Below are 55554 nucleotides of genomic sequence, written 5' to 3'. Positions count from 1 at the left end.
ATGCAGGCGATCCTGCACGATCGGGTGCAGATCGCGAAGAACGTCAACGCGAAGGCCATCACCCTCGACGAGGCCCCGCAGGGCTACGCCGAGTTCGACGCCGGCGCCGCGACGAAGTACGTCATCAACGCGAACGGCTACCTCGACGGCAAGTGACCTGTCGGGGCCACGCGCACGACGGGCTGCGCGTGGCCCTGACGGCTCGGGGTCAGACGTCGTCGTGCTCGCGCAGGAACCCGTCGACGAGCGGGAGCACCTGGTCGGGGAGCTGCCACAGGACGCCGTGCCCGCCGCCGGGCACGAGCTCGACGCGGGAGCCGCGCACCTGGTCGGTGACGCGGCGGCCCGCGGCGACCGGGTCGCCGAGCCTGGTGGCCGCGCCGAAGAACGCCAGGGTGGGCGCGGTGATCGCGCGGAGCCGCTCGTCGGTCAGGGGGCTCGGCCACGGCGTCCGACGGCGGTAGCGCAGGGCCGCGCGGGCGAGGGCGCGGTCCTCGTCGGCGAGCGTCACGCCGGGGGTCAGCCACTCGTCGAGGCGGGCGAGGTGGCGCGCCGTCGGCAGGGCCGCGGCCCGGACCATGCGTGAGACCACCTTCCTGTCGGGCCTGACCAGCGCGGTGATGCCCTCGCCGAGGACGAGCGCGCCCACGCGGTCGGTGGCGCGGTCGGTGGCGCGGTCGGTGGCGCGGTCGGGCGTGCCGGACGCCAGCAGCGCGGCGAACCAGGCGCCCTCGGAGTAGCCGAGGACGTGCGCGCGCTCCAGCCCGAGCCCCTCGAGGAGCTGGACGCCCCACGCGGCGTAGTCGTCGGCCGAGCGCAGCGCGGCGGTCTGCTCGCTGCGCCCGGCCGTGCCGACGACGTCGGGCGCGTAGACGACGCGGTCCGCGGCGAGGGAGCGCACCACGCCGTGCCAGCTCAGGCCCGTGCCGTTCAGCCCGTGCAGCAGCACGAGGGGCGTACGGGTCCCGGTGCCGGAGCGTCGCACGTGCGTGGGGCCGTAGGCGGTCTCGACCCGGACGTCCTCGGACGGCAGCGGCCAGCGGGTCTCGAGGTCGCGGTACGCCGCCTCGTAGGCGGTGCGTGCGGCCTCGCTGGTGAACCGGCCTGTCGACGGCATCGGACCTCCTGGTGCACAGTTGATGGTATGACCGTACCATCAACGTGGTACGGACGTATCATCAACACGACCGACCAGCACCGCCGAGGGGAGCGACCGTGCCGCGACGGGTGGACCACGACGAACGCCGCCGCCAGATCACCGACGCCTGCCGCCGGGTCGTCGCGCGCGACGGGCTCGAGGCGGCCACGTTCCAGGCCGTCGCCGCCGAGGCGGGCGTCTCCGTGCGCCTCGTGCAGTACTACTTCGGCCACAAGCACGGGCTGCTCGTCGCGACCCACCGCGCGGTGATCGAGGGGTCGGCGGCCCGGTTCGGCGGCGGGACGTCCCCTGGGGAGAGCGCCGAGCCGGCTCCGCCCCGCGCCGTCCTGCGCGCCGTGCTCGCCGCGCTGCTGCCGCTCGACGACGCCCGCCGCGCGGACGCCGTCGTCCTCGCGGCCTTCCACGCCGCCGCCCTGACCAACGAGGCCGTCACGCCGGAGGAGCTGCGCGGCGCCCCGCGGGCGCTCGTCGACCTCGTCGCGGCGCTGCTGCTGCGGGCGCGCGGAGACGGCACGGGCGCGGGGGAGGGCTCAGGGCCGGACGACGCGGCCCGGCTCGACGCGGCACGGCTCGACGCGGCACGGCTCGACGCGGAGGTGGTGCTCGCGTCGGCCGCCGGGCTCACGCAGGGGGTCCTCGCCGGGCACGTCACCGGCGAGACGGCGCTCGCCGTCGTCGACCGGCTGCTCGACCACCTCGTCGGCCCCGGCTGACGCTCGACGCGCCGGCGGCGGTCAGCGGGACTTCGTCAGCTCCGGCTTCTTGACCATCCCGGACAGCCCGTTCCAGGCGAGGTTGGTCAGGTGCGCGGCCACCTCGGCCTTGTCGGGGCTGCGGGCGTCGAGCCAGTACTGCCCGGTGAGCGCGACCATGCCCACCAGCATCTGCGCGTAGAGCGGCGCGGCCTTGCGGTCGAGCCCGTTGGCCTTGAACTGGTCGCCGAGGATGTGCTCCACCAGGGTCGCGACGTCGCCGATGAGGCTGGAGAACGTGCCGGTGGCCTGGGCGACGGGGGAGTCGCGCACCAGGATGCGGAAGCCGTCCTCCGACGCCTCGATGTAGCCGAGCAGGGCCAGCGCCGTGCGCTCCACCAGCACCTTGGGATGGCCGCCCTCCTCGAGCGCGCCGGTCAGCGCGGACGTCAGCGCGCGGACCTCGCGGTCGACGACGACGGCGTAGATGCCCTCCTTGCCGCCGAAGTGCTCGTAGACCACCGGCTTGGACACCTCGGCGCGGGCCGCGATCTCCTCGACGCTGGTGCCGTCGAAGCCCTTCTCGGCGAACAGGCCGCGGCTGACCGCGATCAGCTGCTCGCGCCGCTGGCTCGCCGTCATCCGGGCGCGCGGCGGACGCTTGGGCGCACGGGAGTCGGTGGGCATGGGCCCCATTGTGCCCTCCGGACGATGCGGCCGGTGTGGCGCGTGCCACGGCGCCGGTGGACGCCGAGAAGCGGGACGCGTGCCGGGGCGGTGGTGCGGACCTGGCAGACTGAGGACGGACGCCCGACGGTGCCGCGCCTGCTGGGGCGTGAACCCGGCCCGGGGGACCGATCCGCCTTGGTGTAATCGGCAGCACAGAGGTTTTTGGTGCCTTTGGTCCAGGTTCGAGTCCTGGGGGCGGAGCTCGGCACCATCGACAGAGCACACCCGAGAAGAGACGGAGCACTCGTGGTCTCGACAGGACCGGACGCCGCAGGACGCGTGGTTCAGGACGACGTTCAGGACGACACCGTGGCGAGACCGGCGGCCGTCGTCGTCCTCGCCGCGGGGCAGGGGACGCGGATGAGGTCCGCGACACCGAAGGTGCTGCACGCCCTGGGCGGGCGGACGATGCTCGGGCACGCGATGGCCGCGGCCCGCGAGCTCGACCCGCAGCAGGTGGCGGTCGTCGTCCGCCACGAGCGCGACGTCGTGGCCGCCGCCGCGGCGCAGATCGACCCGGCGGCCCTCGTCGTCGACCAGGACGAGATCCCCGGCACCGGCCGCGCCGTCCAGTGCGCGCTCGACGCGCTCGACGCCCGCGCCCACGCCGGTCGGGCCGCGCAGCTCGTGCACGACGACGCCGTCGACGACGAGCTGCACGCCGACCACGCCAACGGCGGCGACCACCCCCTGGGCGACGGCCTGGACGGCGCCGTCGTGGTCCTCGCCGGCGACATCCCCCTGCTGGACGGCGCCACGCTCGGCCAGCTGCTCGCCGCGCACCACGCGGACGGCAACGCCGTGACGATCCTCACGACCGAGGTCGCGGACGCGAACGGCTACGGCCGCATCGTGCGCGAGCCCGGCACCGGCGACGTCGTGGCGATCGTCGAGCACAAGGACGCGACGCCCGAGCAGCTCGAGGTCCGCGAGATCAACAGCTCGGTCTACGTCTTCGACGCCGCGGTGCTGCGCCGCGGGCTCGGCGGCCTGGACCGCGACAACGCGCAGGGCGAGGTCTACCTCACCGACGTCGTCGCGTCCGCGCGGGCCGAGGGCGGCGCCGTGCGCGCCGTGCTGAGCGACGACCCCATGCTCGTCGAGGGCGTCAACGACCGGGTGGCGCTCGCGACCCTGGGCGCCGAGCTCAACCGCCGCGTGCTCACGGAGTGGATGCAGGCCGGCGTCACCGTCGTCGACCCGGCGACCACCTGGGTGGACGTCGACGTCGAGCTCGCCCCCGACGTCACGCTCCTGCCCGGCACGCAGCTGCACGGCGCCACGAAGGTGTCCTCGGGCGCGACGATCGGCCCGGACACCACGCTGACCGACGTCGAGGTGGGCCCCGGCGCGACCGTCGTGCGCACGCACGGCTCGCTGTCCGTCATCGGCGAGAACGCGTCCGTCGGCCCGTTCGCCTACCTGCGCCCCGGCACCGAGCTGGGCACGAAGGGCAAGATCGGCACCTTCGTCGAGACGAAGAACGCGCAGATCGGCGAGGGCTCCAAGGTGCCGCACCTGTCGTACGTCGGCGACGCCACCATCGGCGAGCACACCAACGTCGGCGCCGCGTCGGTCACGGTGAACTACGACGGGCAGAAGAAGCACCGCACGGTGATCGGCTCGTACGCGAAGACGGGCGCCGACACGATGTTCGTCGCCCCCGTCACGGTGGGCGACGGCGCGTACACGGCCGCGGGCTCGGTCATCATCAAGGACGTGCCGGCCGGCGCGCTCGGCGTCGCCCGCGCGCAGCAGCGCAACGTCGAGGGCTGGGTCGAGCGCCGCTGGCCCGGGACGCCGGCCGCCGAGGCCGCCGCCCGCGCCCGCACCGAGGGCTCGGGCGGGGAGCTCGGTGCGCAGGCGCAGCGCCAGCTCGCCGCGCACAATGCCCTCACCGGCGCCATCCCGGTGGTGCCTCCCGCCGACAGCTCCGACCCGACCGCCGACCCGACCGAAGGAAGCACGCAGCGATGAACAACTTCATCCCCGGCACCGGTGAGCGCACGCTCGTCCTCGCCACCGGCCGGGCGCACCCGGAGCTCGCGGAGGCCGTGGCGAAGGAGCTCGGCATCGAGCTGCTGCCCGTGTCGGCGTACGACTTCGCGAACAGCGAGACGTACGTGCGGTTCAGCGAGTCGGTGCGCGGCTCGGACATCTTCCTGCTGCAGAGCCACACCGCCCCGGTGAACCAGTGGCTCATGGAGCAGCTGCTCATGGTCGACGCGGCCAAGCGCGGCTCGGCGCGCTCGATCACCGCCGTGGCGCCGTTCTACGCGTACGCACGCCAGGACAAGAAGAGCCGTGGCCGCGAGCCCATCTCCGCCCGCCTCGTCGCCGACATGCTCAGGACGGCGGGCGCGGACCGGATCCTCAGCATCGACCTGCACACGCCGCAGATCCAGGGCTTCTTCGACGGCCCGGTCGACCACCTGTGGGCCATGCCCGTGCTGGTCGACTACGTGCGCACCCGCGTGGACGTGTCCAACGCCGCCGTCGTCTCGCCCGACGCCGGCCGCATCCGCGTCGCCGAGCAGTGGGCCGCCAAGCTGGGCGGCTGCCCGCTGGCCTTCGTCCACAAGACGCGCGACGTCACGCGCCCCAACCAGGCCGTCGCCAACCGCGTGGTCGGCGAGGTCGAGGGGCGCGACTGCGTGCTCGTCGACGACCTCATCGACACCGGCGGCACCATCGCCGAGGCGGTCAAGGTGGTCATGGACGCCGGGGCCCGCTCCGTCACCGTGGCCGCCACGCACGGCGTGCTGTCCGACCCCGCCGCGCAGCGCCTGCAGGAGTGCGGCGCCACCGAGGTCGTCGTCACCGACACGCTGCCGATCACGGCCGACAAGCGGTTCGACAAGCTCACCGTGCTGTCCATCGCCCCGCTCGTCGCCCGCGCCATCCGCGAGGTCTTCGACGACGGCTCCGTGACGAGCCTGTTCGACGGCAACGCCTGACCGACGCCGGTGGCCCGGGGCGTGCGTCGTCCCGGGCCGCGGCGTCCCCCGGAGGGGAGGCACGGTGACATGACGGTGGACGTGACCGTGGTGGTCCCCACGTACAACGAGGGCCCGAACGTCGCCGAGCTGGTCCGCCGGCTCGCCGCCGCGCTCGGCCCCGACGGCGAGGGCCGCCGCGTCGCGCCCGGTGGCGTCGAGGTGCTGTTCGTCGACGACTCGAAGGACGACACCCCCGCCGTCATCGAACGGGTCGCCGCCACCTCCGCGGTGCCCGTGCGCCTGATCCACCGCGAGGTGCCCGACGGCGGCCTCTCGGGCGCCGTCGTCGCCGGCCTGCGCGCCGCGACCGGCGAGCGCGTCGTCGTGATGGACGGCGACCTGCAGCACCCGCCCGAGATGGTGCCCGTGCTGCTCACCACCGCGCGCGAGACCGACGCCGACGTCGTCGTCGCCTCCCGGTACACGGGCCGCGGGGACGCCGGCGGCCTCGACGGGCGCTACCGGCGCTGGGTCTCCAAGGCCTCGGGGCTGCTGGCCCGGTCCATGTTCCCCGTCAAGCTGCGCGACGTCTCGGACCCCATGACCGGGTTCTTCGTCGTCCGCACCGGCGCCGTCGACCTCGCGGGGCTGCGCCCGCGCGGCTTCAAGATCCTGCTCGAGATCCTCGCGCGGCAGCGGCTCGTCGTGGTCGAGGAGCCGTTCGTCTTCGGGGAACGGTTCGCGGGCCGGTCGAAGGCGACCGTCGCCAACGGGCTGCGTTACGTGCAGCAGCTCACCCTGCTCCGGTTCGGCCGGCTGTCCCCGTTCGCGCTGATCGGTGCGCTCGGCGCCGTGCTCAACCTCGCGATCCTCGCGGGGCTCCAGGGGCTCGGCGTGCACTACCTCCCCGCGGTGATCTGGGCCAACGCCGTGACGATCGTCATCAACTTCCTGCTGCAGGAGCGGTTCGTGTTCGCCGACCTGCGTGACGGCGCGCACGGCTTCTGGGGCCGCTTCGTGCGGTCCTTCGCCTTCAACGGCACCGAGGCCGCGGTCCGCACCCTGCTGCTGTGGTGGATCGTCGAGCGCGCCGTGCCGCACCCCGAGCTGGTGCAGGCGGTGCTCATCCTCGTCGCCTTCGTCGTGCGGTTCGTCTTCCAGGCGCAGGTCGTTTACCGCCCCCGCGGGGCGGCGCGGGCCCGGGCGCGCGCGGGCGAGGACGCCCGGCACTGACACCCCGTCCCGAGGGGGCTATACTCGTCCGGTTGCCTCGGCGAGGGACGTCTGACGGGCGCCGGTCACCCAGGTCGTACAGGTCCAGCACCTGCGACCCGGCCGCCACCCTCAGCGCAGGATCCGTCGGATTTCCGTGATCGACTGGGCGGCTGTCGGTGCACCGCACTCTGCGGGTGCCCCCACGGCGCGCTCTCGATCGCGTCCGTCACGTGTCCCACGCCGACGCAACCGCAGTTCGCGGGGACCACCACCTCGTGGACAGCCGACGGCTCCCTCTGGCCGTCGGCACGCACAGACATCCCAGGAGTGATCCACGTGTCCGACATCAAGCTCGCCGCCGAGGCCCGCACCGAGTTCGGCAAGGGCGCCGCCCGCCGCATCCGTCGCGAGAACAAGATCCCCGCCGTCCTGTACGGGCACGGCACCGACCCGCTGCACATCACCCTGCCGGGCCACGAGACGATGCTCGCCACGCGCCACTCCAACGCGCTGTTCACCATCGAGCTGGACGACAAGTCCGAGATGGCCGTCGTCAAGGACATCCAGCGCGACGCCGTCCGCGGCGTCATCGAGCACATCGACCTGCTGCTCGTGAAGCGCGGCGAGAAGATCGCCGTCGACGTCACCGTGAACGTCGTGGGCGAGTCGGCCCCGGGCACCATCCACTTCGTCGAGGCGCAGACCCTGTCGGTCGAGGCCGAGGCCACCCACCTGCCCGAGTCGGTCGAGGTCTCCATCGAGGGCCTCGAGGCCGGCCAGCACGTCACCGCCGGCGAGGTCGAGCTGCCGAAGGGCTCCACGCTGCTCACCGACCCCGAGGCGACCGTCGTCCAGATCGCCGAGCCGCGCGCCGAGGTCGCCGCCGAGGACGAGGAGGCCGCGGAGGGCGAGGCCGCCGAGGAGACCACCGAGGCCGCCGAGTCCACCGAGGGCTGACACCGCCTCACGCCCAGGGCGCCCGGTACCGTTCGGTTCCGGGCGCCCTTCGCGCGTCCGCGCCCTGAGCTGGCCGACCACCTGCTGCACCACGGAGAGAGAACGCAGATGACCGACACCCCCTGGCTGGTGGTCGGGCTGGGCAACCCCGGCCCGAAGTACGCGGGCAACCGGCACAACGTCGGGCACATGGTGCTCGACCTGCTCGCCGAACGCACGGGCGCGCGGTTCTCGCGGCACGCGCGCGCCCAGGCGGTCGTCGCCGAGACGCGGCTCGGCGTCCTGCCCGGCGGGCGCCCCGGGCCCCGCGTCGTGCTGGCGAAGCCCACCACGTACATGAACACGTCCGGCGGCCCCGTCGCCGGGCTCGTGAAGTACTACGGCGTCGACCCGGCCCAGGTCGTCGTCGTGCACGACGAGGTCGACATCCCGTTCGACACCATCAAGCTCAAGTCCGGCGGCGGCGAGGGCGGCCACAACGGCCTGCGCGACATCACCAAGGCCCTCGGCACCAAGGACTACGTCCGCGTCCGCGTCGGCGTCGGGCGCCCCCCGGGGCGCATGGACACCGCCGACCACGTGCTCAAGGACTTCTCCGCCACCGAGCGCAAGGACCTGCCCATCCTCGTCGACGACGCCGCCGACGCCGTGGAGATGGTGCTCGCCGAGGGGCTCCTCGCCGCGCAGGGGAAGTTCCACACGAAGGTCTGACACGGACGTCTGACGCGGCGCGGCCCGCGGCCTGACCGGGCTCTTCACCCGGGTGGAAAGGTCGCCGCGGGGTCCTTTCCGTGCGCCGGTCTCCTTACGCTCGACGGGCGGTCCCGACCGTCCGCACGAGGAGGAACCATGGGCCCGACGGTGGCACTGGCGCACGACTACCTGACGCAGCGCGGCGGCGCCGAGCGGGTGGCGCTGACGATGGCCCGGGCCTTCCCGTCGGCACCGCTCTACACGACGCTGTACCACCCCGACGGGACCTTCCCCGAGTTCGCGGACGTGGACGTGCGCCCGTCGCGCCTGGACCGGGTCGGCACGCTGCGGCGCCACCACCGCCTGGCCCTGCCGCTGCTCCGCGGCGCGGTCGAGAGCCAGCCCGTCGACGCCGACGTGCTCCTCGCCAGCTCCAGCGGGTGGGCGCACCGCTACCGCGGCGCGCGGCGCACGGTCGTGTACTGCTACGCGCCCGCGCGCTGGCTCTACCAGCGCGACCGGTACCTCTCCGGGGCCTCCGGGCGGGCCTGGAAGGACCGTTGGCGCACCGGGATCGCCGGCGCCGCGCTCGACCTCCTCGGCCCCGGGCTGCGGGCGTCCGACACGGCCGCCGCCGCCCGTGCCGACGTGTACCTGGCCGTCTCGACCGTCGCCCGGCGCGCCGTGCGCGAGGCCTACGGCATCGACGCCGAGGTCGTGCCGCCCCCGCCCGCGATGGAGCCGGAGGGGCCCGTGACCGCGATGCCGGGGATCGCCCCCGGCTACCTGCTGTGCGTGGCGCGGCTGCTGCCGTACAAGAACGTCGACGTCGTCGTCGCGGCAGCGCGACGGCTCCGTCTGCCCCTCGTCGTCGTCGGCGACGGCCCCGACCGCGAGCGGCTCGAACGGCTGGCGGACGAGAGGGTCCGGTTCGTCGGCAAGGTCGACGACGCGCAGCTGCGGTGGCTGTACGGCCACGCGTCGCTGCTGGTGGCCACGTCGTACGAGGACTACGGGCTCACGCCGCTGGAGGCCGCGGCGTTCGGCGTCCCGGCGGTGACGCTCGGCACCGGCGGCTACCTGGACACCGTGGTCGACGGCGTGACCGGGCTGTACGTGGACCGCCCGGACGCCGCGCCGGTCGCCGAGGGGATCGAGGCCGCGCTCGCCCGCTCCTGGGACCAGGAGGCCATCGGCGTGCACGTCAAGGGGTTCTCCCGGGACGCGTTCGTCGCCCGGCTGCAGGACGTGGTGGCGCAGGAGGCCGTGGCGGCCGGGGTGCCGGGGACACAGGGGGAGGTAGGGGGCCGATGACCGTCCGGGAGTTCCTGCGGGTGATGTGGGAGGGCAAGTACCTCCTGATCGGGTCGGTCGTGCTCGCGCTGGCCGCCGCGTGGGTGTACGCCGACCGCAAGCCCGAGGTGTTCGAGGCGACCGCGACGGTCCAGATCAACGCCGTCGAGCTGGGCGACAGCACGTCGCCGGCGGCCACCACCACGAGCGTCGACACCGACCCGGGGCTCGTCGAGGCGCCCGGTGTGCTCCAGGTGGTGGCCGAGGGCGTGGCCGCGGGAGCGGACCCGAAGGCGCTCGCCGCCCAGGTCTCGGGAGCGTTCGACGCCTCCACGCAGGTCATGGCGGTCACCACCACGGCGGGCGCCCCGGGCGACGCGGTCGTGCTGGCGAACGCGGTGGCGTCCGCCTACGTCGATAGCCTGCCCGGCGTCATCGACGACCAGATCGCCGAGATCGACGCCCGCCGCGACGCGCTGCGGGGCCAGCTCGACGCGGTCGACAAGCAGGTGAAGGACAAGCCCAAGGACCCCCTGGCGGGCGCGGAGCGCTCCACCATCATCGACCAGTACCAGACCCTGTCGGCCAGCAGGAGCACGCTCGAGTCGATCGTGACGCCCGCCCAGATCCTCACTCCCGCCACCGGTTCCTCAGCCGTGGTGGTGGGGCTGCCGCGGGCCAGCATCGTCCTTCTCGGCGCGCTCGCCGGGCTCGCGATCGGGGTCGGCCTCGCCCTCGCCCGCCGGGCCCTCGACTCCCGGCTGCGTGGCCGTGCCGACGCCGCGGCCGCGGCCGGCGTCCCGGTCCTTGCAGAGCTCTACGGGGTGACCCGGGCCGCCAAGTCGTACCGCCGCACCCCGGTGCTGCCGATCTCGAGCCGGGTCGCCTCCCCGTTCACCGAGTCGATCCGGGAGCTGCGCACCGCCCTGCACGTGGCGATGCAGGACCGCGAGCACGCCGTGGTCGTCGTGACGGCCACCGACCCGCACGCGCCGCGGCCGTTCATCGCCGCCAACCTCGCGGCGTCGTGGGCCATGAGCGGGCGGGCCACCGTCGCGGTGTCGGGCGACCTGCGTCGTCCGGACCTGGAGGACCTCCTGCCGCGCCCGAACGGTCCGGGCACCGGTCCGGACGGGTTGCGTCCCACCCAGGTGCCCAACCTCCGCTTCCTCGCCCTCCACGACCCGACGATGGACCCTGCGGACTACCTGGCGACGGACCGGGTCCGTGCGACCGTCGAGGCGGCGCGGGACGCCGGCGAGGTGCTCGTCATCGACGCGCCGCCCGTGCTGGCGGCGGCGGACGCCACGATCCTCGGCGCCTACGCGGACTGCGTCGTCCTCGTCGCCACCGCCGGCCGGACCGCGCGGAGCGTCCTCGCCGAGGCGGCCGAGCGGCTGCGCATCAACGGCGTACCGCTCACCGGCGTCGCGCTGGCCGGGGTGAAGGGCGACAGCCGGATGGTCTACGCGTCGACCTACGGCGAGCCCGTCGAGTCGGACCCGTCCGACGGTCCGTCCGCCGCGGTGCCCGACCCCGTCGACGAGACGGCGGACCGCACCCCGAGCGGTCCGCAGGGCACGCCGGACGACCGGGCGCTCACCGGCTCGGACGACGACGCGTCCCCGGCCCCGGCGCGCGACGAGTCAGGCCCCGCGCGGGCCGTCACACCGCCGACGCCGGTCCGCCCCCCGGCGTTCCCGCCCACGGGGGTCCGGGTCGCGACCGTGGCCGCACCGCCGTCCGCGGAGCAGGAGCCGCCGACGCCCGCGCAGGTCGCGCCCACGATCGGCCGGCTGCTGCGGACCGCGCGCTCGTCGTGACGGTGCCACCGGGCGCTGCCGAGCGGCCGCTGCGCGTCGTGGTCGTCGACCACACCGCGGCGCTGGGCGGAGGGGAGCTGGCGCTGCTTCGGCTGGCCGCGGAGCTCGACCCGAGCCGCGTCGAGCTCCGCGCGGTCGTGCTGGACGACGGCCCGCTCGTCGAGCGGCTGCGGGCGGCCGGAGTGCGGACGCTCGTGGTCCACGCCGGGGCGCGGTCGCGGGGTATGGACCGGCACGCGCTCGGCGGATCCTGGCGCGCGGTGCTCGCGGTGGGCGAGACCGCCCGGCTCGTGGTCCGGGTGGCCGCGGTGCTCCGGCGCGCGGACGCCGACGTCGTGCACACCAACTCGCTGCGCGCCGATGTCGTCGGGCTCCTCGCGGCCCGGTGGTGCCGGGTCCCGGTGGTGTGGCACGTCCACGACCGGATCGCCGACGACTACCTGCCGCCGGTGGCGGTGCGGCTCCTGCGCGCGCTGGCCCGCCGGGGCCCGCGCGCGGTCGTCGCGAACTCGGAGGCGACGGCCCGGACGCTCCCGGGGGTGCGCGACCTCACCGTCGCGCACCCCGGGTACGCGCCGGACCAGGCGGTGCCGGCGTACGACGCCCGCGTGCCGCCGGAGCGCCCGGTGGTGGGCCTGGTCGGCCGGCTCAGCCCGACCAAGGGGCAGCTCGAGCTCGTGCGGGCCGCCCGGACGGTGCTCGACCGCCGCCCCGACGTGCGCTTCCGCCTGGTCGGGGGCGCGTTGTTCGGGGCCGACGCCTACGCGGACGCGGTCGACGCGGAGATCGACCGGCTCGGGCTGCACGGCGCCGTCGACGTCGTCGGGTTCAGCGACGACCCGGCCGACGAGCTCGACCGGCTGTCGGTCTGCGTGCACGCCTCGCCCGTACCCGAGCCCTTCGGGCAGGTGGTGGTCGAGGCGATGGTGCGCGGCGTCCCCGTGGTCGCGACCGACGCGGGCGGCGTCCCGGAGATCGTCCGGCCGCCCGGCCGGGACCTGGGCCTGCTCGTCCCGCCGGGCGACGTGGAGGCGCTCGCGGCCGGGCTCCTGGCCGTGCTGGACGACCCCGGCGCGGCAGAGCGGCGCGCCCGGGCGGCGTACGACGACGCGACCCGGCGGTTCCCCGCCCGCGGGACCGCGCGGGCCCTCACCGAGGTGTGGGAGCGGGTCGCCGGACGGCCTCGACGACGTCGGACATGAGGGCCACCTGGCGCACCCAGGTGGGGATGGGCTCGGGGTCCGTGCCGCTGTCCTCGTCGAGCGGCGCGGCCGGCCCGCGCGACGGCTCCGCGAGCGCGTCCCGGACGGCGGCGGCGAACCCCTCCGGCGACGCGACGGCGACTCGCGGGTCGGCGGTGTCGCGGAAGCCGGCCACGGGCGTCGACACGACGGGCCGCCCCACCGCCCGGTACTCGTAGAGCTTGAGCGGGTCGAGGCTGTCCGTGAAGTCGTCGACGACGTGCGGGACGACGAGCGCGTCGGCGTGCTGGAGGTAGGCCGGCACCGCGTCGAACGGTCGGGCACCCAGGACGGTCACGCCCGCCCGGCGGAGCCGCTCGACGTCGGGCCGCTCCAGCGAGACCGGGCCGACGAGCACCAGGGAGCCCACGCCGTCGAGGGCGCGGGCGGTGTCCTCGCAGAGCCCGACGTCGAGCCGGTCGGCGTGCAGCGTGCCGACGTAGACGGCCGTCGCGCCCGGCGGGAGGTCCGCCGGGCGAGCCGCCGGGCGCCGGTACCGCTCGACGTCCACACCGTTGGTGACCAGCACGACCGAGCGGGCGTCGGCCTTGCGGGCCGCGAGCGTGGGGGAGCAGACGGTGACCGCCGCGGCGTGCTCCACCAGGTAACGGTCCGACTCGGCGACCCGGCGGGACTCGGCCGGGCCGCGCGTGGCCGCCGTCCAGTCGTCGGTGACGTCGTACAGGGTGGGCCAGCCGCTGACGCGCGCCAGCGTGGCGCCGTACGGGTCGTTGACCCACAGCACCGGCAGTGTCAGCCCGAGGCGGCGCGCGGCCCGGACGACGACGGCCGCGCGCCGCTCGTCGCCGTGCGGGGCGACCCGCCGGGGCAGCAGCTTGGTCGGCTCGAGCAGCCAGAGGCGGCGCGGGCCGACGCCCTCGACGTCCGGGGCGGGCCGCAGCCCTCGACCGGGCCGTGGCCGGGCGCCACGGGTCACGGCGTGCACAGGGTCGCTGACCGGCTCGACGAAGAGCACCCGGGCCGACGGGCGTTCGCGCAGGAGACCGGCGACGAGGTACTGGTTGCGCCGCCAGACGTCGTCCCACGGCTCGAGCGACATCACGACGATGTCGGGGCCGACGGTCTCGCGGACCGGTGTCACGACAGCACCTGCCGGTACACGCGCTCGGTGGCGGCCGCCTGGCGTGCGACGGAGAACTCGGCCTGCTGCCGGGCCTGCAGGGCGGCGCCGTAGCGGTCGCGCCGGCGGGGGTCGTCCGCGAGGGCGCGCAGCCGCCGCCCCGCGTCGTCGACGTCCCCGGTGGCGTACAGGCCGGGTCCGCCGGCGGAGCCGAGGGACTCGACGTGCCCGCCGGAGCCGTCGGCCACGACCGGGACGCCGCTCGCCATGGCCTCGAGCACGCTCAGCCCGAAGCCGTCGCCGGGGGTCGGGGCGAGGAAGAGTCCCGCGTCGGCCAGGAGCGCGGGCACGTCGTCGCGGTGGCCGAGGAGATCGACGGCCCCGTCCAGCCCGAGCTCGCTCACGAGCTCCTTGGTCGCCACCTCGAGCGAGCCCGACCCGGCGACCCGCAGGCGCCAGCCGCGGTCGGCGAGCCCCGACGCCGCGAACGCCCGGACGCCGGAGTCGACCCGCTTCTCCGGCTCGAGCCGGGACGCGATCAGCACCACGGGCGACCGGAGCGCCGCGCCGCGCGGGTGCGGTCGCTCCTCGAGGCCTGCGACCACCACCCGGCTCGGGCCGTCGATGCGGTCCTGCACGAAGGCGCTGATCGCGATCTGGGCGGCGACGGTGCGACGGATCACCGGCGCGGCGACGCGGCCGGCGGCGCTGCGCCCCCGGACCAGGGCGAAGTGCCGCGTCACGACGAGCGGCACGCGGTGCAGGAGCACCCGGGGGACGAGGCACGCCGCGAGCTCGCCCGCCGTCATGTGCGCGTGGACGACGTCCGGCTGCGGCCCCCGCACGAGCGAGCGTCGCGCCCGGGCGACCGTCGACCCCGGCCTGAGCTCGACGTCGTCGCCGACGACGGCGCGCATCGGCTCCTCCGCACCGCCCACCACCGCGACGACGTGGCCCGCCCGCGCCTGCGCCCGCGCGAGGCGCGCGACGTGGGCCTCGACGCCGGCGTACGCGTCCGTCACGACGACGTGCGTGATCCTCATGAGCGGCCACCGGGGAGCAGGAGCTCCTCGCCCTGCGCCGGGACCGGCTGCTCCACCGGGGCCAGGGCGGCTCGCGCCGCGCGTCGACGGACGCGCGCCGGCCGGTCGTCGAGGAGGGGCGCTCCTGGCGCCTTCGCGAACCCTTCGGCGCCCAGGCAGACCCCTACGAGCAGGAAGGGCAGGGACACGATGATCGCGACCCAGAACTGGTCGAACTGGCTCGCCACGAGGCGCGACGCGAGCAGGGCGACGGCGAGCGTCCCGAACCGGCGGTCCATCCGCCACGCGACCACGAGCGTGCCCAGCATGAGGACCGCGAACCCGGCGAGGCCGACGATGCCGACCGAGGACAGCACCTCCGCGACCGCGTTGGGCGGTTGGAACCCGAGCTCGGGCCCCACGGTCCACCAGCGCAGCCCGGCGCCGAACCACAGGTGCTCCCGCCAGACGTCGAACCCGCCCTCGATGCCCACGGCGCGGAACGCCGTGGAGTTGAACGGGTCGTCGCCGGAGAGGTCGTCCTGCACCCGGCTCGCGACGAAGATGGCGGCGGGGGCCATGGTGAGCAGCATGAGGATCGGGGTCTGGCGGCGTCCGCGCCCGGCACGCAGCGCGAGCACGATGAGGCCGACACCCAGGCCGACGATCGCCTGGCGAGACTGCACGGCCATGAGCGCGAGCACGAGCAGGTAGAAGGCCGGCACCCGGAACCAGGCCGGCCACCGCAGCCACGGCTGACGCACGAAGACGAGCAGGGCGACCGAGGCGAAGATCGGGCCCGCGAGGTTCTTGTGCAGCTCGAACGGCCAGCTCGGGTAGACCGGCGACACGTCGCCCTGCGCGAGCTGCACGGCGGCGGTCGCGCAGGCGTCGAGCGCGATCGCGAGCACGAACACGGTCAGGAGCGTCAGCCCGAGCGTCGCGTGCCCGGACCGCCCCACCGCCCAGCCCACGACCAGGGCCCCGCCCACCAGCAGCCACGCGTGGAACCACTCGATCGAGTTCTGGGCGAAGGGGGTGGCGACGACGGCGAAGAGCGTCGCGAGCTGGTACACCGCCGACAGCCAGAGCATGGACCGCAGGGCGGGCGTGAACGGGCGCGGTGAGAAGAGGACGGCGACCCAGAAGGTCGCGAACAGGGTCACGTCGCCCAGCGACATGTTCAGGGAGTCCCCGCCCACCCGCTCGGCCACGACGAAGGTGGGCATCGCGACCACGGGGACCAGCGAGGGGTCGTAGAGCATCACGCAGGCCAGCACCGCGACGGAGGTCACGGCCACCCCGAGGGTGAGATCGTGGGCGAGCACGTAGGTCGCCGCGAGGACGACGACGCCGAGGACCGCGGCCCACGTCGCGACGCGCGTCGTGGACAGCAGGCTCGACTCGATGCCCGTCTTCATGCCCGTCCGCGGCTCCCCGCTCGTCCGCGGGCGCAGGTGGTGGGCGCCGGGCCCGCCGGCGCTCACGACGGCACCGCTTCGCGGTCCTCCAGCGACGCCGGCCCGCCGAGGTACGCGCGCAGACGCCGCTGGGCGTGCTCCCGGCGGGGCCCGCGCAGCGCGGCGGAGCGCAGCACCGCACCCGCGACGAGACCGGCACGGGCAGCGGTCCAGCCAGCCGCACCATAGTGCTTGCGCAGGTAGCGCTCCTGCGACGCGTGGAAGTGCAGCTCGCGGACCCGGACGTCACCACCCGTGCCCGCGCCCTCGTGCACGACCTCGGTGGTGGGCACGAGGGCGTGTCGCCAGCCCTGCCGGTCGGCCCGGTACGCCCAGTCGGTCTCTTCGGCGTAGAGGAAGAACCGCTCGTCGAGCCCGCCGACACCGCGCAGCGCGGCTGCGCGGATCAGCAGCGCGGAGCCGATGACGAAGGTGCGCTCACGTGGCAGCCGGAGCCGGCCGAGGCCGGCGGCCTCCAGCCATGCCCGCGCCGGAGAGGGGAACGGCCAGACGACGCGTCCCGGTCGGCCCGCGCCGTCGACCTGCGAGGGGCCGACGCTCGCCAGCCCGGGGTCCGCGTGCAGGGCCTCGTGGAGCGTCGCGACGGTCTCGGGCCCGACGACGGCGTCGGGGTTGAGGAGGAACACGTCCGCTCCGGGGTCCTGCCGGTGCGCGAGCGCCACGTTGACGGCCGCCGCGAACCCGAGGTTGCGCCCGGGGTCGTGGTAGGCGGCGCCGAAGACCTGGGCGAGCGCGCGGTGCCGCGGGTCGGACGAGTTGTCGACCACGGTGATCGGAAAGGCTCCCGCCAGTGGCTCGAGCGCGGAGCGCAGCAGGTCGGGGTGGCCGTAGGCGACGACCACCACCTCGACGCGGGGGGCCGGCCGACCTGCCGTGCCTTCGTGCGCGGCCGGACCGTGGTCGCGTGCCGGCGCGCCGAGGGCCGCCTCGTAGACCGCGCGGTACCGACGGGCGACCTCGGGCCACGAGCACTCGCGTGCACGATCGAGCCCGGCCAGGCGCAGCGTGCGCGCGGTCCGCGGGTGGGTCGCCTGCCGGATCCCGTCCAGCAGGGCATCGGGTTCGTCCGGTGCCACGAGGACACCGGCGCCGGCGACGAGGTCCGGCACGGAGCCGACACGGGTCGCCACGACCGGGGTGCCGCACGCCATCGCCTCGACCACCACGCGGCCGAACTGCTCGGCCAGGCCCGGGGCGTGCCTCGACGGCACGACCAGGACGTCCAGCCCGCGGTAGAAGGCGGGAAGGTCGTCGGTGTCGAGCGGGCCGAGGAAGTCGACGCGGTCGCCCCACGGGGCGGCGATCCGCCGCAGCCTCGCCTCCTCCGGACCGGCGCCCGCCACCACGAGGTCCAGCGCCTCGTCCCGGGCGACGGCCGCGAGGAGCACGTCCACCCCCTTCTGGGCGGTGAGGCGCCCGGCGTACCCGACGCGCACCCGTCCCGGCGTGCGCGGCCCGGCTGGCCGCCTCCCGAGCTCTGCTTCGTCGGCGGGAGAGAACACGGTGGTGTCGAGACCGAGCGGGATCCGCTCGACCAGCCCCCGGGCGCCCTTGTAGCGCACGATACGGGCGGCGTCGTGGTTGCAGGTGACGACGGCGGCGGCGCCGCGCAGCGCGGCCGCCTCGAGCGCCCGGAACGGCCACGGGTACCGCTTGAGGAGGTTCTGCGCGGAGTAGAGGAGGTACGGCGCGGGGCGGGAGCGCCGCCCGCGCGCCGCGTCCACGAGCCGCCGCGCGGCGCGGACGCCCAGGATCTCGGCGGTCGCGAGCGCCACGGGCTCCTCGTGGATGTCGAGGACGTCCCACTGCTCGCCGAGCACCCGCCACAGGGCCCGCGGGTCGTAGAGGAACAGGGCGGGGTGCCTGCCGAACGTGCGCGCGGTCTCGAGCTCCTCGTCCGGCGAGGGCGCGGGGCGCACGTCGCGGCCGCCCTCGTCCCAGACGGCGGCCGTGAGGACGCGGACGTGGTCGCCGCGCCGGCGCAGCTCGGCCTCGCGGCCGCGCCACGCGTCGACCACCGCGCTGTGGGAGATGCGCAGGATCCTCATGGCTCCCGATCCTCGTCGCCGGGGTGCGGCCGGGGAACGTCGCAGGCCCGGAATCACCCGGGTGACGAGGCTTTTCACCCCGGGCAACCCTCACGGTGGGAGGCGGCTGCTGGTTAGCGTCGAGGCGGCGGTGAAGCCACCGGCCCGAGGGCTTCCCTGCCCGCGGGACCGGCCGGACGACGACGGGGGACGGACGATGCGAGTGCTCGTCGATGGTGACCGCGGGTACGTGGGTGCGGTGCTGGTGCCGTTCCTGCAGGCGGCAGGCCACGAGGTGGTCGGCTTCGACGCCGGCTGGTACGACGGCTGCGATTTCGGCCCTCCGGTGACGGGGTACGAGCAGCGCACCGGCGACGTCCGGGACGCGCGGCCCGAGGACCTCGCCGGCTTCGACGCCGTGATCCACCTCGCGGCCATCTCCAACGACCCGCTGGGGCACCTGAACCCCCAGGCCACCTACTCGGTGAACACCGACGGGGCCGTGCGCATGGCGCGGGCGGCGAAGGCGGCCGGGGTGACCCGCTTCCTGTTCTCGTCGTCGTGCTCCCTGTACGGCGCGGCGGGCGACGAGCCCGTCGACGAGGGTGCCGAGTTCCACCCCGTCACCCCGTACGGGGAGTCGAAGATCCAGGCCGAGCGCGGCCTTTCCGCGCTCGCCGACGACGACTTCTCGCCCACGTTCCTGCGCAACGCGACCGCGTACGGCTCGTCGCCGCGGCTGCGCGCCGACATCGTGGTCAACAACCTCACCGGTACCGCGTACACGCGCGGGGAGGTGCGGCTGGCGTCCGACGGGACGCCGTGGCGCCCCCTCGTGCACGTGGAGGACATCGCGCGGGCCTTCCTCGCCGCGCTCGAGGCCCCCCGCGAGGTGGTGCACGACCGAGCCTTCAACGTGGGCCGTGACGAGGACGTCGTCCAGATCCGCACCGTCGCCGAGCAGGTCAGCGACGTCACCGGGGCGCCCGTGACGTTCGCCGCGGGGGCCGGGGCGGACACCCGCAACTACCGGGTCGACTTCACGCGCATCCGCACCGAGCTCCCCGCCGCCGCACCGCGCTGGACGGTGCGGGACGGGATCCGGCAGATCTGGCAGGACGTGCACCGGTTCGGGCTCACCGCCGACGACTTCGAGGGCCCGCGCTTCGTGCGCCTGCACCGGGTGAGCGAGCTCGCCGCCAGCGGCGCCCTGGACCTCGAGAACCTGCGCACCACGGCGGTGCGGGCATGACCGCCGTGTCGGCGCCGCGGCATGCCGCCACGCCCGAGAGGTCCGCCGCGCCCGAGGGTTCCGCCGTGCCCGCGCCGTCGTGCCGGCTCTGCGGCGCCCCGCTCACCCGCACGTTCGTGGACCTCGGGATGTCGCCGCCGTGCGAGAGCTACCCGACCGCGCAGGAGGTGGACGGCCCCGAGGTCTTCTACCCCCTGCACGTGCGGGTGTGCGAGCAGTGCCTGCTGGTCCAGCTGCCGGCCTACGTGCCGGCGGAGGACATCTTCGACGACTACGCCTACTTCTCCTCCTACTCCGCGTCGTGGGTGGAGCACGCACGGCGGTACGTCGACGACGCCGTCGGGCGCCTCGGCCTCACCCCGGAGCGGTCGTTCGTCGTCGAGGTCGCGAGCAACGACGGCTACCTGCTCCAGCACGTCGTCGACCGGGGGATCCGCTGCCTCGGCATCGAGCCGTCGGGCAACGTGGCCGCGGCCGCGGTCGAGCGCGGTGTGCCCACGGTCGTGGAGTTCCTCGGCGAGGAGACGGGGCGGCGCGTGCGCGCCGAGCACGGGCCCGCGGACCTCGTCGTCGCCAACAACGTCTTCGCGCACGTGCCGGACATCGTCGACTTCTCGCGTGGCCTGCGGCAGCTCGTCGCCGACGACGGGCGCGTGTCGATCGAGATCCCGCACCTGCTGCGCCTGGTCGAGGGCAACGAGTACGACACGATCTACCACGAGCACTACAGCTACCTGTCGCTCCTCACGACGCAGCGCGTCCTGGCCGCCGCCGGGCTCACCGTGGTGGACGTCGACGAGCTGCCCAGCCACGGCGGCTCGCTGCGCACGTGGTCCGTGCCGACCCCCGAGGCCGGGACAGGATCCGACGGCGCCGCGCCGGAGCCCTCCGCCGCCGTCGCCCGCGTCCTCGCCGCCGAGGCCGCCGCGGGCCTGCACACCCTGGAGGGGCACGCGGGCTTCGCGGAGCAGGTCGCGGCCGTGCGCGACGACGTCCTGCGCTTCCTGCTCACCGCACGTCGCGAGGGCAAGCGGGTGGTGGCGTACGGGGCGCCCGGCAAGGGGAACACGCTGCTCAACCACTGCGGCGTGCGCTCCGACCTGATCGAGTTCGCCGTCGACCGCAACCCCTACAAGCACGGCCGGTTCACCCCCGGCATGCACCTCCCCATCCACGCTCCCGAGGCGCTCGACGCCGCCCGGCCGGACTACGTCGTCGTCATGCCGTGGAACCTGCGGCGGGAGATCTCGGCCCAGCTCGCCCACGTCGCCGACTGGGGCGGCCGGCTGGTGACCTTCCTGCCCCGCCTCGAGGTCTTCGAGCCGGGCACGTGAGCGCCGTCGTAGCGGGCTGGCGCTGCCGGTGGTGCCGGTCGGACCGCGCCACGGTGGTGCTCGACCTGGGCGCGCAGCCCGCGGCAGACCTGTTCCCCGAGCCGGAGGCGCCCCTCCCCGACCCGGTGCACCCGTTGCGCATGGTGATGTGCGACCGGTGCCGCCTGGCCCAGCTCGAGGAGGACCCGACCGGTCCCGAGGAGCCGCGCGGCGTAGAGCCCGCCGCTCTCGTCACGCAGGCGCGGGCGGGGGTGGCCGACCTCGTCGGCGGCGGGCTGCTGGGCCCGGGGACCTGGGTGGAGGAGATGCGCTCCCCGCACGGGGGCTCCTGGTCGGCACGCGTGCACGAGATCGTGCCCGACGCCGTGCTGCTCGACGGCCCCGGCACGGTGCCGGGGCTCGCCGCCGACCTCGTCGTCGACTCTCTCGGCCTCATGCACGAGCCCGACCAGCGTGCGGCGTGGAACCTGCGCCTCGACTCCCTCGCCCCCGACGGCGTCGTCGCGCTGCACGTGCACCCGCTGTCCGTGATCGTGCGCGACGGCACCTGGAACGCGCTGCGGCACGGGCACTTCGCGTACTACTCGCTCACGGTGCTCGTGGAGATGGCGCGCAGCACCGGTCTCGTGCCGGTCGGGCTGTGGCGCTACCCGCTGTACGGCGGGACGCGGCTGCTCGCGCTGGCGCGCGAGGGGTCGCAGCCCGCCCGCCGGCACGCCCGCGCCGCGGGCGACCTCGTCGCCACCGAGCTGGCGGCCGAGGCCGCGGCGGGGACCACGGAGCCGGCGGTCGTGTCGGTGCTCCAACGGCAGGTGGCCCGGTCGGCGGCGGCGCTCCGTGACTGGCTCGACGCGAGCGAGGGGAAGGTCGTCGCCTACGGCGCCGCGTCGCGCGCGGTCGCGCTCTTCGCGCTCGCCGGGGTCACCGCCGACGACGTGCTCGCCGTGGTGGACGCGTCCCCGGCGAAGCGAGGCAGGTCCATGCCGGGCGGCCCGGGGCCGCGGGTGCCCGTGCTCGGGCCCGACATCCTCGCCGAGATCCGCCCCGACCGGGTGCTGCTGCTGGTGCCCGACCTCCTCGACGAGGTGCGGTTCGCGCATCCGGAGGTGGAGGCGCTCGGGGGTCGCTGGGTGGTCGCGGAGCCCGAGCCCGTCGAGGTCGAGCCGCTCAGCCGCGACCGCGGTCACCGTCGCTGAGCGTCGCGACCGCGACGGGGTCCCGAGCCACGGGTATCCGCGTCACGGGCTCTCGGGCCGCGGGTGCCCGGGCCGCGGGTGCTTCCGGGTGCCGGGGGTTCGACGCCGCCGCGGCACGTGGTGGTGCGGTGCCGAACGCCGGGCGTCCGTGGCGGTCGGTGAAGAGCCACGTGCCGCCGTCGCGACGCATGGTGATGCCGAGCGCGTCGACGCGGTCGTGGTGGTGCCAGCACAGCAGGGCGGAGTTGTCGACGGACGTGCTGCCGCCGTCCGCCCAGTGAGTCACGGCGTGGTGGACCTCGCAGCGCGAGGGTGGCTCGTCGCAGCCGGGCCAGGTGCACCGCCGGTCGCGGGCGACGACGGCGCGCCTGAGCTGGCCGGTGACGGTGCGCCGGGCGCGCCCGACGTCGAGCACCTGCGACTCCGGGCCGAGGACGACCCGCGTCACCTCGCTGTCGCACACGATGCGGCGCAGGAGGGACGGGGGCAGCGGGCCGCGGCCGTCGACGAACTCGGCGGGGTCGACGCCGAGCGACTCGGCCCAGCTCGTGGTGGAGGAGCCGACGTCGATGGCACCGCCGCTGGAGAGCAGGCGGCGGAGCTCGGTGACCGAGACGGTGACGGTCAGGTGGGGCCGCACGGCGGATCCCGACCCCACGCTGCCCGTGTCGAGGGTGACGCGTGCGAGGTCGGCGAGGGCCTGGGCGCGTCGTTGCGCGGGCGTGCGGGTCTCCCCGGCGCCGGGCCGGCCGGACACGGCGTCGAGGGCGGCGCGCAGCACCTGGCCGTGCTCCTCCGTGAGGAACCCGGCGAGGTGGTAGCCGTCCCACGTGGGCGACAGGTCGACGAACTCCTTCTCGCGGGCGTGCGCGTAGCCCCCGCTCGTCCGACTCCGGGTCCGTCACGTACGCGAACCGCCGGACCAGACGGCGGAACTGCGCGGGCGTGTACCAGGAGCCGGTGGCGAGCAGGTGCTCCTCGCCGGTCGGTGGGGCGAGGGCGGCGTCCGGCGCTTCCGGGTTCTCGTCGTCCATCGTCTCGCCGTCCGTCTCGCTCGCGGTCGGCGCGGGGGCGACGAGCGCGTCGCGGCGGGCCTCGGAGGTCGGGGCGACGTCGACGATGGCGCGCAGGTGGTCGGCGCCGAGCCGACCGTCGAGCGCGGCGGCACCGGTCGCCGGGAGGACGTCGCGCAGGGCGTGGGCCGTGCGGACGTCGCGGCGCGCGGTAACCAGCCCGACGTTCTCCGCGCGGGCGAGCCAGTGCGCGAACGTGCGTGACCCGTCGAGCGACCACCGGCCGTCCGACTCCAGCGCGGGCAGCACGCGCCACCGGGCGGCGTCCACCCGGGTGCCGAGCGTCCTGAGCCGGCCGGATGCCTGCTCGAGGACGTCCCGGCCGACGTCGTGCAGGCCGCCCTCCTCGACGGCCGCCGCGAGCGCGGCGAGCCCGCCCTCGAGGGTGGCCAGGGCATCGAGCAGCCGGGACGCCGGTGTGGCTCTCGGCAGTGCCGGGACGGCGGGTACCGGAGCAGGGGCGGTGGTGGCGGGCATCGTCCCTCCTCGGTCGGCGCGCCGTGACACGAAGGACGCTATCGAACGGACGTTCGAACCGTCCCGGGTGCCGGCGAGACCTGTGGAGGAGTCGGTCGTCCCCAGGGGGAGGGGCAGGTTCGCCGCGGCGCCACGCCGCGGTGCGTCCCCGGGGAGGGGCGTGCCGCACGTGCCCGCGTCGGCCTACAGCACGTCTGCGCCGGGCCCCGACGTCGCGCCGCCGAGCTGCTGGACGAGCGCCACCCACGACCCGGCGGCGGCGTCGCGGTCGCTGACGAGCGAGACGGGCAGCGGCCACCGGACCCCGAGGTCGGGGTCGAGGTGGTGCACGGCGACGTCCTCGGCGGGGTCGTGCTCGGCGTCGATGCGGTAGCAGACGTCCGCGGTGTCGGTGAGCGTCTGGTGGCCGTGCAGGCAGCCGCGCGGCACGTACAGGACGTGGAAGTCGACGTCGTCGAGCCGGAACGCCTCCCACCGGCCGAACGTCGGCGAGCCGGGCCGGGCGTCGACGACGACGTCGTGCACGGCGCCGTGCGCGACGCGCACCAGCTTGGCCTCGCCGCCCCCCACGCGACCGTGCAGCCCGCGCACGACGCCGCGCCGCGAGCGGGACTGGCTGTCCTGCACGAACGCCGCCGGGTCGAGGCCGGCGCGCTCGGCGGTGGCGGTGTCGAACGTGCGCGTGAACAGCCCGCGCTCGTCGCGGTGCGGGGTGGGGGCGAGGATCAGCACCCCGTCGAGGGTGGTGGGCAGCACCTGCATGTCCACACGCTACGAAAGCGGGCGCGACCCGGTCGGGTGAAGTCGGCCGGGGTCCCGGATGAAAAGGCCCGCGGGGCCTTCAACGCCGCCGGGACGCGCCGCAGACTGGCGGCGGGGCCGGCCCCCTGCCGGCCCCACCAGGCTTCACGACCCACCTCCCGACCGCACCCGGGGGCACCATGACACAGCTGGCGCAGCACGCTTCGCAGCCCGACCAGATGCAGCCCGACCCGACGCAGCCCGCGGAGCCCGTTCGCTCCTTCGAGCGGTCGACGGCCGCGCAGGCCCGGCTGCACCGTCTCGTGCCGGGCGGCGCGCACACCTACGCCCGCGGGGCGGACCAGTACCCGGAGGGCATGGCCCCGGTGCTGGCGCGGGGCGCGGGCGCGCACGTGTGGGACGTGGACGGCAACGAGTACGTCGAGTACGGGATGGGGCTGCGCAGCGTCACGCTCGGCCACGGCTTCCGGCCCGTGGTGGACGCCGTGACGGCGGCGATCGCCGACGGCGTGAGCTTCTCCCGGCCCAGCCGGTGGGAGCTGGAGGCCGCCGAGGCGTTCTGCGCACAGGTGCCGGGCGCCGACATGGTGAAGTTCGCGAAGAACGGTTCCGACGTCACGACCGCGGCCGTCCGGCTGGCGCGCGCCGCCACGGGCCGCGACCTGGTCGCCGTCTGCGCGGACCACCCGTTCTTCTCCACCGACGACTGGTTCATCGGCACGACCCCGATGGACGCCGGGATCCCGCGGGCGATCAGTGACCTCACGGTCCGCTTCCCGTACGGCGACCTGGCCGCCGTCCAGGAGCTGCTCGCCCGGCACGAGGGCCGCGTCGCCGCCCTCGTGCTCGAGGCCGCGACCGCGCACGCGAGCCCCCCGCCCGGCTATCTGGAGGGGCTGCGCGCCCTGTGCGACCGCACCGGGACGGTGCTCGTGTTCGACGAGATCATCACCGGGATGCGGTGGTCCGCCGGCGGCGCGCAGACCGTGTACGGCGTCGTGCCGGACCTGTCGACGTGGGGCAAGGCGCTCGGCAACGGGTTCGCCGTCTCGGCGCTCGCGGGCCGGCGGGAGCTCATGGAGCTCGGCGGGCTCGCGACGGACGCGCGCCGCGTCTTCCTGCTCTCGACGACGCACGGCGCGGAGGCGGCGGGTCTCGCGGCGTGGCTGGCGGTGCACCGCGAGTACGCCGCGAGCGACGTGCCCGGCGCGATGGCCGCCCAGGGCGAGCGGCTGCGCGCCGGGGTGCAGCAGGTGGTGGACGCCGCCGGGCTGACCGGCTGGGTGACGGTGTCGGGGCACCCGGCGTGCCTGGTCTTCGGCACCCGCGACCACGACGGCGCGCCCTCGCAGGCGTACCGCACCCTGTTCCTCGCCGAGCTGCTGCGCCGGGGCGTGCTGGCGCAGTCGTTCGTGATCTCCGCCGCGCACACCGACGCGGACGTGGACCGGACGGTCGAGGCCGTCGCAGGGGCGCTGCCCGTCTACGCCGCCGCCCTGGACGCGGGCGGCACCGAGGGCTTCCTCGTCGGCCGGCCCGTCGCCCCCGCGCTGCGGGAGCGGGCCGCGCCGCGCCGTGTCCGTCAGACGCCCGACGACGGGCAGGCCCTGGGAGGGACGTCATGAAGGTCGTGCTGTTCTGCGGCGGGCTGGGGATGCGGATGCGGTCCGGCCCCGACTCGCTGCCCAAGCCGATGATGCCGATCGGGTCGCGACCCGTCCTGTGGCACATCATGAAGTACTACGCGCACTACGGGCACACGGAGTTCGTGCTCGCGCTGGGGCACGGCGCGAACGCCGTGAAGGACTACTTCCTCCACTACTCGGAGACGCACTCCAACGACTTCGTGCTCACCAAGGGCGGTGAGCACGTCGAGCTGCTCAGCAGCGACATCAGCGAGTGGCGCATCACGTTCGTCGACACGGGGATCGACACGGCGATCGGCGAGCGGCTGCGGCGCGTGCGGCGGTTCCTCGACGACGACGAGGTGTTCCTCGCCAACTACGGCGACGTGCTCACGGACGCCCCGATGGACCGGATCGTCGACGACTTCCTCGCCACGGACGCCGTCGGGTCGCTCATGGCGGTGGCCCCGCAGGACTCGTTCCACGTGGTGCGCTACGACCCGGACGGCACGATGCGCGACCTGGAGCCCGTCGCCGACATGAGCATGTGCATCAACGGCGGCTACTTCGTGCTGCGGCAGGGCATCTTCGACTACCTCGGCGAGGGCGAGGACCTCGTCATGGACGCCTGCGTGCGCGCCGCTCGCGCCGGCCGCTTCCGCGTGCACCCGCACACCGGGTTCTGGGCGCCGATGGACACGCTCAAGGAGCGCTCCGCGCTGGAGGAGATGAACCGCGTGGGCGACCGGCCTTGGGCGGTGTGGGACCGCGGCGCGCGCCCCGCGCCGCGGCGCGTGCCCGAGGTCGAGGTCGGCGAGGTCGTGGGTCCGGCTCGTGCCGGCGCGTGAGGTCCCGGTGCCTGAGCTCCCGGTGCGCGAGGTGAAGGTGCACGTCGGGCTGCTGGGCGAGTTCGGGGTCCACAACTTCGGGAACGAGGCGTCGCTCGCCGCGATGCTGGGCGTGCTCCGTGCCGACGACCGGCTGGCCCCGGTGGTGGTCGCCGACCGCTGCGAGGCGGTGACGGCGGAGCACGGCGTGGCGGCCGTGCCGCTGCACCATCCCGGTGTCCGTCGCGGGGGAGCGGGCGGCCTGCTCGGCAAGCTGGCCGACGCGCGCCGCGCGTGGCGCACGGTCGGCGACCTGGACGCCGTGGTCGTGCCCGGCACCGGGATCTTCGAGGGGCTGGCGATCGCCCCCGGGGGGATCCCGCTCACCCTCTTCTGGTACGCGCTCGCCGCCCGCCTCCGACGACGGCCGTTCCTCGCCCTGTCGGTCGGGGTCGACGCCGCCTTCCACCCCGTGACGGCGCGACTGTTCCGCTGGACGCTCTCCGCCGCGACCCTCGTGACGGTGCGCGACGACGGGTCGGCGCGCGCCGCACGCCGGCTGGGGGTGCGACGCCCCCTCGACGTGGTGCCCGATCTCGTCCTCGGGCTCCCGGCCCACGGCGCCCCCCGCCGTGAGCGTCCGCGCGTCGTCGTGGGAGTCATCGACTACCGGGGCCTCGGGACGGCGGAGGGGGAGGCGGACCGCGCCGCCTACGTCGCGCGGATGGTGCGGGTCGTCCAGCGGGTGGCGGCGTCCGGCGCCGACGTCGTCGTGCTCGGTGGCGCGCTGCCGGACGCGCCGACCGCCCGCGAGGTCGCCGCCCGTGCGGCGTCGGCCGGCCCCGGCAACGTCGAGGCCGTGGAGGCGGGGTCGCTGGCGGACGTGGCGCGGGAGACGGCCGGGTCACGGGTCGTCGCGGCGGCCCGGTACCACCACCTCGTGACGGCGCTGCGGCTGGGGGTCCCGGCCGTGTCGCTCGGCTACGGCGCGAAGCAGGGACGGCTGCTCGAGCAGTTCGGCCAGGGTGACCAGGTGCACACGGTCGACGGCTTCGACCCGGACGAGGTGGCGGACCAGGTGCTCGCCCTGCTGCGGGAGCCCGCGCCGGACACGAGGCCGGTGCTCGCGGACGCGGCCCGGCGGCTGGCGGCCCAGGAGGAGCGGCTCCGCGACGTCCTCGCCTCGACGCTTCCCGGAGCCGCCGCCGGCAGCCCGCACGAGTGGTCGGGGGCCGCCCGATGATCGGCCTCGCGCTGCCCGACGGCCCGCTGCGGGTGGTGTGCCTCGCCGCGCACCCGGACGACGTCGAGATCGCCTGCGGCGGCACGCTCCTGGCGCTCGCGGCGCGGGGTGGTGTCGAGGCGGCGTACCTCACGCTCACCGGCGACCTGTCCCGCCAGGACGAGGCGCGCACCGCCGCCGAGGCCTTCCTCCCCGGCGCGACGAGCGTGTTCGGCGGGCTGCCGGACGGGCGCCTGCCGGACCGGTGGGGTGAGGCGCGGGCCGCGCTGCACGAGCACGCCGAGCGGGTCCCGGCACCGGACCTGGTGCTGGCGCCGCGGCCCGACGACGCGCACCAGGACCACCGGCTGGTGGGGACGATGGCTCCGACCGTCTGGCGCGACGCCCTCGTGCTGCACTACGAGATCCCCAAGTGGGACGGCGACATGGGTCGCCCGTCGACCTACGTGCCGGTCCCCGACGCGCTGGCGCGGCGCAAGGTCGAGCTGCTCGACGCCTGCTACGCCTCCCAGAAGGCTCACGACTGGTGGGACCACGAGGTGTTCCTCGGGCTCCTGCGCCTGCGTGGGATGGAGTGCCGCAGCCGCTACGCCGAGGCGTACACCGTGACCAAGAGCGTGCTGTCGCTCGGCCGGGGGACACCGTGACGCGGGGCGCGCCGGACCCTGTGCTGTCCTTCGGGCTGCCGGTGTACAACGGCGAACGGTTCCTCGAGGGAGCCCTCCAGGCCCTGCTCGCGCAGGACCTGGAGGACCTCGAGGTCGTCGTCTCCGACAACGGCTCGACCGACGGCACCCAGGAGATCTGCCGGGCCGTCGCCGCGGCCGACCCCCGCGTGCGGTACCTCCGCGCCGAGACGAACCACGGTGGGACGTGGAACTACCGGCGCGTCCTCGAGCGGTCCGCGGCCCCCCTGTTCAGCTGGGCGGCCGTGGACGATCTCTGGCTCCCCACGTTCGCCTCCTCGTGCGTGCGGGCCCTCGACGAGCGCCCCGACGCCGTGCTGGCGATGACGCGGGCCCGGCTGGTCGACGGCGACGGCACGGTCACCGACGGCCTCGGGGACGCGGACCTCGGGTTGGACGCCGACGCCGCGCACGAGCGGCTGCGCCGGTTGTTCCGGTCGCAGGCGTCGCACGTCATGTACGGCGTGATCCGGCGCTCGGCGCTCGCCCGTGCGCGCCCTCTGCGCCCGATGGTGGGCGACGACATCGTGCTGCTGACCGAGCTGCTCTGTCAGGGGCCGGCCGTCGTCGTCGACGACCGGGCGTTCCTGCAGCGGCGGGTGCCCGAGCAGCTCTCGCTGCAGGGCCAGGAGCAGGTGAAGTGGCACGCGCCGTCCGCGCGGGTCCGCTTCGCCTTCCCGCAGACGCGGCTCAACCTCGAGCTGTACCGGGCCGTCGCGACGACGCGACTCCCGCTCCGGGAGAAGGCGCGGTGCTGGACGCAGATCGTGCCGGGCTGGGTGCTGCCGAGGTGGCGGGGGATGGCCCGCGACGTCGCGACCGCCGCCGGCTTCGCGGGCTGAGCGGACGGCGTCGTGGCGCGGGAGACGTCGCACGGGCGGAGACGCCGGGTCGTCGCCGTCGTGGCGACGACGGCCGTCGTCGCGCTCGCGGTCGCCGGTGCCGCGTGGTGGTGGGACCGGGAGCACCAGGGGCAGGCGAGCCGGATCGGTGGCACGGCCGGGCCGGTCGCCGCGGAGCTGCCCGCGACGCCGCCGACGGCGCCCGAGACGCCGGACGGGGCACACCTCGTCACGGGCGTCGGACCGGACGGGCGGTACTTCGTCGACCAGGACGGGGCGCCGGTCCTGGTGCGCGGCGACTCGCCCTGGTCGCTGCTGGTCGACCTGTCGCCCGAGGAGGCGCTGACCTACCTGGACGACCGGCAGGGGCGCGCGGTCAACGCCCTGATCGTCTCGCTGCTGGGCGCGACGGCCAACGGCGGGCCGTCCGACGACGGCGCGACCGCGGACGGTCTGCTCCCGTTCGTGGACGGTGACGTCCTGTCCTGGGTGCCGGAGTACTGGGACCGGGCCCACGCGACCCTCGCCGCCGCGGCGGAGCGCGGCATGTCGGTGTTCCTCTACCCGGTGGACGGCTGGACGGTGGGTCGCGCGTTCTCGCCGTCCTCGCAGCAGGAGTGCCGTACCTACGGCGAGCGGGTGGGCACGTGGGCAGCCGACCTGCCCGGCGTCGTCTGGATGACGGGCGGGGACTACTTCCCCGCGGCGGACGACCCGGCGGCCGGCAGCGACGTCGACCGGTGCTTCGACCAGGTGGTCCAGGGCATCCGCGACACGGGAGACCACCGGCCGTTCTCGATCCAGCTGGGCTACCCGCGCTCCGTCTCCACCGACGACCCGTACTGGGCCTCCCGGGTGGACTTCACCTTCGTCTACTCCTACCCGCCCGCCTATGACGCCGTCCGGCAGGCCTACGACCGCGAGCCCGCCGTCCCCGCGCTCTTCGCCGAGGGCGGCTACGAGGGCGAGAACAACGACGGCGGGCCGCCGACGAGCCCCGAGTCGCTGCGGCGTCAGGCCGCGTGGGCCCTGACGTCGGGTTCGCCGGGGGACTTCTACGGCAGCGACGACTGGGAGTTCCTCGACGGTTGGCAGGGCCGCCTCGACGCGCCGGGCCTCCGACAGGTCGGCGTGGTGCGGGACGTGGTCGAGGCGCTCCCCTGGTGGGAGCTGCACCCCTCCGACGACCTCGTCGTCTCCGGCGCGGGGGCGGCGCGGACCGGCGACACGACGGACGTCCTCGACGGCGACCGCGCGACGGCGGCGGCCACGGCAGACGGTCGCGCCGCCGTCGTCTACGTCCCGACGGAGCGTGTGCTCGGGCTCGACCTGGCGGTGCTCGCCTCCGCGGGGAGGGCGCGCTGGGTGGACCCGTCGTCCGGGGCGGCGACTCCTGTGGCGCTGACCGAGCGGATGCACACCCCGGGGCGGAACGCCGACGGCGCGGGCGACTGGCTGCTGGTGATCGGACCGGGCTGACGCCGGCTCTCAGGTCGCGGGCATCCCCGCCGGCCTGACGGACGTCAGGCCGAGGTCGCTGAGGACGACGTCGAGGGTCCGCCGCGCCGCACGCCAGTCGTGCGCCCGCGCGTGTCGCAGGCAGCGTTCACGGGTCGTGGCCAGGAACACGCTGTCGTCGGCGAGCCCCTCCAGGGCCGCGGCCAGGGCGTCGGGGGACCCGGGCGGCACCAGCACCCCGGCGTCGCCGGCCGCCTCGGGGATGCCTCCGGTCCGTGCGGCGACGACGGCGGCGCCGGACGCCATCCCTTCCAGCACGGTGAGGGCGAACGGCTCGGCCCACCGGGAGGGCACCACCACGACGTCGGCGGCGCGCATCAGGGCGGCCACCTCGTCTCGGGGCCGGAACGGGAGCCAGCGCACGGCGTCGCCGAGCGGCCGGGCGGCGGCCCGCAGCTCGCGCTCGTACCGGGTGAGGGGCGCGCCGGGGGCGAAGTGCGGCGTGCCGACGACGGTGGCGACCACGTCCGGCCGGCGGAGCCGGAGCAGGGCGTCCACGAGGACGTCCGGCCCCTTGTCGGGCACGGTGCGCCCGACGAACACGACCCGCAGCCGCTCCCCGGCGACCCGTTCGGCGTCACCGGGACGGAAGAGCGCGGTGTCGACCCCGTTGTGCACCACTCGAACGCGGTCACGCAGGCGCGGCGGCAGGCGGTCCGCGGTCCGCTCGGCGACGTAGCCGCTGACGCAGACGACGGCGCCCGCGGGGTCGAGCACCCGGGCCGCCTCCCGCGGGGAGTACGTGCGCAGCAGCTCGTTGTGCGCGTAGAGCACGGCAGCGTGCCGGTCGACGTCCACGAGCGGGACGAGCTGGGGGAGGTTGTGGCCGAGGACCACGGAGGCGGGCCACCGCGCCTGGTCCGCGAGCGCGGCGGCGAGCGGCCGTCGGGCGCCGGTCCGGGGCAGGCCAAGGCGCGCCGCCGCGGCGTCGCGGTAGCGGTCGGCGCGTTGCTGCGGCACGGGGTCGTACTCGACGACGTCGGCGCTCGGGTAGCGGTCGGGGTAGGTGCCGCGCGCGACGGCGACGACCGACCGCGGGGCTCCGGGCGGGGTCGCGGACGCGAGGCCGTGCACGACCGAGGGCAGGGCGCTCCCGGTCGAGGGGGAGAAGTGGTCGCCGGGCGTGATCACGTGCAGGTGGCTCCCGGCCGGGACTCCGATGGCCATGCCGTCGAGCCTAGGTCGGGGGCGGCGTCCTCCCGGGGGTGAAACGTGCCCGCGCCCGGCTGAAAAACCGCTCCGGCCCTCGGAATGCCGGCGGTCGTCGGAAACGATGGCCGGTGTGACAGCACACGTCGTCCTCGTCCGCGCCGACCGTCCGGCGGCGGCCCGGTGCGTGCGATGAGCACGGACGAGACGTCCGCCCCACCGGCGCCGGTACCGAGCGCGGACGCGCCCGGCGAGGCCATGACGCGCGGCGAGCTCCAGGACCGGGCGATCCGGGGCGCCCTGTGGACGTTGGTGCACGTCGCCGTGATGCTGCCGCTGGCGTTCGCCGTCAACATCGTCGTCGCGCGAGTCCTCGGTGTCGTCGACTACGGGCGCCTCGCGTACCTCTCGACCGTGCTCGCGCTCGTCCTCACGACCATCGACCTGGGCGTCGGGACCGGCCTCGTCCAGTTCGGGTCGAAGGCGCACGCCGCCGGCCGGTTCGCCGAGGTGCGGCACATGCTCCAGGCGGCGCAGGGCTACAAGATGCTCGTGGGCGTGCCCGTGGTGGGCACGGCGGTGCTGCTGCTCATCGACGCCGATCCTGTGCTCACGGTGATCGCCCTCGTCTTCGGCGTGCTGGTGCCCCTGACGTTCTCCGGGGCGGGCGACGCGCTCGCCATCGAGAACAAGACGGCGCAGAACGCGCAGGCGGCGATGGTCGTCAACCTCGTCGCGCAGGTCCTGGTGGTGGTCGCGGCCACGACGGTGGGCACGGCCGACGCCATCTGGGCGGTGCGCCTCGTCGCGGCCGGCCTGGGCGCGGTGGCCTACCTGTACTTCGTGGCGCCCCTGTACCGCAGGGTCCTGCTGCGCCCGCGTCTGCGCCGGTTTCCGCCGGGCTTCTGGGCGTTCGCGCTGCCGGCCGGCGCGGCCGGCCTGGTCGAGGCGTTCGTCTCGTCGCGCAGCGAGGTGCTGGTGCTGACCTGGATGTCGGAGCCGGAGGCCGCCGGAGTGTTCGCCCTCGCGATCGGGCTCGGCGTCCACCTGTTCGCCCCGGCGCAGTCGCTGCTGGGGCCGCTCGTGCCGGCGATCTCGGGGCTGCGCGAGGTGGACCACGAGGCGGTGGCGCGCGCGCTGGGCCGCGCGCTGCGCGCATCCTCGACCGCGACGGCGGGCGTGGTGGCGGCGGCGACCCCAGCGTTCGCGCTGCTCGTCCCGACGATCTACGGTGCCGAGTTCTCCGCCGTGCCCCCGGTGCTCGTCGTCCTGAGCGTGGCCGGCGGCCTGTTGGTGATGGCCGGACCGCTCAAGGCGTTCCTCATGGCACGGCTCAAGGGCACCTGGCTGCTGTGGGCGAACCTCGCCTGCCTGGTGGTCGACGTCGGGCTGACGGTGGCGCTGATCCGGCCGCTCGGGGTCTGGGCCGCGGTGCTCGGCAACGCGACGGCGGCGGTGCTGCTCTTCGGCGGCCTGCTGGTCCTCGAGGCGCGGTCGCTGGACCTGCCGGTCCGGCGGGCGCTGGCCATGGTCCAGCCGTTCGTGCTCGGCGCCGCGATCTCGGTCCTGACGTGGTGGGGCGTCGACGAGGTCGGGGCGCCCCCGGTGCCGTCGGCGGTCGTGGCCGCCGTGCTGGGCCTCGGGCTGTTCGTGGGCGCGGTACGGCTCACCCGGTCGGGCCTCACGCCCGCCGATGCCGACGCGGTGGCCCGGTCCGTGCCGGCGCGGGTGCGCGCCGTGGCCGTGCCGCTGCTCAAGGTCGTCTCCGCGAGCCGGGCATGACGTCGAACGAGAGGGACGAAACGTTGGAAGCCAGGGCCGTCGCCTTCTACCTGCCGCAGTTCCACCCGATCCCCGAGAACGACGCGTGGTGGGGCCCGGGGTTCACCGAGTGGACCAACGTGGCGCGGGCGCGCCGCCTGTACCCGGGGCACCGGCAGCCGCTGGTGCCCGCCGACCTCGGCTTCTACGACCTCCGGCTGCCGGAGGCGCGGGCCGCGCAGTCGGAGCTGGCCGCGCAGTACGGGGTGGAGGCGTTCGCGTACTGGCACTACTGGTTCGGCAACGGGCGCCGCATCCTGGAGCGCCCGTTCGCCGAGGTGCTGGCCTCCGGCGCGCCCGACGTGTCGTTCTGCCTGGCGTGGGCGAACCAGACGTGGAGCGGCATCTGGCACGGCGAGGCCGACCGCATCCTGGTGCAGCAGCACTACCCGGGCGTCGAGGACTACACCGCCCACTTCGAGGCCGTGCTGCCCGCGTTCCGCGACCCGCGCTACCTGCGCGTGGGCGGGCGGCCCGTCTTCTACGTCTTCCGGCCCGAGGAGCTGCCCGACGCCGCGGACTTCGTCGACCTGTGGCAGGGCCTGGCACGGAAGGCCGGGCTCGAGGGCCTCTACCTCGTGGCGGAGATGAGCGACCTGCTCGGCGGCGGTCCCCGGTACGACCGGGTCAAGGAGGACGGGTTCGACGCCGGGGTGTACATGCGGATGCCGGCCGGGGCGTCGCGGGCGGAGCTGCTGCGGATGCGCGCCCTGCGGCGGGCGGCGGGCGGGCCCGAGGTCTTCCCCTACTCGACGGACTGGTCCGGGCAGAACCGCACCGGCGACCTGGTCCAGCCGTGCGTCTACCCCAACTGGGACAACACGCCGCGCTCCGGCCGCGGGGGCGTCGTGCTGCACGGTGCGACGCCGGAGAAGTTCGGGGAGAACGTGCGGCAGGCGGTGGCGTCGATCGCGCACCGGCCCGCCGACGAGCGCCTGCTGTGGGTCAAGTCGTGGAACGAGTGGGCGGAGGGCAACCACCTCGAGCCCGACCTCCGGCACGGCCGCGGCTGGCTCGAGGCGCTGCGGGACGGCCTGCGATGACCCCGGGCACGCCGCCGGGACCCGCGCGGCCCCTGCGCATCGCGATCGTCTCCTACTACCTGCCCAGCACCAGCAAGCAGGGCATCGGCTACCAGGTGCACGAGCTCGCGACCGAGCTCGCGCGGCGCGGTCACGACGTCACGGTGCTCAGCGACTGCCCGCCGGTCGACGGGGCCGTGTACGCGCACCGGCACCTGCGGATGACGGGCTCGCTGCGCACGTTCCGGTTCGCGCTCGCGCTGCGCCGCGTGGACCTCTCGTCCTTCGACGTGCTGCACGCCTGGGGCGACGACTACTGGCTGTGGCGCCGCCGCGTGCCCCGGCACGTGCGCACGCTCGCCGGGTCGTGCTTCGAGGAGGCCCGCACCATCAGGGGCGCCAAGGAGAAGGCGCGGATGGTGCTCCTCGGGCTGTCCGAGGTGCTCGCGTCCCTCGTCGCCGACCACACCGTCGTCATCTCGCCCGAGACGCGCCGCTGGTATCCGTGGGTGCGCGACGTCGTGCCCTGCGGCACGGACGTCAGCCGGTTCCGGCCCGACGCCGCGCGGCGGGCGGACCACCCCGTGGTCCTGTTCGTCGGCTACTGGCGCGGACGCAAGCGCGGCGCGGAGCTGGCGCGCCAGTTCCATGAGACGGTGCTGCTGAAGCACCCCGACGCGGAGCTCTGGATGGTCAGCCAGGACGTGCCCGACGACGTGGGCCCCGGGGTCCGAGCCCTGGGGCGGCTGACCGACGACGAGCTGGCGCTTGCCTTCCAGCAGGCGTGGGCGTTCTGCCTGCCGAGCGACTACGAGGGCTTCGGCATCCCGTACGTGGAGGCGATGGCGTCCGGCCTGCCGGTGGTCGCGACCCCCAACCCCGGGGCGCGATACGTGACGGACGGCGGCCGCACCGCCCTCGTCGTGCCGCTGGAGGACGTCGGCACGGCGCTCGCCGAGCTCCTGGCCGACGACGCGCGGCGGGAGGAGCTCGCGGCCTCGGCGCTCGAGCGCGTCCAGGAGTTCACGCTGGAGCGCGTCGTCGACCGGTACGAGTCGCTCTACCGCGCCTGACCCCTACCCGTCGGCACGCCTGACGGCGACGGTCAGGGCAGCGGCTGCGGGGCGCAGTCGGTCAGCGCGACGCTGAACGTGGTGGGCGTGTCCGGCGTCTCGATCATGGCGCCGTCCTCGTCGCCCTCGATCTCGATCGTGTAGACGTCGCCGGGGGACAGGTACGTGGGCCGCCACGTGTCCGTGCCGCGCTTCCACTCGATCACCAGCACGTCGCCCTCGAGGACCTGGATCCGGCAGCCGTCGGCCCACGACCCCATGTAGGGGTGGATGACTTCGCCGTCGAGGTCGCGCACGGTGCGGGAGTTCGAGCCCTCTCGCGCGTTGGTGGGGTACGCGGCCCACTCCGGCCAGGCGAGCGCGCCGCCCACCCACGGCGTCCAGCCGTCGTCCGCGCACGTCGCGTAGGCGTCGCAGTGCCAGAGCGCGAGCGTCGAGTCCATCACGACGGCGTCCGCGGGGACGGTGGGCGTGGGTGTGGGAGTCGGCGTGGGGGTCGGCTCGGGGTCCGGGGTCGAGCCGTCCCCGGGGGTGTGCACGTAGGTGAACGACGAGTCGTCGTTCTGCACCGACAGCACCTGGTCGGACGGCAGGCCGGTCACCGTGTGCTGCTCGCCGGCGGACAGGCGCGCGATGCTGCGGTGCGGTCCCGTGGGCGTGCCCGCGTACAGCGTCGCGGAGCCCGTGACGACGGCGACGGTGTCGCCGTTGGCCGCGGCGGCAGGCAGGTAGACGGCCTCCGACGTCGTGTACCCGTGGCGGGTCGTGATCGCGCCGGACGACTCGGGCCAGGCGATCGCGTGGCCCGACGTCGTCTCTCCCCACGGGCAGGGCTCGCCGGTGCAGCGCCACGTGACCGGCAGGGATGCCGCGTCCTGGCCGGGCGTGGGTGTCGGGGTCGGCGTCGGCGTGGGCGTCGGCGTGGGTGTCGGGGTGGGCGTCGGCTCCGGGGTGGTGGCGTCCCCGGGGACGTGGAGGTAGCGGAACGGACCGTCGTCGTTCTGGACGGACAGCACCTCGCCCGCCGGAAGGTCGGCGACCGTGAGCTCGTCGCCCGCCGAGAGCTGGCCGATGCTCCGGTGGGGTCCGGAGGGCGTGCCCGCGTAGAGCCGGGCCGACCCGGAGACGACCGTGATGGTGTCGCCGTTCGCCGCCTCGGCGGGCAGGTAGACGGGCTCGGACGTCACATAGCCGTGCCGTGCGGTGATCGCGCCGGAGCCCGCGGGCCACGCGACGGCGTGACCGGTCGTCGACGCACCCCAGGGGCACGGGTCACCGGTGCAGGTCCAGGTGACGGGACGTGACGCGGCGCCCTCGCTCGGCTGGGGGGTCGGCTCGGTGGACGGCTCGGGCGTGGGCGTGGGCGTCGGTTCGGGGTCGGGCGGGGCCTCGCCCCCGGGCGTGAACGCGTAGGCGAAGGTCGCGCCGTCGTTCTGGAGGGACACGACCTCGCCGTCGGCGAGGTCGCCGACCGTGAACGCGTCGCCGGCCGACAGCGCGGCGAGGTGGCGGTGCGGGCCGTCGAGCTGGCCGGCCCACACGCCCGCCGAACCCTCGACGACGGTGATCGTGGCGTCCTCGGCCGCGTCGTCGGGCAGGTAGATGGCGTCCGACGTCGTGTAGCCGTACCGCTCCGACAGCGCGCCCGAGCCCTCGGGCCACACGGCCGCGTTCCCGGTGGTCGTCTGCCCCCAGGGGCACGGCTCGCCGGTGCAGGTCCAGGTCACCGCCCGGGACTCCGTGCGCGCGGGCGCGTCTCCGTCCTCGGCCGCGGCCGGGGAGATCGAGCCGGCGGCGAGGACGAGGGCGGGGGCCAGGAGCCGTGCCGCGCGGCGGCGTCGCGTGGTCATACGGTGACGCTATGCCGCGTCCCGCGCCCGCAGGGCGGCGACCTGGGTGAACTTGCCGTCGGCCCGGGGTGAAAGCGCTCCGGGGAACGCGGCGGAGGCCGCCGAGGCGGCAGCCCCGACGAGCAGCAGCGACCCCAGGACGTCGACGGGGCGGTGGGCGAAGGCGACCACGTTGACCACGCAGGCGACCAGCACGGCGGCGACCGCCACCTCGCGCACGACGACGTGCCCGGCCCTGGCACGGCCGGGCCAGAGGACGACGAGCGCGATGGCGAGTGCCGCCGTCGCCGCGACGTGCGTGCTCGGGAACGTGTTGTACGGGTAACCGAGCGCCACCTCGTGCACGGGGCGCGGCAGGACGGCGCCGCGCAGCACGAGGGCGAGGACCGCCGCGGCGGCGAGCGCCAGGCAAGCTGCCAGGGCCCGCCATCGCCGGTCGCGGACCGCGCGGACGGCGAGCGCCGCGACGACGACGCCGAGCCCCAGCACCAGGACCTCACGGGCGACGGCCGCGACGGGGTGCAGCATCGCGCCCGCGCCGGTCAGGACGCTGAACGCCACCGCGTCGACCCACTGTCCCCACGGCGCGACGACGCCGGCGCCGTACAGCAGCACGAAGCCTGCGGCCAGCGCCGCGGCCCGCGCGGCGTGGTCGCGGCGTCCCCGCTCCCGGCGTGGCATGCCATCGATGGTTCTCGCTCGCGTGCGGCCCGGTCGAGGGCACGGGCGGATGAAGTTCGAGCGGGCGGGCAGGCGCGCCGGGCGCACTTTCACCCCGGTACGGGCCCTGTTCACCCGGTGCAGACGGTCTCCACGCCCCTCCTGCTGATTAGCGTGGTGGCGTCCCAGAAGGGGAGTGCCGCCGGGGGACGGCGCTGACTCGGCGCACAGAAACGGTGAGCAAAATGCCTCGAGCACTGATTACCGGGATCACCGGCCAGGACGGTCTCTACCTCTCCGAGCTCTTGCTCTCGAAGGGCTACGAGGTCTGGGGTCTGATCCGCGGGCAGAACAACCCGAAGCTCGACCTCGTGCGGCGCACCGTGCCGGACGTGCGGCTCGTGACCGGCGACCTGACCGACCTGTCGTCGCTGCTGCGGGCGCTGGACGCGGCGCGGCCCGACGAGGTCTACAACCTCGGCGCGATCTCCTACGTCGCCTACTCGTGGGAGAACGCGACGCTCACCAGCGAGGTGACCGGCAAGGGCGTGCTCAACATGCTCGAGGCGGTGCGGCTGCACGCGGGCGACGACCCCGCCGCCGTGCGGTTCTACCAGGCGTCGAGCTCGGAGATGTTCGGCAAGGTGCAGGAGGTGCCGCAGCGCGAGTCGACCCTCCTGTGGCCCCGGTCGCCCTACGGCGTCGCGAAGGTGTTCGGGCACTACATGACGATCAACTACCGCGAGTCGTACGGGCTGCACGCCTCCAGCGGCATCCTGTTCAACCACGAGTCGCCGCGCCGCGGGCCCGAGTTCGTCACCCGCAAGGTGTCGCAGGCCGTGGCGCGGATCAAGCTCGGCCTGCAGGACTCGCTCACCCTGGGCAACCTCGACGCCCGCCGCGACTGGGGGTTCGCCGGCGACTACGTCGACGCGATGTGGCGGATGCTCCAGCAGCCGCAGGCGGACGACTACGTGGTCGCGACCGGCCGGACCCACTCCATCCGCGACCTGCTCGACGCGGCCTTCGGGTGCGTGGGCGTCGAGGACTGGTCGGGCTACGTCACGCAGGACCCGCGCTTCATGCGGCCGGCGGAGGTCGACCTCCTCATCGGGGACCCGTCCAAGGCCCGTGACGTGCTGGGCTGGGAGCCGCGCGTCGACTTCGAGCGGCTGGTCGCGATGATGGTCGAGAACGACCTGGACGAGCAGGCGGAGCTGGCCGGGATGCGCCCGTGACGGTCGCCCTCGTCACCGGTGTCGCGGGCCAGGACGGGTCGTACCTCGCCGAGCGGCTCGCCGCCGAGGGGGCCGAGGTGCACGGGCTGGTCCGCGCCGGCGAGCGCACCGTCGGGCTGCCGGCCGGGGTCCGTCTCCACCAGGGCGACCTGCGCGACGCCGAGGGGCTCGCGGAGCTCGTGCGCCGCACGGGTCCGGACGAGATCTACAACCTGGGCGGGATCAGCTCGGTCGCGTACTCGTGGCGGCACCCCGTCGAGACGGGCGCCGTGTCGGGGCTCGGCGCGGTGGCCCTCTACGACGCGGCGTGGCGCCTCCAGGAGGACACGGGGCGGCCCGTCCGGGTGCTCCAGGCCTCGAGCGCGGAGATCTTCGGCACGCCCGACCGCGCGCCGCAGGACGAGGGCACGACGGTGCGGCCGTCGTCGCCCTACGGCGCCGCCAAGGCGTACGCCCACCAGATGGCCGCGGTGTTCCGGCTCCAAGGGCTCGGCGTCTCCACGTGCGTGCTCTACAACCACGAGTCGCCGCGCCGTCCGGAGACGTTCGTGACCCGCAAGATCACCGCCGCCGCGGCCCGGATCGCACATCGCGGCTCCGGCACCCTGGCGCTCGGCAACCTCGACGCGCGACGCGACTGGGGCTGGGCGCCCGACTACGTCGACGCGATGGTGCGGTCGGTCCGGCACCCGGTCGCGGACGACTTCGTCGTGGCGTCCGGGACGACTCGTTCCGTGGCCGACTTCGTGGCCGCCGCGTTCGCCGCGGCCGGCGTCGACGACTGGGAGCCCCACGTCACGGTCGACCCGCGGTTCGTGCGCCCTGCCGACCCGACGGAGCAGGTGGGGGACGCCCACCGGGCCCGGACGGTGCTGGGATGGGGCGGCACGCTCGCGTTCGAGGAGATCGTCGACCGCATGGTGCGGCACGACCTCGCCCTGCTCACGGCCTGACCGCGCTCACTCCTCGACGAGCAGGCCGCGGTCGCGGAGCGCGTCCACGAAGGCCTCGGCGTCGCGCCGCGCGACGTCGGCGGGGATGTCGTACTCGGCGGCGAGCGCGTCCGCGAGGTCGCCGGTGGTGCGGTCCTCCTGCAGCAGCTTCGCCGTGAAGGCGCCGGAGCCGTTGGTCGTGAGGTACGTGGACGACGCGAGGTCGAGGATGACCAGCTCGCCGTCGATCTCCTGCCAGGTGACGCCGTCCTCGCGCAGCCTCATCGCCGTGCCTCTCGTCGCGGTTCTCCCGTCGTGCCGCCCCGAGGATAGGCCGATCCAGGGCCCGGGGTGGGGGCGGGACGGAGGTTTCACCCGGCGTCGGGTGAAAGGCGTCCGGGTGCGGGGTGACTTCGGCCCGAAGTCCTTGACCGGTCGTTGCTCGCGGCGCGACGTTGGGCGCGTCCTGCACGAACGAGGAGAGGGGAGTGCTCCGATGTACGAAGCACCGCGCATCACCGAGGTGGGCTCGGTCAAGGACGTCACGCTCGAGCAGCAGTTCGCCTTCGACTACGACGGCGACCTGTTCCACAAGGGCAAGGCGTCCTGAACCCACTCAGGGACAGGGTGCCGGTCGTTCCGACGTCGGAACGGCCGGCACCTCCGGTGTCCTCCGAGTCCTCCCCGCAGCGTCCCCCCGAGCAGCCTGGAACGACGATGACGTCCTTCTACCGCCCGACGGCCTTCGAGGTCGCCGCGTGCTGGCTGCCCGGGCTGGTGCCCGACCCCGTGCCGACGACGCCCCGCGAGGTCGGGAGACCGCTGGAGGCGATCAAGTCGTCCGTGCGGCGCGCCTCCGGCGGGCGCCCGGTGGCCGTCACCTTCTCGGGCGGTCGGGACTCGTCCGCCGTGCTCGCCGTCGCGACTGCCGTCGCCCGCGAGGACGGGAACCCCGACCCGGTGCCCGTGACGTTCCGCTACCCCGGGGTCGCGGAGGCGGACGAGTCCGCGTGGCAGGAGTCGGTCGTGCGGCACCTCGGGCTCTCCACGTGGCGGCGGATCGACGTCGGAGGCGAGAACGACCTGCTGGGCGACGCGGCGCGGGAGAGCCTGGTGCGCCGGGGGCTGCTCTTCCCCGCCACCATGCACGTGAAGGACGCGATGCTGCGCGAGCTGCGAGGGCATGTGGTGCTGACGGGGGAGGGCGGCGACGAGGTGCTCGGCGACCGCCGCTCCCGGGCTCTGCAGAGGGTCGCGCGCGGCCGGGGGAGGGCGGGGACCCCCCGCCGGGCCGCCCTGGACTCGCTGCTGCCCGCGCGGCGGTGGCGCGAGCGCACCGCCGCGGCGCGCAGCACGGCGGCGCTCACCTGGCTCGGGCGCGAGACGACGGCTCGGCTCGCCGACGAGATCGCGCGCGACGCCGCGGCCGAGCCGCTGTCGTACGCACGCGGCCTGCGCTGGCTGCGCCGGAGGCGCGCGAGCCGGGTCTTCCTGGACACGTTCGGTCAGGTGGCCGCCGACCACGACGTCGTGCTCGCCCACCCGCTGCTGGACGACGACTTCCTCGGGGCGCTCGGCGCGGCTCACCCGTGGGGCTTCCCCGACCGCACCGCGGGCATGCGCGCCGTCTTCGGCACGCTGCTGCCGGACGCCGTGTGCGCCCGGTCCGACAAGGCGTCGTTCAACCGCGCGTACCTGGGCAGCGCGACGCGCGACTTCGCCCGCCGGTGGGGCGGGGACGGCGTCGACGCCGCGCTGGTCGACGTCGACGGGCTCCGCGCCGCGTGGCTGTCCGGCTTCCCGCCCGGTCCGACGAGCCTGCTGCTGCAGCAGGCGTGGCTGGCGTCCGTCGGGGCGGAGCCGGTCCGGTGACCCCGTCCGGGGTGTGGCGCCGGGTGAGCGCCGTCCCGCTGGCGCTCCGGCTCCTGGGCGCCCTGCTGCTGCTCGAGCGCCGGCTGCGGCGGTGGGACGTGGCGCGCGTCGCCCGGCGGTACGACCTCACCCTGCTGGCGTCCGCCGAGCCTGCGTCCGGCGACCTCGACCCCGGCGTGCTGGACGACGCGGAACGGCGGCGGCTCCGCGTCCTGCGGCGGGTGCTGCGGCTGCCCGGCGTGAACGGCACCTGCCTGCGCTCGGCGATCCTCGCCGGCCGGCTGCTGCGCCACCGTCGTCCCGCGCTCGTGCTGGGCGTCGCCAAGGCGGGTGGCGTCGTGCGGGCGCACGCCTGGCTGCGCATCGACGACAAGGACCTCGACCTGGACCGCGGCACGGGCTTCCGGCCGCTCGCGGTCCCCACCCAGGGAGCGTGACATGGACCGCCAGCTGCTGTACGGCCTGATCGTGGAGGCGCCCTTCGACCTGCACCAGGACCGGGCGGAGGAGGGCGCGGCCCAGGCCGACGTCGTGGTCGCCGCCGGCCCGGGCACCGACCAGCGCACCGCCCCCGACGGGCGGCCGGTCCTGCACCACGAGCTGGCCGGGGACCCCTGGTACACGGCCTGGGACCTGGGCGCCGACGGCTACCTGCTCCGGTTCCACGAGGCGTGCGACTTCGAGGTGTCGGCCGACCTGCGCCACGTCGTGCTGCGGGAGGCGGACGGCGTCGACCCCGGGCTGAGCCGGGTGCTCACCACCGGCGGGATGCTCGCGTTCCAGCTGTACCTGCGCGGCGAGGCGGTGCTGCACGCGAGCGCGGTGGAGGACGACGACGGCGTGGTGGCGTTCGTCGGTTACTCGGGCATGGGCAAATCGACGATGGCGACCTTGCTGTGCGCGGAGGGGGCCGCCCTCGTCACCGACGACGTGCTGCGCCTGGACCGCGGCGACGACGGCTTCGCGGCCCGGCTGGGTGCCACGGAGGTACGGCTGCGCAAGGGTGCCGACACGCTGGCCGAGCGGTTCGCCGCGCGGGTGCCCGGGCGCCGCGTGAGCGCCGACGCCCGCCACGTGCTGCAGCTCGGCGCCGGAGCGCGCGACCGCCACCCGCTGCGCGCGATCGTCGTGCCGCAGCCCGACCGTGCCGGCGGGGAGCTCGTCGTGCGCCGACGGACCGGCACCGCGGCGCTCTTCGAGCTGTTGCACTACCCGCGGCTGCACGGCTGGCTGGACGAGCGCGTGCAGAGCGCCCACCTGCGCCACCTCGCCGACGTCGCCCGCACCGTCCCCGTGCTGGTGGCGGACGTCCCGTGGGGGCCGCCGTTCGCGCCGGGGCTGGGCGCTCAGGTCCTCCGGTCGGTGGGCGAGGCCTCGGCGCGCCCGTTGGTCGGGGCCGACGCGGCGTCCAGGTAGGACCGGGCCTGGACCGTGAACATCTCCGCGTAGGCGCCGTCGAGGGCCATCAGCTCGTCGTGCGAGCCCTGCTCGACCACCACGCCGTCGTCGAGCACGACGATGCGGTCCGCCGAGCGCACGGTGGAGAAGCGGTGCGACACGAAGAGCGCGGTCCGCCCGTCGAGCGTGGCCCGCAGCGACGAGAACAGGTCGTGCTCCGCGAGCGGGTCCATCGCGGCGGTCGGCTCGTCGAGGATGACGAGCGCCGCGTCCCGGTAGAAGGCCCGGGCGATCGCGACCCGCTGCCACTGGCCGCCGGAGAGCTCCGTGCCGCCGGGGAACATGCGCGACAGCCGCGACTCGTAGCCGTCGGGCAGGCCGGCGAGCGCGGCGTCCACGCCGGCGACCCGGGCCGCACGCCGTACCCGCTCGTGGTCGACCGGGACGTCGGGTCGGCCGAGGGCGATGTTCCACGTGGCCGTGTACGCGTAGTGGACGAAGTCCTGGAAGATCACCGCCACCTGGGGGCGCACGGCCGCGCCGCGCATCCCGGACAGCGGCCGGTCGCCCCACAGGACGGTGCCCGACGTCGGCTCGTACAGGCCGCCGAGGAGCTTGGCGAGGGTGGTCTTGCCGGAGCCGTTGGCGCCCACCAGGGCCACGACCTCGCCGGGGCGCAGCGCGAGGTCCACGTCGCGCAGCGCCGGTCGCCGCGAGCCCGGGTAGGTGAAGGAGACACCACGGGCGAAGACGCCCGGGAAGGCGGCCGGCGGCTCCTCGCTCCCGGTGGCCGCGCGCGCCGCGGCCCGCCCGTCGGTGAGGAACGCGTGCACGTCGTCGAGGAACAGCCCCGACTCGAAGATCTGCTGGACGCCGCCGAAGATGCCCTGGATCTGCCCCTGGAGCATCCGGACCGCGACCACGGCGGCCCCCGCCTCGGAGAACGTCACCTCGCCGCGCGTGATGAGCCAGGCCAGCACCAGCAGCACGCCCGCGAGCACGACGGCCGCGGCGAGGTTGCCCGCGCCGTTCGTCAGCGCCCGGCGCCGCACGTGGCGGGCGAGGTCGGCCAGGTACGTGCCGTACAGCTCGCGGTAGCGCGCCTGCAGCCACGGGGCCGACTGGAAGGCGCGGATCTCCTTGGCCTCGTCCCGGCTGCTCTGCACGTAGTTGGTGTAGATGCGCTCGCGCTCGTTGGTCGTCTGCGCCACCTTGAACGCGAACTCCAGCCTGCCCTCGCGTCGGCCCGTGACCAGCAGGGGCAGGCCGCCGAGCGCGAGCAGCGGGAGCAGCACGGGGTGCAGCGCGACCAGCGCGGCGCCCACGCCGACCGTGGCGATCGACGACCCGAGGAGGTCGAACATCCCCTGGGTGACCTGGAAGGGCCTCGAGAGCGCGTTGACGCGGACCCGCTGCAGACGGTCGTAGAAGGCAGGTGACTCGAAGTGCTCGAGCGGGACGCTCGTCGCGACCTCCTGCACGTCCTCGGCCATCAGTCGCGCCACGTGCTCGCCGAGCACCCGGCGTGCCGAGGCCTGGAGCCCGCCGGCGACCGAGGCGAGACCGGTCAGGGCGGCCAGGGCGAGGACCGGTCCGGTGACCGCCGCGACGCCGCTCGTGCCGTCGGCGAGCGCGAGCAGCACCTCGAGGAGTGCGGAGACGACGAGCACCTGGCCTGCCAGCGCTCCCGCGACGAGGACCTGGAGGACCAGCATCGCGACGAACAGGGGCCGGCTCGCGCGCCAGGACACCTGCAAGGAGCCGCCGAGCAGGCGCAGCAGGCGGCGTCCCCTGCGCTCGTCGCTCTCCGGCGTCCCGCCCACCGCGCTGTCTGCCACCGACCGCTCCGTCCTCCGCCGGGGCCTGGCCCGGCCTCACACACGCTAGCCGCGCCGGGGCGGCAGGAGGACGGTCCGGGCGAGAATTCGCCCGCTGCCGACGCCCCACCGTCGCCGAGCGCTCCCTATCCTGCCGGGATGGGGGCACGACCGACGGTGCGCCGCCCGCTGGCGCAGATCCTGCTCGACTCCGTCGCGCCCTCCGATCGTCCGCCGCCACGCGCCACGCCCGTCCCCCTCGACGGCATACGGCTCGAGCTCCTGGCCGACGCCGCCCAGGACCACCGGATCCTGCCCGCGGTGGCGAAGCACGTCGCGGGCCGCCCGGACTGCCCCGAGCCGTGGCGTGCGCCGCTGCGGCGCGCTCGCGACGAGCAGGTGGTGCGCCATCTGGGGGCGCTCGCCGAGCTGGCCGTCCTGGGTGCGGCGCTCGACCGCGCCGGGGTGCCGTGGGTGGTGGCCAAGGGGCCGGCGGCGGCCGCGCTCTGGCCCTCGCCGGACATGCGGGAGTACTACGACCTCGACCTGTACGTGCCGCGGGCAGGCTTCCGGGCGGCGGTCGAGGCGCTGGACGCGGCAGGCTGCACGGGGGTCGACCGCAACTGGCCCCTCATGGCGCGCGAGCGGCGCGCTGAGTACGCGATGCGCGGGCCTCTCGGCGTGCACCTCGACCTGCACTGGGACTTCGCCGTGCCGCACGGGCTGCGTCGCAGCTTCCGCACCGACCCCGAGGCGATGATCGCCCGGCGCCGCACGGTGGCGCTGGGCGGCGGACGGGACGTCCCGACGTTCGACCCGGTCGACTCGGTCCTGGTGCTGGCGTTCCACGCGGCTCAGGCGGGTGCGGGGCGGCTCCTGTGGCTCGTCGACATCGCCGGCGCCGTCGCGGCGTGCGACGGCGCGCGGCAGGAGGTCGGCCCGCGTGCCCGGGCCATGCGGATCGATGCGCCGGTGGCGCTCGTCGTCGACCGCGCCGCGCGGGTGCTCGGTGGCCCGGGCGGTGGGTCGATGGGTGGCACGGGGCTGCGGGCACCGAGCGCGCTGCGGGGCGCCGCCGCCGCGCTCGACCGCCGCCGCGGCGTCCCCGACCTGCCCGGCGACCCGCACCGCGGCGGCCGGCTCTACGCCGCCGCCCGGCCGGGGGCATGGAGGACGGCGACGGCCCTGGTGGGGCACGCCGTCGCGCAACGCCGGATCGAGCGTGCGCTCCGGCGGGGGCTGCCCGACGCCGGGGAGAAGGCGCTGCGCCTCGACGTCCCGGACGCGCGGGCCCGGGAGGACTACCTCCGGTTCGTCGACTCGGGGGACGGCTGACCGTCTCGCGAGCCCGGCCGGCTCGCCAGCACCGCCCACGGCGCGACGACCCCGACCAGCAGCAGGGCTCCCACGACGTCGCTGGGCCGGTGCGCCTGGGTCGCGACGTTGGCCCACGCGGCCAGGAGCACGGAGGTCGCGAGCGTCGCCGTCACCCACCCGCCCGGGCGGCGACCGAGCAGGAGGACCACGGCGACGCACGAGGCCGCGAGCGTCGCCGTGTGGGCGCTCGGGAAGGTGTTGTGGAGGTAGCCGTGGGCACCCAGGAAGGGCCGGGGCAGGACGACGTCCCGCAGGACGGTCGCCAGGCCGAGGACGAGGAGCGGGAGACCGCCCACGACGAGGGCGCGCCCGCCCGCTCGCCGCCGCACCGCCACGACGAGGACCGCGACGAGGACGCCCGCCGCGACGACCGGCAGGAGCGCGCGCACCAGACGCGCTGCGCCGGCGACGATCGGCTCGGGCGCGGTCAGGAGCGCGAGACCCGCGACGTCCGCGCGCTGTCCCGGCTCGGTCAGCACCGCCAGCGCGAAGAGCGCGGCGAGCAGGCCGGCCGACGTGGCGGACACGGCGAGCGCGACCGGGCCGCGGCGTCGCCGGTCGGTCACCCGGCCCGCCGTCCCGGGCGCGTCACCCGATGGCCGCCATGGTGCGGTCCAGCTCCGCCTCGACGTGCCGCGCGATCTCCAGCGACGCGGTGGCGGCGGGCGAGGGCGCGTTGATCACGTGCACCTGCCGGGGCGCGGTGCGCACGAGGAAGTCGTCCACCAGCCGCCCGTCGCGGTGCAGCGCCTGCGCGCGGACGCCGGCGGGGGCGGGGTGCAGGTCGTCGGCGGTGGTGCCGGGCAGCAACCGCGCGACGGAGGCGGCGAACAGCGTGCGCGACACGGAGCGGGCCACCTCGGCTGCGCCGGGCACGAGGTTGCGCCCGGCGAGCCGCCAGAGGCCGGGCCAGGAGGCGGCGTCGACGACGTCGCGCCAGGCGACGTCGCGCCGCCGGTAGCCCTCGCGGGCGAGGGCGAGGACGGCGTTGGGCCCGGCGTGCACGTCGCCGTGCACGCCCCGCGTGAGGTGCACGCCCAGGAACGGGAACCGCGGGTCGGGCACGGGGTAGACCAGGCCGCGCACGCGGTCGGCGGCGCGCGGGGCGAGGTCGAAGTACTCGCCGCGGAACGGCACGATGCGGGCCCCGGGGTCGACGCCGCAGGCCTGCGCCAGCCGGTCGGCGTGCAGGCCGCCGCATACGACGAGGGCGTCGGCGACGAGCTCGAACCCGGCGTGCTCGCCGACCTCCTCGACGTCGACCCGCACCTGCGTGCCCACCGTGCGGGCGCCGCGCAGCGCGCGGCCGAGCAGGACGGCGCCGCCGGCCTCGGCGACCTGCCGTGCGAGGACGGCGCACACGGCGCGGTAGTCGACGACGCCCGTCGTCTCCACCCGCAGCGCCCCGACGCACGCGATCTCGGGCTCGTGCTCGCGCGCCTCGACGGGGTCCAGCTCGCGCACGGGCACCCCGTTGGCGGTGCCGCGCTCGGCGAGGGCGCGCAGCCGGTCGCGCTCGCCGGCGTCGGTCGCCACGACGAGCTTCCCGGTCACGGCGACGGGTACGTCGTGCTCGGCGGCGAACTGCGTCATGGACGCGGCCCCCGCGGTGCCGAGCCGCGCCTTGAGGCTGCCCGGCGCGTAGTACAGGCCGGAGTGGATGACGCCCGAGTTGCGGCCCGTCTGGTGGCACGAGAGCTCGTGCTCCTTCTCGAGGACGGTCACGTCGTCGCCGCGGCGGGCGAGCCGTGCGGCCGTCGCGAGCCCGATGATCCCGCCCCCGACGACGACGACCCGCATGCTGCCTCCTCCGGACGGTGGTGGCGGGCCTGGTCCCTGGCCGGGCCCGCCGCTCTCAGGATGGCAGTCCCGGTGCGCTGCGGGGAGGGGTCCCCAGGGTGAACGGTGAGGTGAACCCGCCTGCGCCCGCGTCCTCCGGCATAGTGGGAGGAGCGGGGGCGGCCGGCCCGGCCGTCGCGCCTCGCCGACGAGGAGGAACCCATGACTCACGACGACGGCACGCAGCCGGGCCCCGACGAGCCGCGGCCGGGCGAACCCGGTGCGGACGCGCGGCCCGACGGGGTGGGACCGCCCGCGCCCCCGGACCCGTACCGGCAGCCCGCGGAGCCCCCGCCGTCGGGAGCCACCCCGTCGCCGGGGGCCGCCCCGCCCCCCGACCCGAACCAGCCCGGGGTGCAGCAGCCGCCGCCGGGGTATCCGCAGCAGCAGCCCCCGGGATATCCGCAGCAGCCGTACCAGCAGCAGCCCCCGGCCCAGCCGTACGCGCAGCCCTCCCCGCAGCAGCCGTACGCGCAGCCGTATGCCCAGCCGTATGCCCAGCCGTATGCCCAGCCGTACGCGCCGTCGGCGGGGACGGACGGGTGGTCGATCGCGGCGCTGGTCACGGGCATCCTCGGCCTGGCGGTGGTGCCGATCGTGCTGGGGATCATCGGCCTGTCGCGGATCAACCGCACGGGTCAGCAGGGCAAGGGCCTGGCGATCGCCGGCATCGTGCTCGGCGCGGTCGGCGTCGTCGTGTGGGTCCTGGTGCTCGTCTTCGCGGTCGCGCTGGTCTCCCAGCTCGACCCGAGCGACTTCGAGTCGTTCGACGTGTCGATGGCGCTGCCCCTCCTGGTCGCGCGGTAGGAAGTTTCGTTCAGCCGTTGCCCTTAATGTCGTCGGCGCCCTACGGTGTGCCCGACGGCGCGCGGACGCGCCGTCGGCCCCGGGCGCCGGCCGAGCCGTCGCCAGGGCCCACCGATCGCGAGGGAGCGACGATGAGGCAGCGGGTGAGACGGGCGGTCGCCGGTACGGCGGCCGCGGCGGTGATGGCGAGCGGCGCGGTGGTGACCGGCGTCGTGGGCGCGAGCATGGCGGCGGGGGACGACTCCGTCGTTCTCGAAAACGATTTCGACACGTCCTACGACCCGTGGGGCCCGCGGGGCGCGGTCACGCTCGAGATCTCGGACGACGCGCGGACGGGCGCCGGGGCGCTGTCCGTCACCGGGCGGACGGCCGAGTGGAACGGCCCGGCCACCGCCGTCGGCGGCCTGTTCGCCGCCGGCGGCGACTACGACGTCGAGGCCTGGGTGAAGCTCCCGGCGGGGACGGCGGGCAGCGCGGCGGTGCACTTCACGGTCCAGGAGACCTCGGCCGGCGGGGACGCCTACACCTGGGTGGGCGGCGCCGTCGACGCGACCGCCGACGGCTGGGTGCGCGTCGGCGGCACCTACACGATGCCGGCCGACCTCACCGCGGCCCAGCTCTACGTCGAGGCGGCGCCGGTCGGCGGCGCGCACCCGTCGTTCCTCGTGGACGACCTCGTCGTCACGGGCGGCGAGCGCACGTCCCCGCCGGTGCAGGACCTCACCGGCGTCAAGGAGACGGTGGACTTCCCCGTCGGGGTGGCGATCGACCAGCGCGAGACCACGGGCGACGCCTCCGAGCTGCTGCTGCGCCACTTCGACCAGATCACGGCCGAGAACCACATGAAGCCCGAGGCCTGGTACGCCGACGACCGCACGTTCCGCCCCGACCCGCAGGCTGTGGCGCTGATGGACTACGCCGCCGAGCACGACCTGCGCGTGTACGGGCACGTGCTCGTGTGGCACTCGCAGACGCCGGAGTGGTTCTTCCAGGCCGAGGACGGCACGCCGCTGACGACGTCCGACGCCGACCGGGCGGTGCTGCGCGAGCGGCTGCGCACCCACGTCTTCTCGGTGGCCGGCTGGCTCGCGGAGCGGTACGGGCAGTTCGGCGGCGACAACCCGCTCACGGCCTTCGACGTCGTCAACGAGGTGGTGAACGACGGCGCGACGAGCGACCCGGACGACGGCCTGCGACGCAGCGAGTGGTACCGGATCCTCGGCGAGGACTTCATCGACCTCGCGTTCGGGTACGCCGACGAGGCGTTCAACCACACCTACGCGGCCGAGGGCGCCGACCGGCCGGTGGCGCTGTTCATCAACGACTACAACACCGAGCAGTCGGGCAAGCAGGACCGCTACCTGGCGCTCGTCGAGCGGCTCCTCGCCCGCGGCGTGCCGGTGGACGGCGTGGGCCACCAGTTCCACGTCTCGCTGTCGATGCCGGTGGGCCAGCTCGAGGCGGCCGTCGAGCGGTTCGCCGACCTGCCCGTCACGCAGGCGGTCACCGAGCTCGACGTCACGACCGGCACCCCCGAGACCCAGGCGAACCTCGTCGAGCAGGGGTACTGGTACCGAGACGCCTTCCGCATGTTCCGCGAGCACGCGCAGGACCTGTACTCCGTCACCGTCTGGGGCCTCACCGACGACCGGTCGTGGCGCGCGGACAGCGGCGCCCCGCTGCTCTTCGACCGCGACCGGCAGGCCAAGCCGGCCTACGTCGGCGCCGTCGACGGCGACGTCCCGCCGCGCCTCAAGGCGGCCCGCGTCTTCGCCGGCGACGTGCCGCTCGACGCCGACGCCGCGTCGTCGGCCGTGTGGGACCGCCTCCCGCGGCACACCGTCACGGCGGACGGCAGCGGCGAGGTCGTGGCCGACTTCCAGCTCCGCTGGGCGCCCGACCACCTCACCGCGCAGGTGCGGGTGACGGACGGGACGGTGGGCACCGGAGGCGACGACGCCGTGACCTTCGACGTCGACGGCGCGACGACCACCGTCGGGCGGGACGGCACGGTGACCGGGCCGGACGACGCGGCGGCCGTGGTCGAGGCGGTCGACGGCGGATACGTCGTCGTCGCGCACCTGCCGCTGGCGGGCGCAGCCCAGGGCGACACCGCGGGCCTCGACGTCCAGGTCGCCGACGGTGCGACGACGTCGGGCTGGAACACCCCGGGCTCGCTCGGCACCCTCACCCTCCTGGAGGAGCTGAGCTACCTCGAGGTGGCCGAGGCGGCGACGCCGCCGCAGGTCGACGGCACGGTGGACGAGGCGTGGGCCGACGCGTCCGCGGTGACCACCGACCGGCAGATCGAGGGCGAGGGCGGCGCCACGGCGACCGTGCGCACGCTCTGGTCCGGCGACACGCTGTACGTGCTCGCGGAGGTCGCCGACCCGACCGTGGACGTCAGCGGCTCCGACCCGTGGGTGCAGGACTCGGTCGAGATCTTCCTCGACGCCGGCAACGCCAAGAACGGCTCCTACCGGGACGTCGACACGCAGATCCGCATCAGCGCCGAGAACGTCACGTCGTTCGGCACCGGCGACGAGGCCGCGCAGGCCGCCCGCCTGACGTCGGCCACCGCGACGGTGGACGGCGGATACGTCGTCGAGGCGGCGGTCGACCTGCTCGGCACCGGGGGCGCGGGCACCTTCCACGGGCTCGACTTCCAGGTCAACGACGGCACGGCCGGCGCGCGCACCGCGGTGCGCGACTGGGCCGACCCCACCGGCACGGGCTACCAGTCCACCGCCCGGTGGGGCGTCGGGAGGCTCGTGGCGGCGGTGCAGCCCGAGCCCGAGGGGCTGGTGAACGTCGTGGCCCCGGCCGTCGTCCCCGACGACCGGAAGGGCACCGCGCCCGGCGCCGTCCTCGTGGCCGACCCGGGGGAGTGGACCGCGCCCGGCGGCGAGCGGGTGCGGTACACGTACCGGTGGCTGCGCGACGGCGAGCCCGTGCGCCGGCCCCTCGGCGCCCTGACCGACCTCGCGCGCCTGCTCGACCTCACCGGTCAGGTGCTGCGCGGGACGGCCGAGCCGGAGGTGCTCCTCTCCGTCGCGGGCTCCACCTACCGCGTCGGCGGGGCGGACGTCGGGCACGAGGTGAGCGTCGAGGTGACGGCGCACGCCCGCGGGCTGGACGACGTCACGGCGGTCTCGGCGCCGGTCACCGCCGTGCGGAGGTAGTCCCGCGCGCCGGCCGGCGGCCCCGCCCGCGCAGGTGGGGCCGCCGGCTGCCGGTCGTGTGGGGGTCCGGCGAAGACGCCGGTCGGGACCCCCGCACGGCCGCCGCGGGTGGGTAGCATCGCGGACCGGACGCAGGGCCCGGACCGTCCACGACGCCGAGGCCGACCGTGACGTCGACCATGACGTCGACCATGACGCCGACCACGACCCAGGAGGACCATGAGCCACCCGCGCGGGTACGACCCCCACGACGCACCGCCCACCCAGGCGATCCCACCGCGCGAGGACGGCACCGGCGTGCTGCCCCCGACCCAGGCGATCGGGTCGCGAGGCGGCGAGGGCACGACGGTGCTGCCGGCCGCGCAGCCGACGGGCGGGTACGACGAGGGCACGACCGTGCTGCCGTCCGCGCACGAGTTCGGCGGGTACGTCGACGGGACGGCGGTGCTGCCGCAGACCCAGGGGTGGGGCGGGTACGACGACGGCACGCAGGTGCTGCCGCCGACGCAGGCGCACGGCGGGTACGACGACGGCACGCAGGTGCTGCCGCCGACGCAGGCACACGGCGGGTACGACGACGGCACGGCGGTGCTGCCGGACGCCGCGCCGCCGCGGCGCACGTCCTCGCGTCCGGTCGGGTCGCTGTCGGCGCCGGGCGCGACGCCCGCCCCGCACGCGCCGCCGGCCCGCCCGGCGCCGCAGCAGCCCGCCGCCCCGGCGCCGCAGCCGGCTCCGCAGCGCGCGGACGCCCCGACGCCGTGGGGCGCGGCTCCCGCGCCCGCGCACGGGGGACCCGCGGGCCCGGGCCGTGCCGCCCCCGAACCCGCGCGGCGCGGCACGGAACCGACGGCAGTGGCGGCGCTGGTCACCGGCATCCTCGGTTTCGTCGTGCCGCTGCTGGGCGTGCTCGCGATCATCCTGGGCGGCATCGGCCTGGACCGGACCCGTCGCCGTCGCTCGGGCGGGCGGGGCATGGCCAAGACCGGCATCGCGTTCGGCTCGATCCAGGTCGTGTTCACGGCGCTCGTGGTCATCGCCGGGCTGTGGCTCTGGAACACCTACGGCGACGACATCCAGCAGGCTCTGGACGAGGCGGAGCAGCTCACGCAGACGGACCTGTCCGTCCCCGACCTGCTGCTCGGCGGGCTCACCGGCGACCTCTCCTTCGGTGACCTGCAGGACCTCGCCGGCACCCTCGGCGACGCGGACCAGCTCCAGGAGCTCGGCGGCCAGTGCCAGGCGGGCGACCCCGTCTCCTGCGAGGACCTCCTGGACCGCCTGCCCGACGGCATCCTCGACCAGCTCCCCGAGGACCTCACCAGCCGCATCCCGGGGAGCTGACTCCGAGACACAGCGCCGAGACCGCGTGGTGGTCCCGCATCTGCCGAGGTAGTACCGGTCTCCGCGAGGTAGTACGGCTCTCCGCGAGGTAGTACGAGATCCCGCGAGGTAGTACTACCTCGGCAGGGTCCGTGCTGCCTCGCGGGGCGACGTCGGAGGGTCGGCGTAGTCTGGTGCGGCACGCCCGGCACCCCGCCGGTCGCACCGTTCCGAGGCCCAGTGACCCCAGAACCCCGTGCGTCCCGGGGAGAGCTGGGCCTGTCGTCGTGCCCGCACACGACTGCCGCGCCGCAGACCCCGCCCGAAGGACCCGCATGAACCTCACCGGCATCGTCCCCGCCCTCCTCGCCGACCCCGGCGCCGCTGCCGCGCTCGAGCACGTCCGGGCGCGCGGCTTCGCGGACGTCGTCGGGCCGATCGGCGTGCGCGCCCCGCTGCTGGCGGCGGCGGCCGAGCGGCGGCCGCTCGTCGTCGTCACCGCGACGGGCCGCGAGGCCGACGAGCTCGCCGCCTCCGTGCGTGCCTACCTGCCTGACGACCGCGCCGACGACGTCGCGGTGCTGCCGTCGTGGGAGACGCTGCCGCACGAGCGGCTGTCGCCCCGCGCGGACACGGTCGCCAAGCGGCTCGCGGTGTTCCGCCGGCTCGCGCACCCGGACCCGGAGCCCGGCCCGACCGGCCCGGTCCGCCTGCTCGTCATGCCCGCCCGCGCGCTGCTGCAGCCGGTGGTCGAGGGGCTGGGCGAGCTGGTGCCGGTCGAGCTGCACACCGGCTCGACGGCGGACCTCACGGACGTCGCCGACCGCCTGGTGGGCGGCGCCTACACGCGCGTGGACATGGTGGAGCGCCGCGGCGAGTTCGCGGTGCGCGGCGGCATCCTCGACGTCTTCCCGCCCACCGAGGACCACCCCCTGCGCATCGAGTTCTGGGGCGACGAGGTGACGGAGATCCGCTGGTTCGCGGTCGCCGACCAGCGTTCCCTCGAGATC

49 protein-coding genes and 1 tRNA gene (2 of these 50 cut by a window edge) are annotated in these 55554 nt (G+C 75.4%); 35 read left to right on the top strand and 15 right to left on the bottom strand.

Annotated elements, in window-relative coordinates; translation table 11 throughout:
* Positions 1-156, top strand: the final stretch of a protein-coding gene (gene fdhA / locus ACFVS0_RS04375) for a formaldehyde dehydrogenase, glutathione-independent (protein WP_430562426.1). 1068 nt of this gene lie to the left of the window's left edge; the window shows 156 of its 1224 coding nt (coding positions 1069-1224); the start codon falls outside the window, past its left edge; its stop codon occupies positions 154-156.
* A gap of 52 nt (positions 157-208) precedes the next feature.
* Here fdhA and ACFVS0_RS04370 read toward each other — a convergent pair whose 3' ends face one another.
* The gene (locus ACFVS0_RS04370; protein WP_430587268.1) at positions 209-1117 is read right to left on the bottom strand and encodes an alpha/beta fold hydrolase; all 909 of its coding nucleotides are present in this window, start codon (positions 1115-1117) and stop codon (positions 209-211) included.
* A gap of 98 nt (positions 1118-1215) precedes the next feature.
* Between ACFVS0_RS04370 and ACFVS0_RS04365 the strand changes: the two genes are divergently transcribed.
* Complete coding sequence (locus ACFVS0_RS04365; protein ID WP_430587267.1) at positions 1216-1872, top strand: TetR/AcrR family transcriptional regulator; 657 nt, start codon at positions 1216-1218, stop codon at positions 1870-1872.
* Positions 1873-1893: 21 nt separating this feature from the next.
* Here ACFVS0_RS04365 and ACFVS0_RS04360 read toward each other — a convergent pair whose 3' ends face one another.
* Positions 1894-2493 carry a TetR/AcrR family transcriptional regulator gene (locus ACFVS0_RS04360; RefSeq protein WP_430549030.1) on the bottom strand — a complete coding sequence of 200 codons (600 nt, stop codon included), beginning with the start codon at positions 2491-2493 and terminating at the stop codon, positions 1894-1896.
* 216 nt (positions 2494-2709) lie between these two features.
* Here ACFVS0_RS04360 and ACFVS0_RS04355 point away from each other — a divergent pair.
* The 9 genes from ACFVS0_RS04355 (at position 2710) to ACFVS0_RS04315 (ending at position 12702) form a co-directional block, all read left to right on the top strand.
* Positions 2710-2781 (top strand) — tRNA-Gln (locus ACFVS0_RS04355).
* A 159-nt stretch (positions 2782-2940) separates the two neighbouring features.
* Positions 2941-4557, top strand: a complete 1617-nt coding sequence (gene glmU, locus ACFVS0_RS04350) for a bifunctional UDP-N-acetylglucosamine diphosphorylase/glucosamine-1-phosphate N-acetyltransferase GlmU (RefSeq protein ID WP_430549031.1) — start codon at positions 2941-2943, stop codon at positions 4555-4557.
* Positions 4554-5537, top strand: coding sequence for a ribose-phosphate diphosphokinase (locus ACFVS0_RS04345; protein ID WP_430548778.1), 984 nt, complete (start codon positions 4554-4556; stop codon positions 5535-5537). The genes glmU and ACFVS0_RS04345 overlap by 4 nt, the downstream gene beginning before the upstream one ends.
* Before the next feature lie 75 nt (positions 5538-5612).
* A complete protein-coding gene (locus ACFVS0_RS04340; protein ID WP_430562438.1) occupies positions 5613-6752 on the top strand; it encodes a glycosyltransferase family 2 protein in 1140 nt (379 codons plus the stop codon).
* A 318-nt stretch (positions 6753-7070) separates the two neighbouring features.
* Complete coding sequence (locus ACFVS0_RS04335; protein ID WP_430548779.1) at positions 7071-7691, top strand: 50S ribosomal protein L25/general stress protein Ctc; 621 nt, start codon at positions 7071-7073, stop codon at positions 7689-7691.
* Positions 7692-7799: 108 nt separating this feature from the next.
* Positions 7800-8402 carry an aminoacyl-tRNA hydrolase gene (gene pth / locus ACFVS0_RS04330; RefSeq protein ID WP_430548780.1) on the top strand — a complete coding sequence of 201 codons (603 nt, stop codon included), beginning with the start codon at positions 7800-7802 and terminating at the stop codon, positions 8400-8402.
* A 138-nt stretch (positions 8403-8540) separates the two neighbouring features.
* Positions 8541-9698 carry a glycosyltransferase gene (locus ACFVS0_RS04325; RefSeq protein ID WP_430562423.1) on the top strand — a complete coding sequence of 386 codons (1158 nt, stop codon included), beginning with the start codon at positions 8541-8543 and terminating at the stop codon, positions 9696-9698.
* Positions 9695-11500 carry a hypothetical protein gene (locus tag ACFVS0_RS04320; protein WP_430587266.1) on the top strand — a complete coding sequence of 602 codons (1806 nt, stop codon included), beginning with the start codon at positions 9695-9697 and terminating at the stop codon, positions 11498-11500. Before ACFVS0_RS04325 ends, ACFVS0_RS04320 begins: the two co-directional genes overlap by 4 nt.
* Entirely contained in the window at positions 11497-12702 is a 1206-nt protein-coding gene (locus ACFVS0_RS04315; RefSeq protein WP_430587265.1) for a glycosyltransferase, read from the top strand. Before ACFVS0_RS04320 ends, ACFVS0_RS04315 begins: the two co-directional genes overlap by 4 nt.
* On the opposite strand, the gene ACFVS0_RS04310 is transcribed toward ACFVS0_RS04315, so the two are convergent.
* The 4 genes from ACFVS0_RS04310 to ACFVS0_RS04295 are packed head-to-tail and all read right to left on the bottom strand — an operon-like array spanning position 12650 to position 18373.
* A complete protein-coding gene (locus tag ACFVS0_RS04310; RefSeq protein ID WP_430587264.1) occupies positions 12650-13843 on the bottom strand; it encodes a glycosyltransferase in 1194 nt (397 codons plus the stop codon). The two genes, ACFVS0_RS04315 and ACFVS0_RS04310, sit on opposite strands and share 53 nt — an antisense overlap.
* Positions 13840-14865: a glycosyltransferase family 4 protein gene (locus tag ACFVS0_RS04305; RefSeq protein ID WP_430562419.1), complete on the bottom strand. Its 1026-nt coding sequence runs from the start codon at positions 14863-14865 to the stop codon at positions 13840-13842. The genes ACFVS0_RS04310 and ACFVS0_RS04305 overlap by 4 nt, the downstream gene beginning before the upstream one ends.
* Positions 14862-16331, bottom strand: coding sequence for an O-antigen ligase family protein (locus tag ACFVS0_RS04300; protein ID WP_430562418.1), 1470 nt, complete (start codon positions 16329-16331; stop codon positions 14862-14864). The genes ACFVS0_RS04305 and ACFVS0_RS04300 overlap by 4 nt, the downstream gene beginning before the upstream one ends.
* Positions 16328-18373 (bottom strand): glycosyltransferase, encoded by a 2046-nt coding sequence (locus ACFVS0_RS04295; RefSeq protein WP_430587263.1) that lies wholly within the window; start codon positions 18371-18373, stop codon positions 16328-16330. The genes ACFVS0_RS04300 and ACFVS0_RS04295 overlap by 4 nt, the downstream gene beginning before the upstream one ends.
* Positions 18374-18569: 196 nt before the next feature.
* Here ACFVS0_RS04295 and ACFVS0_RS04290 point away from each other — a divergent pair, with 196 nt between their 5' ends.
* The 3 genes from ACFVS0_RS04290 to ACFVS0_RS04280 are packed head-to-tail and all read left to right on the top strand — an operon-like array spanning position 18570 to position 22134.
* On the top strand, positions 18570-19604 hold the full coding sequence (locus ACFVS0_RS04290; RefSeq protein WP_430562416.1) for an NAD-dependent epimerase/dehydratase family protein: 1035 nt from the start codon (positions 18570-18572) through the stop codon (positions 19602-19604).
* Positions 19601-20938, top strand: coding sequence for a methyltransferase domain-containing protein (locus tag ACFVS0_RS04285; RefSeq protein WP_430587262.1), 1338 nt, complete (start codon positions 19601-19603; stop codon positions 20936-20938). Before ACFVS0_RS04290 ends, ACFVS0_RS04285 begins: the two co-directional genes overlap by 4 nt.
* Positions 20935-22134 (top strand): class I SAM-dependent methyltransferase, encoded by a 1200-nt coding sequence (locus ACFVS0_RS04280; protein WP_430548790.1) that lies wholly within the window; start codon positions 20935-20937, stop codon positions 22132-22134. The genes ACFVS0_RS04285 and ACFVS0_RS04280 overlap by 4 nt, the downstream gene beginning before the upstream one ends.
* Here ACFVS0_RS04280 and ACFVS0_RS04275 read toward each other — a convergent pair.
* A complete protein-coding gene (locus ACFVS0_RS04275) occupies positions 22106-22915 on the bottom strand; it encodes a DUF222 domain-containing protein (protein ID WP_430587261.1) in 810 nt (269 codons plus the stop codon). The genes ACFVS0_RS04280 and ACFVS0_RS04275 overlap by 29 nt on opposite strands.
* Positions 22916-23264: 349 nt before the next feature.
* On the opposite strand from ACFVS0_RS04275, the gene ACFVS0_RS04270 reads away from it, so the two are divergent.
* Complete coding sequence (locus ACFVS0_RS04270) at positions 23265-23411, top strand: hypothetical protein (protein ID WP_430587260.1); 147 nt, start codon at positions 23265-23267, stop codon at positions 23409-23411.
* 456 nt (positions 23412-23867) lie between these two features.
* Here ACFVS0_RS04270 and ACFVS0_RS04265 read toward each other — a convergent pair whose 3' ends face one another.
* Positions 23868-24446: a dTDP-4-dehydrorhamnose 3,5-epimerase family protein gene (locus ACFVS0_RS04265; RefSeq protein WP_430548792.1), complete on the bottom strand. Its 579-nt coding sequence runs from the start codon at positions 24444-24446 to the stop codon at positions 23868-23870.
* 179 nt (positions 24447-24625) lie between these two features.
* On the opposite strand from ACFVS0_RS04265, the gene ACFVS0_RS04260 reads away from it, so the two are divergent.
* Genes ACFVS0_RS04260 through ACFVS0_RS04235 form a run of 6 tightly spaced genes read left to right on the top strand, consistent with a single transcriptional unit; the run spans position 24626 to position 31148 of the window.
* Complete coding sequence (locus ACFVS0_RS04260; RefSeq protein WP_430587259.1) at positions 24626-26071, top strand: glutamate-1-semialdehyde 2,1-aminomutase; 1446 nt, start codon at positions 24626-24628, stop codon at positions 26069-26071.
* Entirely contained in the window at positions 26068-26919 is an 852-nt protein-coding gene (locus ACFVS0_RS04255; protein ID WP_430547287.1) for a sugar phosphate nucleotidyltransferase, read from the top strand. Before ACFVS0_RS04260 ends, ACFVS0_RS04255 begins: the two co-directional genes overlap by 4 nt.
* Positions 26920-26926: 7 nt before the next feature.
* The gene (locus ACFVS0_RS04250; RefSeq protein ID WP_430587258.1) at positions 26927-28141 is read left to right on the top strand and encodes a polysaccharide pyruvyl transferase family protein; all 1215 of its coding nucleotides are present in this window, start codon (positions 26927-26929) and stop codon (positions 28139-28141) included.
* Positions 28138-28788: a PIG-L deacetylase family protein gene (locus ACFVS0_RS04245; protein ID WP_430587257.1), complete on the top strand. Its 651-nt coding sequence runs from the start codon at positions 28138-28140 to the stop codon at positions 28786-28788. Before ACFVS0_RS04250 ends, ACFVS0_RS04245 begins: the two co-directional genes overlap by 4 nt.
* Positions 28785-29669 carry a glycosyltransferase family 2 protein gene (locus tag ACFVS0_RS04240; RefSeq protein WP_430587256.1) on the top strand — a complete coding sequence of 295 codons (885 nt, stop codon included), beginning with the start codon at positions 28785-28787 and terminating at the stop codon, positions 29667-29669. The genes ACFVS0_RS04245 and ACFVS0_RS04240 overlap by 4 nt, the downstream gene beginning before the upstream one ends.
* A 12-nt stretch (positions 29670-29681) precedes the next feature.
* Entirely contained in the window at positions 29682-31148 is a 1467-nt protein-coding gene (locus ACFVS0_RS04235) for a DUF4038 domain-containing protein (RefSeq protein WP_430587255.1), read from the top strand.
* 9 nt (positions 31149-31157) lie between these two features.
* Here ACFVS0_RS04235 and ACFVS0_RS04230 read toward each other — a convergent pair whose 3' ends face one another.
* The gene (locus tag ACFVS0_RS04230) at positions 31158-32354 is read right to left on the bottom strand and encodes a glycosyltransferase family 4 protein (RefSeq protein ID WP_430587254.1); all 1197 of its coding nucleotides are present in this window, start codon (positions 32352-32354) and stop codon (positions 31158-31160) included.
* Between the two features lie 174 nt (positions 32355-32528).
* Here ACFVS0_RS04230 and ACFVS0_RS04225 point away from each other — a divergent pair, with 174 nt between their 5' ends.
* The 3 genes from ACFVS0_RS04225 to ACFVS0_RS04215 are packed head-to-tail and all read left to right on the top strand — an operon-like array spanning position 32529 to position 36252.
* On the top strand, positions 32529-34118 hold the full coding sequence (locus ACFVS0_RS04225) for a lipopolysaccharide biosynthesis protein (RefSeq protein WP_430587253.1): 1590 nt from the start codon (positions 32529-32531) through the stop codon (positions 34116-34118).
* 23 nt (positions 34119-34141) lie between these two features.
* Positions 34142-35200, top strand: coding sequence for a glycoside hydrolase family 99-like domain-containing protein (locus tag ACFVS0_RS04220; RefSeq protein WP_430587252.1), 1059 nt, complete (start codon positions 34142-34144; stop codon positions 35198-35200).
* Positions 35197-36252, top strand: a complete 1056-nt coding sequence (locus ACFVS0_RS04215; RefSeq protein WP_430587251.1) for a glycosyltransferase family 4 protein — start codon at positions 35197-35199, stop codon at positions 36250-36252. Before ACFVS0_RS04220 ends, ACFVS0_RS04215 begins: the two co-directional genes overlap by 4 nt.
* Before the next feature lie 32 nt (positions 36253-36284).
* On the opposite strand, the gene ACFVS0_RS04210 is transcribed toward ACFVS0_RS04215, so the two are convergent.
* Together ACFVS0_RS04210 and ACFVS0_RS04205 are read right to left on the bottom strand one after the other, a co-directional pair.
* Positions 36285-38102 carry a hypothetical protein gene (locus tag ACFVS0_RS04210; protein WP_430587250.1) on the bottom strand — a complete coding sequence of 606 codons (1818 nt, stop codon included), beginning with the start codon at positions 38100-38102 and terminating at the stop codon, positions 36285-36287.
* Positions 38103-38111: 9 nt separating this feature from the next.
* Entirely contained in the window at positions 38112-38783 is a 672-nt protein-coding gene (locus ACFVS0_RS04205; RefSeq protein ID WP_430587249.1) for a hypothetical protein, read from the bottom strand.
* Between the two features lie 224 nt (positions 38784-39007).
* On the opposite strand from ACFVS0_RS04205, the gene ACFVS0_RS04200 reads away from it, so the two are divergent.
* The gene (locus ACFVS0_RS04200; RefSeq protein ID WP_430548806.1) at positions 39008-40000 is read left to right on the top strand and encodes a GDP-mannose 4,6-dehydratase; all 993 of its coding nucleotides are present in this window, start codon (positions 39008-39010) and stop codon (positions 39998-40000) included.
* Positions 39997-40953: a GDP-mannose 4,6-dehydratase gene (locus tag ACFVS0_RS04195; protein WP_430548807.1), complete on the top strand. Its 957-nt coding sequence runs from the start codon at positions 39997-39999 to the stop codon at positions 40951-40953. Before ACFVS0_RS04200 ends, ACFVS0_RS04195 begins: the two co-directional genes overlap by 4 nt.
* A gap of 6 nt (positions 40954-40959) precedes the next feature.
* On the opposite strand, the gene ACFVS0_RS04190 is transcribed toward ACFVS0_RS04195, so the two are convergent.
* Positions 40960-41217 (bottom strand): PqqD family protein, encoded by a 258-nt coding sequence (locus ACFVS0_RS04190; protein WP_430587248.1) that lies wholly within the window; start codon positions 41215-41217, stop codon positions 40960-40962.
* Positions 41218-41428: 211 nt separating this feature from the next.
* Here ACFVS0_RS04190 and ACFVS0_RS04185 point away from each other — a divergent pair, with 211 nt between their 5' ends.
* From ACFVS0_RS04185 to ACFVS0_RS04170, 4 genes are all read left to right on the top strand, one after another.
* Positions 41429-41542: a lasso RiPP family leader peptide-containing protein gene (locus ACFVS0_RS04185; RefSeq protein ID WP_176168750.1), complete on the top strand. Its 114-nt coding sequence runs from the start codon at positions 41429-41431 to the stop codon at positions 41540-41542.
* Between the two features lie 107 nt (positions 41543-41649).
* Complete coding sequence (locus tag ACFVS0_RS04180) at positions 41650-42804, top strand: asparagine synthase-related protein (protein ID WP_430587247.1); 1155 nt, start codon at positions 41650-41652, stop codon at positions 42802-42804.
* Positions 42801-43241 carry a lasso peptide biosynthesis B2 protein gene (locus tag ACFVS0_RS04175; protein WP_430584621.1) on the top strand — a complete coding sequence of 147 codons (441 nt, stop codon included), beginning with the start codon at positions 42801-42803 and terminating at the stop codon, positions 43239-43241. The genes ACFVS0_RS04180 and ACFVS0_RS04175 overlap by 4 nt, the downstream gene beginning before the upstream one ends.
* 1 nt (position 43242) lies before the next feature.
* Complete coding sequence (locus tag ACFVS0_RS04170; protein WP_430587246.1) at positions 43243-44220, top strand: hypothetical protein; 978 nt, start codon at positions 43243-43245, stop codon at positions 44218-44220.
* Here the strand turns inward: ACFVS0_RS04170 and ACFVS0_RS04165 are convergent.
* Positions 44151-46040 carry an ABC transporter ATP-binding protein gene (locus ACFVS0_RS04165; protein ID WP_430587245.1) on the bottom strand — a complete coding sequence of 630 codons (1890 nt, stop codon included), beginning with the start codon at positions 46038-46040 and terminating at the stop codon, positions 44151-44153. The two genes, ACFVS0_RS04170 and ACFVS0_RS04165, sit on opposite strands and share 70 nt — an antisense overlap.
* 138 nt (positions 46041-46178) lie before the next feature.
* Here ACFVS0_RS04165 and ACFVS0_RS04160 point away from each other — a divergent pair, with 138 nt between their 5' ends.
* Positions 46179-47354 carry a nucleotidyltransferase family protein gene (locus tag ACFVS0_RS04160; RefSeq protein WP_430587244.1) on the top strand — a complete coding sequence of 392 codons (1176 nt, stop codon included), beginning with the start codon at positions 46179-46181 and terminating at the stop codon, positions 47352-47354.
* Here the strand turns inward: ACFVS0_RS04160 and ACFVS0_RS04155 are convergent.
* Both ACFVS0_RS04155 and lhgO read right to left on the bottom strand, forming a co-directional pair.
* On the bottom strand, positions 47321-47962 hold the full coding sequence (locus ACFVS0_RS04155) for a phosphatase PAP2 family protein (protein ID WP_430587243.1): 642 nt from the start codon (positions 47960-47962) through the stop codon (positions 47321-47323). The two genes, ACFVS0_RS04160 and ACFVS0_RS04155, sit on opposite strands and share 34 nt — an antisense overlap.
* A gap of 22 nt (positions 47963-47984) precedes the next feature.
* Complete coding sequence (gene lhgO, locus ACFVS0_RS04150; protein ID WP_430587242.1) at positions 47985-49196, bottom strand: L-2-hydroxyglutarate oxidase; 1212 nt, start codon at positions 49194-49196, stop codon at positions 47985-47987.
* A gap of 201 nt (positions 49197-49397) precedes the next feature.
* Between lhgO and ACFVS0_RS04145 the strand changes: the two genes are divergently transcribed.
* The 4 genes from ACFVS0_RS04145 to mfd form a co-directional block, all read left to right on the top strand.
* Positions 49398-50042 (top strand): DUF4190 domain-containing protein, encoded by a 645-nt coding sequence (locus ACFVS0_RS04145; RefSeq protein WP_430587241.1) that lies wholly within the window; start codon positions 49398-49400, stop codon positions 50040-50042.
* 131 nt (positions 50043-50173) lie between these two features.
* Entirely contained in the window at positions 50174-53224 is a 3051-nt protein-coding gene (locus ACFVS0_RS04140) for an endo-1,4-beta-xylanase (protein WP_430587240.1), read from the top strand.
* 219 nt (positions 53225-53443) lie between these two features.
* Complete coding sequence (locus tag ACFVS0_RS04135) at positions 53444-54565, top strand: DUF4190 domain-containing protein (protein ID WP_430587239.1); 1122 nt, start codon at positions 53444-53446, stop codon at positions 54563-54565.
* A gap of 314 nt (positions 54566-54879) precedes the next feature.
* Positions 54880-55554, top strand: partial view of a transcription-repair coupling factor gene (mfd, locus tag ACFVS0_RS04130; protein ID WP_430587238.1) — the start only. The gene runs 2931 nt beyond the window's last position; the window shows 675 of its 3606 coding nt (coding positions 1-675); it begins with the start codon at positions 54880-54882; its stop codon lies off the right edge, out of view.

Origin of the sequence: Isoptericola sp. NPDC058082, from assembly GCF_042885055.1 — a bacterium.
Classification (GTDB): domain Bacteria; phylum Actinomycetota; class Actinomycetes; order Actinomycetales; family Cellulomonadaceae; genus Isoptericola.
Note: the sequence above shows the minus strand (reverse complement) of the source record. Positions and strands in the feature narration are given on the sequence as shown.

What these genes read in the sequence shown, in the direction of transcription:
- ACFVS0_RS04370 (WP_430587268.1), bottom strand. Translation starts at nt 1,117, where the DNA reads ATGCCGTCGACAGGCCGGTTCACCAGCGAGGCCGCACGCACCGCCTAC.
- ACFVS0_RS04360 (WP_430549030.1), bottom strand. Translation starts at nt 2,493, where the DNA reads ATGACGGCGAGCCAGCGGCGCGAGCAGCTGATCGCGGTCAGCCGCGGC.
- glmU (WP_430549031.1), top strand. Translation starts at nt 2,941, where the DNA reads ATGAGGTCCGCGACACCGAAGGTGCTGCACGCCCTGGGCGGGCGGACG.
- ACFVS0_RS04345 (WP_430548778.1), top strand. Translation starts at nt 4,554, where the DNA reads ATGAACAACTTCATCCCCGGCACCGGTGAGCGCACGCTCGTCCTCGCC.
- pth (WP_430548780.1), top strand. Translation starts at nt 7,800, where the DNA reads ATGACCGACACCCCCTGGCTGGTGGTCGGGCTGGGCAACCCCGGCCCG.
- ACFVS0_RS04325 (WP_430562423.1), top strand. Translation starts at nt 8,541, where the DNA reads ATGGGCCCGACGGTGGCACTGGCGCACGACTACCTGACGCAGCGCGGC.
- ACFVS0_RS04320 (WP_430587266.1), top strand. Translation starts at nt 9,695, where the DNA reads ATGACCGTCCGGGAGTTCCTGCGGGTGATGTGGGAGGGCAAGTACCTC.
- ACFVS0_RS04305 (WP_430562419.1), bottom strand. Translation starts at nt 14,865, where the DNA reads ATGAGGATCACGCACGTCGTCGTGACGGACGCGTACGCCGGCGTCGAG.
- ACFVS0_RS04295 (WP_430587263.1), bottom strand. Translation starts at nt 18,373, where the DNA reads ATGAGGATCCTGCGCATCTCCCACAGCGCGGTGGTCGACGCGTGGCGC.
- ACFVS0_RS04290 (WP_430562416.1), top strand. Translation starts at nt 18,570, where the DNA reads ATGCGAGTGCTCGTCGATGGTGACCGCGGGTACGTGGGTGCGGTGCTG.
- ACFVS0_RS04285 (WP_430587262.1), top strand. Translation starts at nt 19,601, where the DNA reads ATGACCGCCGTGTCGGCGCCGCGGCATGCCGCCACGCCCGAGAGGTCC.
- ACFVS0_RS04265 (WP_430548792.1), bottom strand. Translation starts at nt 24,446, where the DNA reads ATGCAGGTGCTGCCCACCACCCTCGACGGGGTGCTGATCCTCGCCCCC.
- ACFVS0_RS04260 (WP_430587259.1), top strand. Translation starts at nt 24,626, where the DNA reads ATGACACAGCTGGCGCAGCACGCTTCGCAGCCCGACCAGATGCAGCCC.
- ACFVS0_RS04255 (WP_430547287.1), top strand. Translation starts at nt 26,068, where the DNA reads ATGAAGGTCGTGCTGTTCTGCGGCGGGCTGGGGATGCGGATGCGGTCC.
- ACFVS0_RS04245 (WP_430587257.1), top strand. Translation starts at nt 28,138, where the DNA reads ATGATCGGCCTCGCGCTGCCCGACGGCCCGCTGCGGGTGGTGTGCCTC.
- ACFVS0_RS04230 (WP_430587254.1), bottom strand. Translation starts at nt 32,354, where the DNA reads ATGGCCATCGGAGTCCCGGCCGGGAGCCACCTGCACGTGATCACGCCC.
- ACFVS0_RS04225 (WP_430587253.1), top strand. Translation starts at nt 32,529, where the DNA reads ATGAGCACGGACGAGACGTCCGCCCCACCGGCGCCGGTACCGAGCGCG.
- ACFVS0_RS04215 (WP_430587251.1), top strand. Translation starts at nt 35,197, where the DNA reads ATGACCCCGGGCACGCCGCCGGGACCCGCGCGGCCCCTGCGCATCGCG.
- ACFVS0_RS04210 (WP_430587250.1), bottom strand. Translation starts at nt 38,102, where the DNA reads ATGACCACGCGACGCCGCCGCGCGGCACGGCTCCTGGCCCCCGCCCTC.
- ACFVS0_RS04205 (WP_430587249.1), bottom strand. Translation starts at nt 38,783, where the DNA reads ATGCCACGCCGGGAGCGGGGACGCCGCGACCACGCCGCGCGGGCCGCG.
- ACFVS0_RS04200 (WP_430548806.1), top strand. Translation starts at nt 39,008, where the DNA reads ATGCCTCGAGCACTGATTACCGGGATCACCGGCCAGGACGGTCTCTAC.
- ACFVS0_RS04190 (WP_430587248.1), bottom strand. Translation starts at nt 41,217, where the DNA reads ATGAGGCTGCGCGAGGACGGCGTCACCTGGCAGGAGATCGACGGCGAG.
- ACFVS0_RS04185 (WP_176168750.1), top strand. Translation starts at nt 41,429, where the DNA reads ATGTACGAAGCACCGCGCATCACCGAGGTGGGCTCGGTCAAGGACGTC.
- ACFVS0_RS04180 (WP_430587247.1), top strand. Translation starts at nt 41,650, where the DNA reads ATGACGTCCTTCTACCGCCCGACGGCCTTCGAGGTCGCCGCGTGCTGG.
- ACFVS0_RS04170 (WP_430587246.1), top strand. Translation starts at nt 43,243, where the DNA reads ATGGACCGCCAGCTGCTGTACGGCCTGATCGTGGAGGCGCCCTTCGAC.
- ACFVS0_RS04160 (WP_430587244.1), top strand. Translation starts at nt 46,179, where the DNA reads ATGGGGGCACGACCGACGGTGCGCCGCCCGCTGGCGCAGATCCTGCTC.
- lhgO (WP_430587242.1), bottom strand. Translation starts at nt 49,196, where the DNA reads ATGCGGGTCGTCGTCGTCGGGGGCGGGATCATCGGGCTCGCGACGGCC.
- ACFVS0_RS04145 (WP_430587241.1), top strand. Translation starts at nt 49,398, where the DNA reads ATGACTCACGACGACGGCACGCAGCCGGGCCCCGACGAGCCGCGGCCG.
- ACFVS0_RS04140 (WP_430587240.1), top strand. Translation starts at nt 50,174, where the DNA reads ATGAGGCAGCGGGTGAGACGGGCGGTCGCCGGTACGGCGGCCGCGGCG.
- ACFVS0_RS04135 (WP_430587239.1), top strand. Translation starts at nt 53,444, where the DNA reads ATGAGCCACCCGCGCGGGTACGACCCCCACGACGCACCGCCCACCCAG.